This window comes from Peribacillus sp. NPDC097264 (genome assembly GCF_050277925.1).
Lineage (GTDB): Bacteria > Bacillota > Bacilli > Bacillales > DSM-1321 > Peribacillus.
On sequence record NZ_JBNNSR010000005.1, the window covers coordinates 288,357 to 346,027 of the forward strand.

57 protein-coding genes and 1 riboswitch (1 of these 58 only partly in view) are annotated in these 57,671 nt (G+C 39.5%); of the genes, 12 read left to right on the forward strand and 45 right to left on the reverse strand.

The features are described 5' to 3' along the window. Positions 1 to 243: 243 nt before the first annotated feature. From ACQKL0_RS10170 to ACQKL0_RS10245, 16 genes are all read right to left on the reverse strand, one after another. Positions 244 to 1,680, reverse strand: a complete 1,437-nt coding sequence (locus ACQKL0_RS10170) for an alanine/glycine:cation symporter family protein (RefSeq protein WP_427687340.1) — start codon at positions 1,678 to 1,680, stop codon at positions 244 to 246. A 294-nt stretch (positions 1,681 to 1,974) separates the two neighbouring features. Continuing rightward, complete coding sequence (locus ACQKL0_RS10175; protein ID WP_427687342.1) at positions 1,975 to 3,267, reverse strand: Na+/H+ antiporter NhaC family protein; 1,293 nt, start codon at positions 3,265 to 3,267, stop codon at positions 1,975 to 1,977. A 199-nt stretch (positions 3,268 to 3,466) separates the two neighbouring features. Continuing rightward, positions 3,467 to 3,571, reverse strand: a riboswitch (SAM riboswitch). Positions 3,572 to 3,727: 156 nt separating this feature from the next. Then, positions 3,728 to 4,921 (reverse strand): ABC transporter substrate-binding protein, encoded by a 1,194-nt coding sequence (locus ACQKL0_RS10180; RefSeq protein ID WP_427687344.1) that lies wholly within the window; start codon positions 4,919 to 4,921, stop codon positions 3,728 to 3,730. A gap of 27 nt (positions 4,922 to 4,948) precedes the next feature. Next, positions 4,949 to 5,656, reverse strand: coding sequence for an ABC transporter ATP-binding protein (locus tag ACQKL0_RS10185; protein ID WP_427687346.1), 708 nt, complete (start codon positions 5,654 to 5,656; stop codon positions 4,949 to 4,951). Continuing rightward, a complete protein-coding gene (locus tag ACQKL0_RS10190; RefSeq protein WP_402989492.1) occupies positions 5,649 to 6,413 on the reverse strand; it encodes an ABC transporter ATP-binding protein in 765 nt (254 codons plus the stop codon). Before ACQKL0_RS10190 ends, ACQKL0_RS10185 begins: the two co-directional genes overlap by 8 nt. A gap of 2 nt (positions 6,414 to 6,415) precedes the next feature. Next, positions 6,416 to 7,411, reverse strand: coding sequence for a branched-chain amino acid ABC transporter permease (locus tag ACQKL0_RS10195; RefSeq protein ID WP_427687348.1), 996 nt, complete (start codon positions 7,409 to 7,411; stop codon positions 6,416 to 6,418). A 1-nt stretch (position 7,412) separates the two neighbouring features. Continuing rightward, positions 7,413 to 8,276 carry a branched-chain amino acid ABC transporter permease gene (locus ACQKL0_RS10200; RefSeq protein WP_402959118.1) on the reverse strand — a complete coding sequence of 288 codons (864 nt, stop codon included), beginning with the start codon at positions 8,274 to 8,276 and terminating at the stop codon, positions 7,413 to 7,415. 594 nt (positions 8,277 to 8,870) lie between these two features. Further along, positions 8,871 to 10,565, reverse strand: a complete 1,695-nt coding sequence (locus ACQKL0_RS10205; protein ID WP_402872693.1) for a sigma-54 interaction domain-containing protein — start codon at positions 10,563 to 10,565, stop codon at positions 8,871 to 8,873. 122 nt (positions 10,566 to 10,687) lie between these two features. Then, the gene (locus tag ACQKL0_RS10210) at positions 10,688 to 11,089 is read right to left on the reverse strand and encodes a MaoC/PaaZ C-terminal domain-containing protein (RefSeq protein ID WP_402872690.1); all 402 of its coding nucleotides are present in this window, start codon (positions 11,087 to 11,089) and stop codon (positions 10,688 to 10,690) included. Continuing rightward, the gene (locus tag ACQKL0_RS10215; RefSeq protein ID WP_427687350.1) at positions 11,086 to 11,538 is read right to left on the reverse strand and encodes a MaoC family dehydratase N-terminal domain-containing protein; all 453 of its coding nucleotides are present in this window, start codon (positions 11,536 to 11,538) and stop codon (positions 11,086 to 11,088) included. Before ACQKL0_RS10215 ends, ACQKL0_RS10210 begins: the two co-directional genes overlap by 4 nt. A 19-nt stretch (positions 11,539 to 11,557) precedes the next feature. Beyond that, on the reverse strand, positions 11,558 to 12,322 hold the full coding sequence (locus tag ACQKL0_RS10220; protein ID WP_402872686.1) for an SDR family oxidoreductase: 765 nt from the start codon (positions 12,320 to 12,322) through the stop codon (positions 11,558 to 11,560). Positions 12,323 to 12,341: 19 nt separating this feature from the next. After that, on the reverse strand, positions 12,342 to 13,517 hold the full coding sequence (locus ACQKL0_RS10225) for an acyl-CoA dehydrogenase family protein (RefSeq protein WP_427687352.1): 1,176 nt from the start codon (positions 13,515 to 13,517) through the stop codon (positions 12,342 to 12,344). Between the two features lie 26 nt (positions 13,518 to 13,543). After that, positions 13,544 to 14,695, reverse strand: coding sequence for an acyl-CoA dehydrogenase family protein (locus ACQKL0_RS10230; RefSeq protein ID WP_427687354.1), 1,152 nt, complete (start codon positions 14,693 to 14,695; stop codon positions 13,544 to 13,546). 594 nt (positions 14,696 to 15,289) lie between these two features. Further along, a complete protein-coding gene (gene parC / locus ACQKL0_RS10235; RefSeq protein WP_427687356.1) occupies positions 15,290 to 17,734 on the reverse strand; it encodes a DNA topoisomerase IV subunit A in 2,445 nt (814 codons plus the stop codon). Beyond that, a complete protein-coding gene (gene parE / locus ACQKL0_RS10240) occupies positions 17,724 to 19,709 on the reverse strand; it encodes a DNA topoisomerase IV subunit B (RefSeq protein ID WP_402872675.1) in 1,986 nt (661 codons plus the stop codon). Before parE ends, parC begins: the two co-directional genes overlap by 11 nt. Before the next feature lie 403 nt (positions 19,710 to 20,112). Then, the gene (locus ACQKL0_RS10245; RefSeq protein ID WP_402873203.1) at positions 20,113 to 20,496 is read right to left on the reverse strand and encodes a CoA-binding protein; all 384 of its coding nucleotides are present in this window, start codon (positions 20,494 to 20,496) and stop codon (positions 20,113 to 20,115) included. A 467-nt stretch (positions 20,497 to 20,963) separates the two neighbouring features. Between ACQKL0_RS10245 and plsY the strand changes: the two genes are divergently transcribed. Further along, a complete protein-coding gene (plsY, locus tag ACQKL0_RS10250; protein WP_427687358.1) occupies positions 20,964 to 21,551 on the forward strand; it encodes a glycerol-3-phosphate 1-O-acyltransferase PlsY in 588 nt (195 codons plus the stop codon). Positions 21,552 to 21,635: 84 nt separating this feature from the next. Then, positions 21,636 to 21,779, forward strand: a complete 144-nt coding sequence (locus ACQKL0_RS10255; RefSeq protein WP_402872669.1) for a YycC family protein — start codon at positions 21,636 to 21,638, stop codon at positions 21,777 to 21,779. Positions 21,780 to 22,035: 256 nt separating this feature from the next. Here ACQKL0_RS10255 and ACQKL0_RS10260 read toward each other — a convergent pair whose 3' ends face one another. Further along, complete coding sequence (locus ACQKL0_RS10260) at positions 22,036 to 22,521, reverse strand: NUDIX hydrolase (RefSeq protein WP_427687360.1); 486 nt, start codon at positions 22,519 to 22,521, stop codon at positions 22,036 to 22,038. 92 nt (positions 22,522 to 22,613) lie between these two features. Here ACQKL0_RS10260 and ACQKL0_RS10265 point away from each other — a divergent pair, with 92 nt between their 5' ends. Continuing rightward, positions 22,614 to 22,910, forward strand: a complete 297-nt coding sequence (locus tag ACQKL0_RS10265; RefSeq protein ID WP_402872660.1) for a HesB/YadR/YfhF family protein — start codon at positions 22,614 to 22,616, stop codon at positions 22,908 to 22,910. A gap of 48 nt (positions 22,911 to 22,958) precedes the next feature. Here the strand turns inward: ACQKL0_RS10265 and ACQKL0_RS10270 are convergent, their stop codons facing one another. The 6 genes from ACQKL0_RS10270 to acnA all read right to left on the reverse strand — a co-directional run bounded on the left by ACQKL0_RS10270 (position 22,959) and on the right by acnA (position 28,011). Next, positions 22,959 to 23,252, reverse strand: coding sequence for a hypothetical protein (locus ACQKL0_RS10270; RefSeq protein WP_402989803.1), 294 nt, complete (start codon positions 23,250 to 23,252; stop codon positions 22,959 to 22,961). Positions 23,253 to 23,277: 25 nt separating this feature from the next. Next, entirely contained in the window at positions 23,278 to 23,694 is a 417-nt protein-coding gene (locus tag ACQKL0_RS10275) for an acyl-CoA thioesterase (protein ID WP_402872658.1), read from the reverse strand. Positions 23,695 to 23,854: 160 nt separating this feature from the next. Beyond that, positions 23,855 to 23,998, reverse strand: a complete 144-nt coding sequence (locus tag ACQKL0_RS10280; protein WP_402872655.1) for an acid-soluble spore protein N — start codon at positions 23,996 to 23,998, stop codon at positions 23,855 to 23,857. A gap of 163 nt (positions 23,999 to 24,161) precedes the next feature. After that, positions 24,162 to 24,290 carry an FbpB family small basic protein gene (locus ACQKL0_RS10285; RefSeq protein WP_402872652.1) on the reverse strand — a complete coding sequence of 43 codons (129 nt, stop codon included), beginning with the start codon at positions 24,288 to 24,290 and terminating at the stop codon, positions 24,162 to 24,164. A 265-nt stretch (positions 24,291 to 24,555) separates the two neighbouring features. After that, positions 24,556 to 25,089, reverse strand: coding sequence for a TlpA disulfide reductase family protein (locus tag ACQKL0_RS10290; RefSeq protein WP_407408721.1), 534 nt, complete (start codon positions 25,087 to 25,089; stop codon positions 24,556 to 24,558). Positions 25,090 to 25,299: 210 nt separating this feature from the next. Continuing rightward, positions 25,300 to 28,011: an aconitate hydratase AcnA gene (acnA, locus tag ACQKL0_RS10295; protein ID WP_402959126.1), complete on the reverse strand. Its 2,712-nt coding sequence runs from the start codon at positions 28,009 to 28,011 to the stop codon at positions 25,300 to 25,302. 384 nt (positions 28,012 to 28,395) lie between these two features. Here acnA and sspO point away from each other — a divergent pair, with 384 nt between their 5' ends. After that, positions 28,396 to 28,548, forward strand: coding sequence for a small acid-soluble spore protein O (sspO, locus tag ACQKL0_RS10300; protein WP_402872644.1), 153 nt, complete (start codon positions 28,396 to 28,398; stop codon positions 28,546 to 28,548). 105 nt (positions 28,549 to 28,653) lie between these two features. On the opposite strand, the gene ACQKL0_RS10305 is transcribed toward sspO, so the two are convergent. Next, positions 28,654 to 28,917, reverse strand: coding sequence for a hypothetical protein (locus ACQKL0_RS10305; RefSeq protein WP_402872642.1), 264 nt, complete (start codon positions 28,915 to 28,917; stop codon positions 28,654 to 28,656). Between the two features lie 113 nt (positions 28,918 to 29,030). Here ACQKL0_RS10305 and ACQKL0_RS10310 point away from each other — a divergent pair, with 113 nt between their 5' ends. Next, positions 29,031 to 29,168, forward strand: a complete 138-nt coding sequence (locus ACQKL0_RS10310; RefSeq protein ID WP_403080153.1) for a small acid-soluble spore protein P — start codon at positions 29,031 to 29,033, stop codon at positions 29,166 to 29,168. Between the two features lie 58 nt (positions 29,169 to 29,226). Here ACQKL0_RS10310 and ACQKL0_RS10315 read toward each other — a convergent pair whose 3' ends face one another. From ACQKL0_RS10315 to ACQKL0_RS10325, 3 genes are all read right to left on the reverse strand, one after another. Next, positions 29,227 to 29,967: a hypothetical protein gene (locus tag ACQKL0_RS10315; protein ID WP_407408722.1), complete on the reverse strand. Its 741-nt coding sequence runs from the start codon at positions 29,965 to 29,967 to the stop codon at positions 29,227 to 29,229. 215 nt (positions 29,968 to 30,182) lie between these two features. Continuing rightward, the gene (locus ACQKL0_RS10320) at positions 30,183 to 31,241 is read right to left on the reverse strand and encodes an acyl-CoA dehydrogenase family protein (RefSeq protein WP_427687362.1); all 1,059 of its coding nucleotides are present in this window, start codon (positions 31,239 to 31,241) and stop codon (positions 30,183 to 30,185) included. Between the two features lie 282 nt (positions 31,242 to 31,523). Beyond that, a complete protein-coding gene (locus tag ACQKL0_RS10325) occupies positions 31,524 to 32,060 on the reverse strand; it encodes a DUF4242 domain-containing protein (RefSeq protein WP_402872634.1) in 537 nt (178 codons plus the stop codon). Between the two features lie 134 nt (positions 32,061 to 32,194). Here ACQKL0_RS10325 and ACQKL0_RS10330 point away from each other — a divergent pair, with 134 nt between their 5' ends. Then, on the forward strand, positions 32,195 to 32,635 hold the full coding sequence (locus ACQKL0_RS10330; RefSeq protein WP_402872632.1) for a winged helix-turn-helix transcriptional regulator: 441 nt from the start codon (positions 32,195 to 32,197) through the stop codon (positions 32,633 to 32,635). Between the two features lie 227 nt (positions 32,636 to 32,862). On the opposite strand, the gene ACQKL0_RS10335 is transcribed toward ACQKL0_RS10330, so the two are convergent. Continuing rightward, positions 32,863 to 33,672, reverse strand: a complete 810-nt coding sequence (locus ACQKL0_RS10335) for a helix-turn-helix domain-containing protein (RefSeq protein WP_402872630.1) — start codon at positions 33,670 to 33,672, stop codon at positions 32,863 to 32,865. Positions 33,673 to 33,840: 168 nt separating this feature from the next. Between ACQKL0_RS10335 and ACQKL0_RS10340 the strand changes: the two genes are divergently transcribed. Next, positions 33,841 to 35,808 (forward strand): primary-amine oxidase, encoded by a 1,968-nt coding sequence (locus tag ACQKL0_RS10340; RefSeq protein ID WP_427687363.1) that lies wholly within the window; start codon positions 33,841 to 33,843, stop codon positions 35,806 to 35,808. Positions 35,809 to 35,975: 167 nt separating this feature from the next. Continuing rightward, positions 35,976 to 36,398 (forward strand): hypothetical protein, encoded by a 423-nt coding sequence (locus tag ACQKL0_RS10345; RefSeq protein WP_402959136.1) that lies wholly within the window; start codon positions 35,976 to 35,978, stop codon positions 36,396 to 36,398. An 81-nt stretch (positions 36,399 to 36,479) separates the two neighbouring features. Here the strand turns inward: ACQKL0_RS10345 and ACQKL0_RS10350 are convergent, their stop codons facing one another. From ACQKL0_RS10350 to ACQKL0_RS10375, 6 genes are all read right to left on the reverse strand, one after another. Next, positions 36,480 to 37,244: an ABC transporter permease gene (locus ACQKL0_RS10350; RefSeq protein ID WP_402989806.1), complete on the reverse strand. Its 765-nt coding sequence runs from the start codon at positions 37,242 to 37,244 to the stop codon at positions 36,480 to 36,482. 8 nt (positions 37,245 to 37,252) lie between these two features. After that, the gene (locus ACQKL0_RS10355) at positions 37,253 to 38,176 is read right to left on the reverse strand and encodes an ABC transporter substrate-binding protein (protein ID WP_427687397.1); all 924 of its coding nucleotides are present in this window, start codon (positions 38,174 to 38,176) and stop codon (positions 37,253 to 37,255) included. Between the two features lie 47 nt (positions 38,177 to 38,223). After that, entirely contained in the window at positions 38,224 to 39,006 is a 783-nt protein-coding gene (locus ACQKL0_RS10360) for an ABC transporter ATP-binding protein (protein ID WP_402959138.1), read from the reverse strand. A gap of 234 nt (positions 39,007 to 39,240) precedes the next feature. Next, the gene (locus ACQKL0_RS10365; protein WP_403080155.1) at positions 39,241 to 40,962 is read right to left on the reverse strand and encodes an ABC transporter ATP-binding protein; all 1,722 of its coding nucleotides are present in this window, start codon (positions 40,960 to 40,962) and stop codon (positions 39,241 to 39,243) included. A 9-nt stretch (positions 40,963 to 40,971) separates the two neighbouring features. Next, positions 40,972 to 41,763, reverse strand: coding sequence for an ABC transporter ATP-binding protein (locus tag ACQKL0_RS10370; RefSeq protein ID WP_427687366.1), 792 nt, complete (start codon positions 41,761 to 41,763; stop codon positions 40,972 to 40,974). Between the two features lie 113 nt (positions 41,764 to 41,876). After that, complete coding sequence (locus ACQKL0_RS10375) at positions 41,877 to 42,869, reverse strand: ABC transporter substrate-binding protein (RefSeq protein WP_427687368.1); 993 nt, start codon at positions 42,867 to 42,869, stop codon at positions 41,877 to 41,879. Positions 42,870 to 42,987: 118 nt separating this feature from the next. Between ACQKL0_RS10375 and ACQKL0_RS10380 the strand changes: the two genes are divergently transcribed. Together ACQKL0_RS10380 and ACQKL0_RS10385 are read left to right on the forward strand one after the other, a co-directional pair. Then, positions 42,988 to 44,028, forward strand: coding sequence for a FecCD family ABC transporter permease (locus tag ACQKL0_RS10380; protein ID WP_402872618.1), 1,041 nt, complete (start codon positions 42,988 to 42,990; stop codon positions 44,026 to 44,028). Next, positions 44,028 to 45,041, forward strand: a complete 1,014-nt coding sequence (locus tag ACQKL0_RS10385; protein WP_402872616.1) for a FecCD family ABC transporter permease — start codon at positions 44,028 to 44,030, stop codon at positions 45,039 to 45,041. Before ACQKL0_RS10380 ends, ACQKL0_RS10385 begins: the two co-directional genes overlap by 1 nt. 164 nt (positions 45,042 to 45,205) lie before the next feature. Here ACQKL0_RS10385 and ACQKL0_RS10390 read toward each other — a convergent pair whose 3' ends face one another. The 11 genes from ACQKL0_RS10390 to fbpA form a co-directional block, all read right to left on the reverse strand. Beyond that, positions 45,206 to 45,955, reverse strand: coding sequence for an SDR family NAD(P)-dependent oxidoreductase (locus tag ACQKL0_RS10390; protein ID WP_402989518.1), 750 nt, complete (start codon positions 45,953 to 45,955; stop codon positions 45,206 to 45,208). A 4-nt stretch (positions 45,956 to 45,959) separates the two neighbouring features. Further along, positions 45,960 to 47,138 (reverse strand): acyl-CoA dehydrogenase family protein, encoded by a 1,179-nt coding sequence (locus ACQKL0_RS10395; RefSeq protein WP_427687370.1) that lies wholly within the window; start codon positions 47,136 to 47,138, stop codon positions 45,960 to 45,962. A 108-nt stretch (positions 47,139 to 47,246) separates the two neighbouring features. Further along, on the reverse strand, positions 47,247 to 47,993 hold the full coding sequence (locus tag ACQKL0_RS10400) for an SDR family NAD(P)-dependent oxidoreductase (protein WP_407408726.1): 747 nt from the start codon (positions 47,991 to 47,993) through the stop codon (positions 47,247 to 47,249). A gap of 51 nt (positions 47,994 to 48,044) precedes the next feature. Beyond that, a complete protein-coding gene (locus tag ACQKL0_RS10405; RefSeq protein WP_427687372.1) occupies positions 48,045 to 49,682 on the reverse strand; it encodes an AMP-binding protein in 1,638 nt (545 codons plus the stop codon). An 18-nt stretch (positions 49,683 to 49,700) separates the two neighbouring features. Then, positions 49,701 to 50,501, reverse strand: coding sequence for a 1,4-dihydroxy-2-naphthoyl-CoA synthase (gene menB / locus ACQKL0_RS10410; RefSeq protein ID WP_402989529.1), 801 nt, complete (start codon positions 50,499 to 50,501; stop codon positions 49,701 to 49,703). Beyond that, entirely contained in the window at positions 50,492 to 50,920 is a 429-nt protein-coding gene (locus ACQKL0_RS10415) for a hypothetical protein (protein WP_427687374.1), read from the reverse strand. Before ACQKL0_RS10415 ends, menB begins: the two co-directional genes overlap by 10 nt. A gap of 16 nt (positions 50,921 to 50,936) precedes the next feature. Further along, positions 50,937 to 52,091 (reverse strand): acyl-CoA dehydrogenase family protein, encoded by a 1,155-nt coding sequence (locus tag ACQKL0_RS10420; protein WP_402989534.1) that lies wholly within the window; start codon positions 52,089 to 52,091, stop codon positions 50,937 to 50,939. A gap of 388 nt (positions 52,092 to 52,479) precedes the next feature. After that, a complete protein-coding gene (locus ACQKL0_RS10425) occupies positions 52,480 to 53,817 on the reverse strand; it encodes a sigma-54 interaction domain-containing protein (RefSeq protein ID WP_427687376.1) in 1,338 nt (445 codons plus the stop codon). Continuing rightward, positions 53,817 to 54,248, reverse strand: coding sequence for a hypothetical protein (locus tag ACQKL0_RS10430; protein WP_402989540.1), 432 nt, complete (start codon positions 54,246 to 54,248; stop codon positions 53,817 to 53,819). Before ACQKL0_RS10430 ends, ACQKL0_RS10425 begins: the two co-directional genes overlap by 1 nt. Positions 54,249 to 54,435: 187 nt before the next feature. Continuing rightward, a complete protein-coding gene (locus ACQKL0_RS10435; protein ID WP_403080161.1) occupies positions 54,436 to 54,636 on the reverse strand; it encodes a Fur-regulated basic protein FbpA in 201 nt (66 codons plus the stop codon). A 61-nt stretch (positions 54,637 to 54,697) separates the two neighbouring features. Further along, entirely contained in the window at positions 54,698 to 54,859 is a 162-nt protein-coding gene (gene fbpA / locus ACQKL0_RS10440; protein ID WP_402872581.1) for a Fur-regulated basic protein FbpA, read from the reverse strand. 320 nt (positions 54,860 to 55,179) lie between these two features. Between fbpA and ACQKL0_RS10445 the strand changes: the two genes are divergently transcribed. Together ACQKL0_RS10445 and ACQKL0_RS10450 are read left to right on the forward strand one after the other, a co-directional pair. After that, a complete protein-coding gene (locus ACQKL0_RS10445) occupies positions 55,180 to 56,556 on the forward strand; it encodes a glycosyltransferase (RefSeq protein WP_427687398.1) in 1,377 nt (458 codons plus the stop codon). 81 nt (positions 56,557 to 56,637) lie between these two features. Further along, positions 56,638 to 57,671, forward strand: partial view of a tetratricopeptide repeat-containing glycosyltransferase family 2 protein gene (locus ACQKL0_RS10450; RefSeq protein WP_427687378.1) — the 5' portion only. Its footprint extends 37 nt past the window's final position; 1,034 of the gene's 1,071 nt are visible here — the first part of the coding sequence; its start codon is at positions 56,638 to 56,640; its stop codon lies beyond the right edge, outside the window.

Sequence of the window (57,671 nt, forward strand, 5' to 3'; positions counted from 1 at the left end):
CTACATCATTAAAGATACCCTTAAATACCGACATTTTCCAACAATATTATATATTACCAACTATTAAATAGGAATATTGATTTATGAATTGTTTCATTTTATTAAGGTATTTATTCACAGTATAATAGAATATTTAGAAAGAACATAACCCGGATTAAGATCTGGGGTTATATTGGGCTATCAAAAGGTATAAAAAAAGACCTCGAAAAAATATCGAAGCCTTTTTATTCATCAATCTAGATTCTATTTCAATACCTTTTTACTGGATTCTTCCACGTGATCGGTTGGTTCACCCCAGCATTCAACATTCTTCAATCCCTTAATGTTACTTACATGGAAAACGGGATTCTTACCATCTTTCTTTTGCTTTTGATAATCAGCAAGGGCAGCGAAAGCTATTTTTCCTAGCAAGGCTATGGCTATCAGGTTTATGATGGCCATTGATCCCATTAGCAAATCTGCTAGATTCCATACAAACTCGAGCGAGGCCATCGATCCGAATATGACCATTCCAACGACTGCTGCACGATAAATATTTATCCAAACTTTTTTTTCATTAATAAAACTGATATTGGATTCTCCATAATAGTAGTTTCCAACAATTGAACTAAATGCAAATAAAAGTACAATAATAGCTAAAAATATACCAGCCCAAGACCCCAAATTCTCACTAAGGGCATTTTGCGTTAGAACAATTCCATCTGTTTCCTTCGACGAATACAGGCCGGAAAACAAGATGATAAAGGCCGTAGAACTACATATGATAAGCGTATCTACAAAAACGCCAAGTGACTGGATAAGACCTTGTTTTACCGGATGGGTGACATCTGCCGTAGCGCCAGCATTTGGAGCACTCCCCATTCCAGCTTCATTAGAGAACAATCCCCGCTTGATTCCGTTCATCATGGCTGCACCCAGTGCACCACTAGCAATTTCCCTCAATCCATCAAATGCACTATCAAAGATTAAAGCCAGAACACTAGGTAACTCGGTTATATTCATAATGATGACAACTAATGCTATTATTACATAAGCACCTGCCATGAAAGGCACAATGACTTCGGACACTTTAGCTACTACCTTAATCCCACCAAAAATGATTACAGCCGTAATGATTGCTAAAATAAGTGCAGTGACCCATTTCTCAACTCCAAAAGATGCTTGGAACGCACTTGTAATCGTATTGGCCTGAACTGAATTGAAAGCAAGTCCAAACGTCAATGAAATCAAAACTGCAAACGTGATACCCATCCAGCGTGCATTTAATGCTTTTTCCATATAATAAGCTGGACCACCACGGAATGCTTCTCCGTCTTTGACCTTGTAAATTTGAGCAAGTGTGCTTTCAATGAAAGCAGAAGCAGATCCAATCAATGCGATTAACCACATCCAGAAAACTGCTCCCGGACCACCCGTTGTGATGGCTATAGCCACACCTGCCAGATTCCCCGTTCCTACCCGGGAAGCCGTGCTGATACAAAAGGCCTGAAACGATGATACACCTTTCTTATCTGCCGTAGCACCTTCCCCTAGTAACCTAATCATTTCTTTCACCATTCTAAATTGTACGAATTTAGTCCGAAAAGAAAAATAAATGCCCATTCCAATTAATAATATAATCAGTATAGATGACCATAATAAATCATTTGTTTCAGTAATAAACTTTTCTACTATCTCCATTTTTAAACAAACCCACCTCTAATTATTTCAATACAATACCTTTAGAGTTCCCGCTTTTGCAAAATAGTAAACACTTAAGAATAAAGATGACTCCGTATATTGTATTTAATTATACTATTTTAATATTATTGAAGAAGGATATTAGTTTTTTGGAACATAAAAGAATTAAAGATTTCATCCACACTTTTCATTCGAAGTCACTTACCCTAAAAAAGCCCTGGCGACAATGCTCCAGGGCCAACATTCATGATTTTACATTCATGATTTATTGATACTCTTCCACCCATACTATTTTTATTTCTTCTTCGAGAACCCGGGAAAACCTATTAAAATGGCTATGATTCCTGAAATCCCGATTAAGACTGGATAGAAAGAATAGGGTAGGATACTGATAGGAGAGATGTGTGCAACACCGGCAGCTAAAAGTAGTTGTGCCCCGTATGGCAATAATCCTTGAATACTACAAGCGAAAACATCTAGTAAGCTGGCAGATTTCCTGGGATCAATTTCATACTTTTCGGCAATATTTTTTGCAAGTGGACCAGCAATGATGATGGATATGGTATTGTTTGCCGTTGAAAGATTCGTTAAAGCAACCAATCCCGCGATGCTGAACTCAGCACTTTTTTTTGATTTGCTTTTTTTCGTCACGAGGTTCAGTAGGTAATCTATTCCGCCGTTATGTTTGATAACCGAAACCATGCCTGCAATCAAGATCGCTAAGAAGGAGATTTCATACATCCCAGCCATTCCATCTCCTACTTTTTGAATAACCTCCATTGCATGATAACTGCCATCCGCTAAACCGATTATTCCAGCAAAGACAATGCCGATAGAGAGAACCAAGAATACGTTGATCCCCGCCAATGCTGCCACTAGAACACAAAGGTAAGGTAGAATTTTGACCCAACTGTAGGCTTCTCCAGAAATTGTAGCTTGTTCACCCATCGTCAGAAAACCAAGGATAACACATGTAATTACCGCAGCAGGTAAAACAATAAAAAAGTTCACTTTGAATTTGTCTTTCATTTTCGTTCCCTGTGTACGTACAGCTGCTATAGTCGTATCCGAAATGAAAGAAAGATTATCACCGAACATTGAGCCACCAATGACCGCAGCCATGGAAAGGGCAACTGAAATCTCCGTCTGTTCACTAATTCCTACTCCAATTGGTGCTAATGCCACTATCGTTCCCATACTTGTCCCCATAGATAATGAGATAAAGCAGGCGATAATAAATAACCCCACCATTAATAGATTTTGCGGAACGATCGAAAGTGCTAGATTCACCGTAGATGCTACGGCTCCCATCCCATTTGCCACTTCCGAAAAAGCCCCAGCCAATAGGAATATGACAACCATCAACATAATATTTGAATCCCCGGCACCTTTACAAAAGATTTCTACTTTGTGATTGAATGATTCCTTTCGATTCATTGCCAGTGCCACAGCAGATGCAATGGCAATGGCAACAATCACTGGAAATGTGTAAAAATCTTTTGTAATCACACCTGAACCTATAAATAATATCAAAAAAACGATAAACGGCGTTAAAGCCCATGGATTCCCTTTATTGTCTAAACTCATGATGTACACCTCTTTATTATTTTTGCATGGTATTGGATACTCTTTTTGGACTCTCTAAATTTTCCGGCATCCCTTCATTTTAATATAAGCATGATTATAAAATAGTAACAAACCATCAAGAACAGATTCCTATCCTATGAGTACAAAAAGACCTCTTCCATTTTATTACAAGAAGAGGTCTTTTAATCTATAAACACTCCTCTTATCTTTCAGGTCAATCGCCTGCTGGATTTGGCACAGCACTCTAAATAAGTCTGCTGCCGAGACATCTTCGGGCCAGTCCCTCAGTCTCTCTTGATAAGAAGTAAGAAATATTCATTTTTTTAAAGCAAATATAAGAGTACAGCATTTTAAGAGTTTTCGCAAGGTAAAGTATTAAAGATTTTTATAAACTTGTTGAATGCATTATTTTTTAGCTTTCGGGGCCTAAAGGTAGCTAGTGTGAAAGCACATGACACTTTTACTCTTCTACACTGATGGGTACCACTTTGCCATCTTCTACCGCTCCGACGACGACTTTTGCTGCGAATCCACCATTTTCGTCAATCGAAGGTATATTGTAAATTTTCTGTTCAGGTGCCGTGTTTGTCAGCCCATCCTGCATATGTTCACGGATGGCTTTCACATCCTCGACTGTTCCTGCCGCTTTCATTGCCTCCACAAAGGCATACATAGCAATGTAATTCAACCCCACTTCAGAACTGGCATCTTCCTTATAAATTTTTTTATATTTATCAATGAATGCCGGTGCTGCTTCTTCATTGGAGTCGATAAGCGGAAGCACACCAATCGAACCTTCCAATGTTTCGTATGAACCGGCAATTGGCTTCATTTGATCCAGTTTCGCCTGGTCCATGATAATGAAACCGCCTTTAAAACCTAGTTCTCTTGCTTGTTTTGCAACCTTGGCCGTAGGCTCCGACGCCCCACCGATGAAAAGGACATCAGGCTTTTCTTTTAAAGCATTTGTAACAGTCGTGAAGAAATCCGTTTCTTTAGAAAAATCAATTGAGGCATTATACACGACTTTACCACCCTGCTTTTCCCAATGTGGTAGTAGGTTTTCCGCCCAGTCTTTCCCGTACTGGGAAGATGGTGGCAATGCCGCGATTTTTTTGCCGAAGTTTTCCATTGCATACGTAGAAAACGGTTCAATATACCCTTCATAATTTGGCGGGATCCTTACTGTTAATGAATTTCCGCTTTCCGTGATAGCTGGTTCACTCGAATAGGCACCGATGATGAATTTCTCTTTTTCGTTAAAAACCTGTAGGGCCTGTATCCCCCCGCTATGAGGAGTGAAAATAATCGGAGTTTTGTATTCCTGGATTAAACGTTTAGCATTTGAACCCGTTTCATTCGGTAAGTACTTATCATCCAACGAAACCAGATTGAGCGTATATTTTTCCCCTTCCACTTCGAACCCACCGGCATCGTTGATTTCATTTACAGCCATCTCCATACCATTTAACGTTCGTTTTCCATATAAGGCTGCTGCTCCACTCAAAGGGCCGCTAAAACCGATATTGATAACATTCTTCCCTTTACTGGCCTTTCCTCCCCCACTTGATGCAGGGCTGTCTCCCTTGTTACACCCCACTAGTGCCGTTAGGACGAGTAATATCATTACAAAGAATACACTCAACTTTTTCATAAAAATCCCCCATTCATTTTTAAACTCTTATGCTCCGATATAGGCTTTCCGTACTTCATCGTTAGACAATAATTCTTTTGCGGTCCCTTCAACGACAATTTCCCCATTTTCAAAAACATATCCTTTATCTGCAATGCTAAGAGCCACATTCGCATTCTGTTCGGCTAGTAGAACGGTTATTCCTTCCCGGTTTATTTCTTCGATGACTTGGAACATCTGTTCAACAATCAAAGGAGCGAGGCCCACAGAAGGTTCATCTAGCATCAAAAGCTTCGGTTTAGACATCAAAGCCCTGCCAATGGCCAGCATCTGTTGTTGTCCACCACTCAAGCTGCCGGCCTCATCATGGAGTTTTTCTTTTAAAATAGGAAATAAATGATAGACATTTTCCAACGAGGACTTGATTTCCATCTTTTTTTTTCGATGTACGTAAGCTCCCATCTTCAAGTTTTCCTGGACAGTCATCTGAGGAAACAGTTTCCGCCCTTCTGCACATTGCACGATTCCAGCTTGGACATTCTTATCCGGAGCCCTACCTCCGATAGCCAGTTCCTCAAAATGAATTTCACCCTGAGCCAGCTTGCTTATTCCGCTGATAGAACGGAATGTCGTGCTTTTGCCTGCCCCGTTCGCCCCCAATAGAACGACAATTTCTCCCTTTTCCACTTCAATATTCACTTGCTTAATCGCAGTGAAGCTCCCATAACATACAGTAACATCAGTTAACTTAAGCACTAGCACTACCTCCTAAATAGGCTTTAATAACCGCCTCATTCCCCCTGATTTCTTTTGGAGTGCCCTCAGCAATTTTTTCCCCGTAATTCAGGACCATGATATGGTCAGCTAAGTTCATGATCATATGCATCTTGTGCTCGATCAAGCAAATCGTGAAGCCTGACTGATTTAACTCCTTGATCAGTTCTGTAAGCCCTTCTGTTTCATCAGGGTTTATGCCGGCAGCCGGTTCATCAAGAAAGATGATTTCCGGATCCGTCGCAAGGGCAAGGGCAATCGCCGTCCTCTTCTTTTCCTCTTGAGAAATACTCGAGACCATCTTATTTGCCGCATCCATTAAGCCGACAATTCTCAAAACTTCCATCGCTTTATCACGACAGGTCTTTTCCTCCCGTTTTAACCTCTTCGTCCTTAGGATAGCATCTACCAAATTTGATTTAGTGCGAAGCCTATGTCCGACAATCACGTTATCCAAGATGGTGGATTGTTCAAAAAGACTAGTCGTTTGGAATGTTCTTGCTATGCCAAGTCCCGCTATTTCATTGGCAGGAAGCTTCGTGATGTCTTTCCCTTTGAAGAGGACTGCTCCAGAACTTGGACGATGGAAGCCACTGATCAAGTTGAAAAACGTAGACTTCCCGGCTCCATTAGGCCCGATAATCGCATTGATCTTTCCTTTTTCAATGGTGAAATCCACATTTTTTACAGCTGCCAATCCCCCGAAACTCTTTGTTAAATTCTTCGTTTCGATAAACATCTTCATCCCTCCTCCGCATTAACCGGAACGTCCTTTCTCATAATCAGTTGTTTCTTATCTCTTCGTTTAATTTTCCAATCAAAGAATGCACCCGAAATACCGCGTGGATAGAAAATTATGATCAACGTAAGTAAAGGTCCAAAGATCAACATTCGATACTCTTGGAGAAATTGTAGATTCTGGGATAGTATGACGAGAAGCAAAGTTCCAACCAAAGGTCCCGATAGAGTTCCTATTCCGCCGACCAGTAGATACATTAACAAGTCGAACATTATGGCCGTAGACCCGATATCCGGTCCGATAAACCGCACGAATGAAGCATATAAGGCACCTGCCAAGCCTGCAAAAAATGTAGAAAGAACAAATGCGGTCAACTTATTCTTCATCGTGGATATGCCTATCGTTTGGGCAAGTTCCTCACTATTCCTGATGGCCATATAGGTTCTCCCTGTCAACGAATGAACAATACGATACATGACCAAAATGACGCCCAGTAGGAAAATGAGCACCAAATAATATTGTGAAGCGGCCGTCTCGAAAGTGATGGGTCCGATATTTCCAGGGGCCGGAATCCCAATCAAGCCTCTAACTCCTTCTGTAAGACCTTCCCATTTATCGATGACCAGGTAGATGATATATCCGACGCATAAAGTATAAATTGCGAAAAAGTGTTCTTTTGTTCTCAATGCTATTAAGCCGACCAAAAAGCCAAGCGCCCCTGAAATTAGGCAAGACAAGACCAGTGCCAACCAAAAGTTCATTCCCACTTTTACCGTCAATAACCCCAATGAGTACGCCCCAATGGCGAAGTATCCAGCATGGGCAAGCGAAAGATAGCCCGTATAGCCCGCTAACAGATTAATTCCATATACCGCGATTGCCCAGATGAAAGACACCGTTAACATATGAACGTAATAGTCATTCTGCGCGATGATGGGAAATAAAAAGGCCAGGATGATCAAAATTAAGATGACATTTCGTTTTGATAAGATATTCAAACTACCTCTCCCCCTTTGCGAAAAGACCCGTCGGTTTGACCGTTAAGATGACTACTAGAAGGAAGAAGGCTATGATATCCTTATAATCATTGGATATATAGGTTGCGCCAAGGCTTTCACTGAATCCAAGAATATATCCACCAACGATTGCACCTGGAACGCTTCCCATCCCTCCTAGGATGATAATCACGAAAGCCTTTAATATCACTAAATGACCCATGCCTGGAAAAACTAGATTGATGGGAGATGCAAGGGAAGAAGCAATGGCGGCTAGCCCCCCAGAAATCATGAAGGTCAGCATGGCAACTTTATTGATGTTAATCCCGACTAGCGAAGCCCCTTCACGACTTTGGGACATCGCGATGATCGTGGAACCTGTATACGTCTTCTTTAAGAACAGATAGAGAACCGACATGACCACGATTGCCGCCACAATAATCAACAAACGTTGCATCGTGAACGTCAAGCCCATGATATTGACTACTTGTCCATAAGGAGATTGCATGGTTTGAAAATCAGCTCCCCAGACAAATTGTGCAAAGGCTTCAAGAAAAAGTAATATTCCAATGGCTGCAATTTTATCATGCAACGGTGGAGCATCCCTTAACAAACGGAATACGAATCGTTCCAATAAAACCCCAAGAAGGCCCACGACAATGACGGACACGAACATAGCAATCCAGTAATTCAGCCCAGATAACGTCATCATCGACAACGTGACATACCCTCCTATCATATAGAGAGCACCATGGGCAAAGTTAGGGATATGAAGAATCCCATAAACTAATGTCAACCCAAGGGCAACTAGGCTATATACGCTTCCGATCGTTAAACCATTAAACAATTGCTGAACTAAAATCTCCATTTCCTGCCTCCCTTATCCCAATGAATTGTTCGTAGGTAATCCTTTACTTTAATACAACACCCCTAACCATAAGGAACTCTTCTCCATAACCCTATCGAATTGTTAAATGCCAACTTTTTATTAGCGCTTTCATTACTTCATCGCTTAATCTAGTGAAAGGCTACCCGCTTCTTCTGTAACCTCGTTTCTTCCCATTTTCCCATAATTTTTATCTACCTTTTTAGTTGTCTGCGTCCCATTTTATGATTTCATGAATACTATCTTCATATCTGTCACCTGAATACCGCTGTGCAATCGTCGGAAACGTTCCACAGTCACCTCACATTCCCCATAGATCATTTGTAAAGCATTTCCTTAATAACAATGCAAGTACTATGCCATCATGAAAAAGCCATACTAGTCACTTTACGAAATAAGTATGATTCACTTTTGATTCAAATAATTGAATCCACATGGCATGACCATCATTCACTTTTGACTGAATGAACCACTTTTGAATTAGAATGGATTGTCTTTGCAAAAATAGATTTTATCCAGATGACTACTAGGGAAGAAATGAAAAGGGGTATTCCCCTTACGGAAATCCCCCTTTGCTTACCTATTCTTTTCACTGACTCTCAAGCCATATTTTTTTAGTTTCCTGACAATCGTAGCCTGGCTTGAATCAAGAGCTTCAGCAATTTCATATGTGGTCTGATAAGTTTGCGCCGCTTTTGTCAATATTTCTTTTTCAGCTCCCTCCACCGCTTCCTTTAGAGACTGAGAATCACGAGAGTTGGTTTGGCTCATGTTTTCTTGCTGATATTCTACAGGCAAGTCGCTTACCGAGATGACGGAACCATTCGTTAACACGACGAGTCTTTCCACTATATTAATCAGTTCTCGGACATTTCCCGGCCAATCATAATGAAAAAAATAATCTTTTAACGCTGAATCTAACTTTTTGGTCAATTTATATTGATTGTTGGCCTTGGTTAAAAATAAATCAGACAATGCGAGGATATCTTCTCTTCTTTCCCTAAGAGGTGGAATCACAATGGGGATGACATTCAGGCGATAATATAAATCTTCGCGAAATTCTCCCGCTTTGACCATATCCAATAGATTTCGATTTGTGGCCGCGATAATACGAACATCGATTTTCTTCGGTTTCGTTCCTCCGATTCTTTGTATTTCCCTTTCCTGAAGAACACGAAGTAATTTTACCTGAAGCTGAAGTGGGAGTTCACCGACTTCATCCAAAAATAATATTCCGTTATCAGCTATTTCGAACATCCCCGGTTTCCCCTTGTGATTAGCCCCGGTAAACGCTCCCCCCTCATAGCCAAACAGTTCAGACTCCAATAAATCGGCAGGAATCGCCCCACAGTTTATCTTAACGAAATCCCCTTTTTTTGAACGGATGCTCCCGTTAAAGATATTGCGGGCCAATACGTCCTTTCCCACACCCGTTTCCCCTAATATAAGGACTGTCGCGTCAATGTCTGAAATCCTTTCAGCAATTTCGTAAATCTTCCTCATCTTTTCACTAACAAAAACGACTCCATCTTGATTTGTAATCTTTCTTAGCTTTTCGATTTCCTGCTTATACTGATTGTTCAATTCATTCACTTTCGTCAATTCATGCATCAGTTCATTCAAATCGGATAAATCACGTATATTCGTAACGATCTGTTCAATCTCCCCTTCACCATTAAACACCGGGCTTCCCGTGATCAGCGTCTCTTTTCCGGCGAAGTTATCCTGTACGACTGATACAGTCCTCCTCTGCTTTACCACTTTATGTGTAACCGAGGCATTCAGTATTCCACGCTTAATCAACTGATTTACTGATTTGCCGATATAATACTCTTTAGGAATTCCCGTAATTCTCTCAATAGCCGGGTTTGTATATATTGTCACTCCATCAGGATCGGTGATATAAATGCCATCATAGGAATTCTCAATGATGGCATCCAATGCGCGGTTCATTTTTTTGGTTTCCCCGAATTCTTCCATTACATCATCGACATATGAAGTTTGACCCCCTACATATAAATGCTCGCCTTTTTCCAATTGCATCACTGAGATAAATACATATCGATTGGTGCCATGGTATGCTGTTGCCAGCCTATTATTATCAAAAAATATCCATCTATCAAATAAATCTGAAAGGGTATTTCTATTCTGCATCTGTTCCTTAAAATATTGGCTCCATTCTTTAATCTTGCCTTCATCATCAAGGATAATGGCAGGAAATGGCCATTCTTTGATCCATTTAATCTGGGAATCCTGTTTCAGTTGATTCAATACATTCACCACCGCAAAAGAATTCTTTCTAATTCAATTCTCGATATCTTTCGAATCCCCTTTAATAATGTCGAAATTCCAATAAAAAATAGTGATGAAATAACTTCATCACTACCTATCATTCAATATACTTTGAATATGACCTCCCCACTGATTGTTTCCTTGCCTACTTGATTGACGGCAACTACAACAAAATGGTACGTATCTTCCTTTTTCTCTTTTAAATAGGCTTGAAGCGTGATGACATCATCTAGAAAAACCATACTCTTGAATCGTATTTTATACTCTTCAATAAATCCGATGTCATAAGAATCACTGAATAACTTTGCAAGGTTTCCCATCGTCCACATTCCATGGGCAATGATTCCAGGTAGACCGGCCTTTTTAGCTTCTTCATCAATGGTATGAATGGGATTGAAGTCACCGGAAGCACCAGCGTATTTAATGAGATCTAGGCGTGAAACAGGATCCAACTTTATCGATTGTACAGAATCTCCAGGATTCAATTCTTTTAACAGACTCATCGGCTCCCCACCGACTTTCTTACCGTATCATTGATGATGACCAATTGATCGGCAGAAAATACTATCTCACCATTTGCATCGGTTCCATAATTTTTTAATGCTAGAAACCCCAAATCCCCCTGTTTTCCACTCTTCTCATAATAATCCTTCACTTCTGTATAACACGTGATTTCTTCCCCTACCAGAAGGGGCCGCTTATAATGATAAATCTGCTCGCCGTGAATTAACCCTTTAGCAGGGAGGTTCAACCCTTCAATCACTCCATAATCAAAGACCCGTGGGAATGTAGGAGGGGCAATATTCGTGCCGTACCTTGATTGTTTTCCTATCTCTTCATCAATGAAAATAGGATGCAAGTCACCGATTGCTTCCGCGAATTTTTTCACGGCCCCACGTTCGACTGAATTTTTGACCGGTTTGGAACGTTTTTCGATACAATCTTTAAACATATCTTCCCCACCTAATCAGTTAATTTTTTGGACCACCTGCAACGTAAAGAACTTGACCATTAACAAAGGAAGAAGCTTCATCAGCAAAAAAAGCAACAGCATTTGCGATATCACTTGGCTTCCCGCTTCTAGCAACTGGAATCTTCTTCACACTTCCCTCAACGAACTGCTCAAAACTGACCCCCACACGACGTGCAGTTTCTTTCGTCATCTCCGTTTCAATGAATCCAGGGGCTACCGAATTAGCTGTGATTCCATATTTACCGAGCTCAATCGCTAACGTTTTCGTTAACCCTTGCAGCCCCGCCTTTGCAGCTGCATAATTCGATTGTCCTCGATTGCCGAGAGCCGAAGTGGACGAAATATTGATGATTCTTCCATATTTTCTTTCAACCATGTATTTCTGAGCAGCACGGACTGAATTGAACGTACCCTTCAAATGTACATCCATGACTGTCTGCCAATCCGAATCGGTCATTTTGAATATTAGGTTATCGCGAATGACCCCCGCGTTATTGACAAGGATATCAAGCGAACCGAATGTTTCCGCTATTTCCTTGACAGCAGTTTCCACCTCTTCTGCCTCGACTACATTTGCCACTTTTGTATAAATGGTATAGCCTTGGTCACGTAGTTCATTTCCCGCTACATTCAGGACTTCTTCATTAATATCGATGATTCCTACCTTTGCTCCTTCACTTGCTAGTAGTTCAACGATTGCCCTTCCAATCCCCCTGCTTCCACCAGTTACTAATGCTGTTTTTCCTAAAAATCTTCCTGTCATGATTGTTCCTCCTCATCTATTATAAAAATTGTCCTAGTTTAACATGTCCTTTAATTAAGTTCCTTGAAATGATCATACGCTGAATTTCATCTGTACCATCGTATATTCTCCAGAGCCTTGCTTCACGGTACCAACGCTCAATAGGCAGTTCTTTTGTATAACCCATGCCACCATGGATTTGCAAAACACGATCGACGACTCGATTCCCCATATTCGAGCCATAAAGTTTAGCCATCGAGGCTAGATGACGATTGTCTTCTCCATTATCAAGTGTGAAAGCTGCATTTAAGACTAACCACCTTGCCGCTTCAATTTCAACAGCAGAGTCTGCAATCTGCCATTGAATGGCCTGACGTTCCGCAATAGGCTTCCCGAAAGTTACCCGCTCCTTTGCATAGTCGATGGCCATTTGGAGTAATCGTTCAGCTGAACCCACTGCCCTTGCCCCAACAATCCATCTTGCAAAACCTATCCACTCGAGACCCAATTTGTAGCCACCATGTATTTCCCCTAATATATTCTCCTCAGGTACCCGTACATTGTCGAACACTAAACCGGCAGGTCCCCATTCGCCCATCGTATTGATATATTCTGATTTCCATCCCATGTCCCGATCCACGATGAAACAGGTGACGCCTTCCGTCCCCGTTGCCTGGTGACGTTCTTTGTCCGTAACCGCAATGACCATGACAAAATCTGCATCATTTCCACCGGTGATGAACGTTTTTTCGCCATTCAGCACCCACTCGTCTCCATCCTTAATGGCCGTCATTTTTATGTTGCGTGTATCGGATCCAGCCCCTGGTTCCGTCATCGCAAAACAAGACTTCTTCTCCCCATTGATCGTTGGAATCAGATATTTCTTCTTCTGTTCTTCATTTCCATAATACAGAATATTATCAGCTGATCCACCGAAACTGAAAGGAACGAATGTCTTCGAAACTTCCATCAGCACGATGGCCATCATCATTTGCCCTAAATCAGCCCCACCATATTCTTCAGGTGTATTAATTCCCCAAAACCCCGCCTTTTTTGCTTTTTCCTGTAATTCCTGTAATGTCTCTGCAGGTAAACTGGGCTTTCCGGCTATTTCATTCCGGAGCACTTCATTTTCCAGTGGAATCAGTTCATTTTCGACAAACTTACGAATCGTTTTTTGCACCATTCTTTGTTCATCCGATAAACGTAAATCCATTACAACCCCTCCAGCTTCCATTAAAATTATTTTGAATGCGCTTTCTTCAATTGCCCTGTAATGATGTTTTTCTGGATTTCCGACGTACCTTCATAAATTCTAGTAATTCTTGCATCCCGAAAGAAACGTTCGATAGGAAAATCCTTAATATATCCGAGTCCTCCATGAATCTGGACCGCTTTATCCGCCACCCGATTATATACTTCCGAACCGAAAAGCTTCAGCATGGCCGCTTCCTTAATGATTTTCTCTCCCTGATCGACCATCCAGGCCACTCTATAGGTAAAAGAACGAAGTGCCTCTATTTCCATTGCCATCTCAGCTATCATATGGGATACAGCCTGGTGTTCAATAATCGGTACATCAAATTGTTCCCGTTCCATTGCATAATGAATGGATAAATCCAATAAGTACTGACATGAACCTAAATTGCGTGCTGCGAGTCCTGCTCGACCGTTTGCCAGGATTTTAAGGGCATTGACATATCCTTGGCCAACTTCCCCCAGTACATTATCCAAAGGAACCTCGCAATTTTCAAAAATCAGTTCTGCAGAATGGGAACCTCGTAGCCCCATTTTCCTTTCCATACTACCTACTTGGAATCCTGGGAATCCCTTTTCTACGATGAATGAAGTGATTCCTTTTGCTCCTTTTTCCTTATCCGTAACAGCCATGACGGTGAAAATATCTGCCACATCCGCATTCGTGATATAGTGCTTTGTTCCATTCAGGATATATCTATCACCTGATTTTACCGCGGTCATTTTTAAATTTGTGGCATGTGATCCTGCAGCTGGTTCCGTTAAAGCAAATGCTCCGATTCGATTTCCACTTGCCATGTCAGAAAGATACTTTTGCTTTTGTTCTTCATTCCCCATCTCCACAATACCGACTGTTCCGATACCGGTATGGGCTCCTATCAACGTCGTATAACCATTATGCGTTTTTCCTATTTCCTCATATAAGGCACATTTTTCGACCATACCGATACCTAGTCCACCATACCTCTCAGGGATACTAAGACCGAATAAGCCCATTTCTTTAGATAATTGAATGAGAGAATCAGGGATACGGTCTTCCTCTTCAATCTGCATGGCAAATGGTTCGATTTCATCTTGAATAAATTGCTGGATATTTTCTTTCAAAAGTAGAGTCTCTGCATCAAAGCGAAAGTCCATGCTGTTAGCCCCCCCTTTTTTTAAATTGGTTTCTGCCGATTGAACCTTTTTCACATGAGTTGTTTCTTACTTAAAGCACTATGTATAGGCTTTTGTTGAAATGAACCGCAGTTTAGTTTAATAGAAATACGAGTCGAAGATTAAAAAATATGATGAGCATGTAGGAAGGTCATTTCAATTTTTTTCAAGATTAGAATTCTTGTTATAAGATCTATCCATTTTTTCTCCCTTTCCTAATTCACAAAAATCAAGAAGATACAATAATCATATGCAAGTAATGTGCCAAATTAAAAACACTACCAGGCTAGCAATCTGTTTTCATTAAAATTCAAATTTGAATTAATCATCCAATTAATGAGATTTTCTCATGGACACTACAACGATTTAATTTTGACTTAATCATTCACTTTTGAATTAAGAACATATTAAGTAGTTAGGGAGTAAAAAAGGAATCGGGGTAAATGTAAATGGTGTTATTTGACTACACGGACATTAAGGGGACGAATGAGCCTAGATTTGAACACATATCAACCATAGAAATACAGAAAAGGGATGCTGACCAAGTCAGCATCCCTACTATAAAATGAATGGATGTTACGAATCTTTTACAGATTCATCTTCTAATGAAATTTTCCATAATTCTTTTGCTTTTCCGCTTTCCGCTTCGTCAAAAATAAAGGAACCATTTGTGTAGCGATCATGATTTTTCAATGATGATGCATGAACGGTTTCAATTTTGCCTTTTTCAGAAAGAATGAACAAACTATCGGTTTTATTGACTGTATCAAATCCAATGACACGATGAGGATTTGATTTAAGTTCCCTTAATACGACAACCCCACGTTTAGCACGGCTTGTTTTTTCGAACTCCGTCAATTTCATTTTCTTGATGGCCCCGCGTTGTGTGACGATCAAAATGGATTCCTTACTATCCTTGGCTAATATCTTACCGCCAATGACATAATCATCTTCTTTTAAATTGATTCCCTTCACACCAGCAGCACGGATGCCTACAACACTCACTTCTTCTTCATCAAACCATAAGCCATAACCATTGTGGGTGACTATGAATAGATCAGCCTTGCCATCGGTGTGGTGAACATCAACCAATTCATCATCACCCTTTAAATTGATGCCTACTAGGGTTTTGGAATGACGCTGTGCTTTATAGGAAGCTAGTTCGGTCTTCTTCACCATGCCATTTTTCGTTATGAACACTAAATACTCCGGCTGATTGAAATCTTTTATTGGAATGGCCTTAATGATTTGCTCATCCCGATCTATTGGGATGATATTCGCGATATGTTGGCCCGTTTCTTTCCAACGAATATCTGGAAGCTGATGGACTGGACAATATAGGAAATTACCTTTGGAAGTGAACAACAGCAGTACGTCTGTCGTATTCATTTCCAGTTTCTGAAGCATGCGGTCTGAATCCTTCATGCCAAAATCAAGCCCACCGGATGCCGAATAAGATCGTAGCGATGTACGCTTGACATAGCCCTCTTTCGTTACAGTGACCATAACGTCCTCACTTGCTATCAAGACTTCAAGATTGATCTTGATTTCTTCAATCTCATTCTCGATTTTCGAACGTCGGCCGTCATCAAACCCTTTTTTAATAAATCGTAATTCTTTTTTAATGACTTGAAGTAGAACCTTCTCACTACCAAGTATTTTAGTCAATTCCTCAATCTTACTGTTTAACTCTGCTGCTTCAGCTTTTAGAGCTGTAATGTCCGTGTTGGTCAAACGGTAGAGCTGTAAAGATACAATGGCTTCGGACTGAGCTTCGGTAAAGGTAAACTTGGCAATCAGGTTATCTTTAGCATCTCTTTTATCCTTAGAACCTCGGATGACAGCGATGACTTCATCTAAAATGGATAGAGCCTTTATTAAGCCGTCTACAATATGTGCCCTATCGTGTGCTTTTTGAAGTTCAAAACGAGATCGGTTAATTATAACCTCTTTACGATGGTCAATATATGCATCAAGCATTTTAGGCAGGCTCATCAATGTCGGCCGTTTTTTATAAATCGCCACCATATTAAAATTATAAGAAACCTGGAGATCGGAATTTTTATATAAATAATGCAAGACACCATTTGCATCTGCTTCTTTTCTCAATTCAATTACGATTCGAAGTCCCGTACGGTCGGTTTCATCACGAACCTCCGCAATTCCTTCAACTTTACGATCAAGCCGGAACTCATCTATTTTCTTTACAAGATTCGCTTTATTGACTTCATAAGGGATTTCCGTAACGACAATTTGTTGCTTTCCTCCACGTATCGTTTCCACATCAGCCAAGCCACGGACGATGATTTTACCTTTGCCGGTTTCATAGGCTTTACGAATGCCTTCGATTCCCTGAATGATACCGCCTGTTGGGAAATCGGGACCTTTGATAACTGTCATCAAATCCGCGACTGTCGCTTTCGGGTTATCGATCCTCATAATGGCTGCATCAATGACTTCGCCTAATTGATGTGGAGGAATCTCCGTTGCATAACCAGCAGATATACCTGTCGAACCGTTTACGAGCAGGTTCGGGAACATTGCCGGTAATACGATAGGTTCTTCGGATGTATCGTCAAAATTGGAGACAAAATCAACAGTCCGCTTGTCTATATCACGTAACATCTCGGAGGCAATGGCTGAAAGCCTTGCTTCCGTATAACGCATTGCAGCCGGTGGGTCACCATCGATACTACCGTTGTTTCCATGCATCTGAACCATGACCTTCCGCAACTTCCAATCCTGACTCATCCGTACCATGGCCTCATAAACTGAGGAATCACCGTGTGGGTGATAGTTACCAATAACATTACCGACCGTTTTGGCAGATTTTCTAAACCCTTTTTCCTGGGTATTCCCTTCTACAAACATGGCATATAAAATCCGGCGCTGAACCGGTTTTAATCCATCTCTTGCATCTGGTAATGCACGATCCTGAATAATATATTTACTATAACGCCCGAAGCGATCTCCAATAACCTCTTCTAGCGGCAAATCACGAAATGACTCTTCAAATACCATCGTTATTGACCTCCTCTTCAATCGACATATTTTCATTATCTAAAATATTCGATTCCTCTTCGAGACCAAAAGCAACATTGGCTTCAATCCATTTACGGCGCGGCTCTACTTTGTCACCCATTAACGTTGTTACACGTCTTTCAGCACGTGCCCCGTCATCGATTTTGACGCGAATCAATGTTCTTGTTTCCGGATTCATGGTCGTATCCCATAGCTGATCGGCATTCATCTCACCAAGACCCTTATAGCGCTGGATCATATAGCCTCTGCCTATTTTATCAATTGCACCCTGAAGTTCATCATCGCTCCAGGCATATTCTATAATCTCTTTCTTTCCCGTGCCTTTACTCACTTTATATAATGGCGGCAAGGCGATAAATACCTTTCCTGCCTCTATTAATGGCTTCATATAACGATAAAAGAATGTAAGCAGTAATACTTGAATATGTGCTCCATCCGTATCGGCATCAGTCATGATGATGACTTTATCATAGTTGGTATCAGGGGTATTGAATTCCGCCCCCACTCCTGCACCTATGGCATGAATAATCGTGTTTATTTCTTCATTTTTGAAAATATCGGCAAGCTTAGCCTTTTCGGTATTGATGACTTTACCCCTTAGCGGTAGCACCGCTTGAAAACGTCGATCCCGACCTTGCTTGGCAGATCCTCCTGCAGAGTCCCCTTCAACAAGATATAATTCATTTCGCTCGGGATTTTTCGATTGGGCTGGCGTCAATTTCCCCGAAAGATTACCATCGGATTTTTTCCGTTTCTTTCCGCTTCTAGCATCTTCCCGAGCTTTTCGGGCCGCTTCACGAGCTTGGAAAGCTTTGATGGACTTTTTCACTAATAGTGTGGTAGTCGTCGGATCTTCTTCAAAAAAGTATGCTAAATGCTCTGAAACGATTGAATCGACAGCAGACCGCGCTTCACTGGTACCCAGCTTGCTTTTAGTCTGACCTTCAAATTGCAGGAGCTCTTCCGGAATGCGGACAGAAATAATTGAAGATAATCCTTCTCGTATATCCGATCCTTCAAGATTTTTATCTTTTTCCTTTAATAACCCCATCTTTCTGGCGTAATCATTAAATGAACGTGTCATCGCTGTCTTAGCCCCAATTTCATGGGTCCCGCCATCTTTCGTACGGACATTATTGACAAAGCTTAGGATGTTTTCTGAATATCCATCATTAAATTGAAAAGCCAGGTCGACCTCAATTCCATTCTGTTCCCCTTCTAAACTGACAACATTATGGAGCGTCTCTTTTTCCTCATTTAAATATTCTACAAAAGCTTCTATCCCAGTTTCATAATGGAATATTTCATGCTCATTTTTCCGTTCATCTATCAACTCTATTTTCATGCCCTTTAAAAGAAAAGCAGACTCACGAAGTCTTTCAGAGAGCGTATCATAATTAAATGTGGTAACCGAAAATATTTTAGGATCCGGCTTAAAATGAATTCTTGTCCCGGATTGATTGGTTTTGCCGATTTTCTCCAAGGTGGTTTCCGGTTTACCCCCGTTGAAGAAACGTTGTTCATAAATGAACCCGTCTCTTTTAATCGTGACGACAAGCCATTCAGACAATGCATTCACAACTGATGCACCAACCCCGTGCAGACCGCCACTTGTTTTATATCCACCTTGTCCGAACTTACCTCCGGCATGAAGAATCGTCAAAATGACTTCAGGTGTAGGTTTCCCCGTTTTATGCATACCTGTAGGCATCCCCCGACCCTTATCCGTTACACTTACACTATTATCTTTATGTATTTTCACACTAATGTGGTCTCCATAACCGGCCAAAACCTCATCTACGGAGTTATCCACAATCTCATACACTAAATGATGAAGTCCACGTGCATCCGTACTGCCGATATACATACCGGGACGTTTTCTGACCGCTTCGAGTCCTTCCAGTACCTGAATTGCATCATCATTGTACTCGATTGTCTTTACTTTCTTTGCCACAGAAATTCCCCTTTCCTTACTAAACACAATTTCCGGGCCAAATCATACTGCAATGAAATGACTCTTAACCTTAAACCAAATAATTTATATGTTCGTTATCTTACATAAAGTATAATGGTTTCGAACAAAAAGAACAAGTGTTCTATTTTTTTCGTCCCTTTATTAAACGTTAATATTCTTGATCGGAATTTATCATGTTCGTTTTATTGTAAAATCTATCTGATCCACCGTTCTAATTGTAGCCGTAAATTTTCATTTGGCAAATAGCGTTTTACTATTTCTCTTAAATTTTATATGTAGTTTAATTGCGATAACTATGTTTCGTTTTCAATTCAAGCTATGTTTTTCAAAAAAATTAATTCCCCACTTATAAAAAAAAGAGCGGAAAAATCCGCTCTTTACTTTATTTTGTAAGAGCGTGTTCAACTTTTATACATCGATTCATAATAACAGTATAGCCTTTTTCTTTTAGAAAATTATATGCCTCTTCGTTTTCAACCCCTAGTTGTGCCCAAAAGATATCCGCATCAATTTCTGCGAATTCTTTTGCAATCTCCGGTAGGTATTCAGAGCGGCGAAAAACATTGACGATATCGACATGTCCAACAATATCTTTTAGTGATGCAACCGCCTTAACCCCCATCACTTCGGATACGGCAGGATTGACCGGAATGATTTCATATCCATTATCCTGCATAGCTTTTGAAACCATATATGAAGTTCGATCAGGATTATTCGATAGTCCTACCACAGCAATCCGTTTCGATTTTTTTAACATCTTGCCCATTTCTTCCCTACTAGGATTTTCAATCACTTTTATCAGTCCCCTTTAATATAAAATACAATACTAACGAATAGTTTTGCCTCATTAAGAATATTTTACAAAGAAAAGCAGTTTAATACCATTATTAAGAAAACCATTATACAAAAATTCATTCTTACCGAACAGATATTTCGTCGATTAATTTCATTTCAGACATAAAGGAATGGTTATCCCGATACTTGGATGGAAGCACACGTTACATTTCTTATATTAACGGTAAACCCTTCTTATAAACCATTCAAATATAGAATTCGAAGATATATCAAAAAAATTCATAAGGATTTTTCCAGACAGCCATGCCATTTTATCATGAAAATGTTACAATAAGATAAACTTATCAGGTATTTGAGGCTGATTTGGTCCTTCTATCACTTTCAGCCTGTTCATGCACGATAAAATATGAATATTCTTCTTTAAGAAAGGGTTATCGAATGCTTACAATCATCATTATTCTGGCTGCCTACTTAATCGGATCGATTCCATCAGGTTTGTTAATCGGAAAAACCTTTTACAACATTGATATTCGGGAGCATGGCAGTAAAAACTTAGGTGGCACGAACACCTTCAGAACGCTTGGTGTCAAGGCTGGGCTGACCGTAACGATCATGGACATACTTAAAGGTACATTAGCCACGCTCCTCCCATTCTTCCTAGGTGCGGATATGCCTGAATTGCTAGCTGGAATTTGTGCAGTAATCGGTCATATGTTCCCCATCTTTGCGAATTTCCGGGGTGGAAAAGCAGTTGCAACATCAGCTGGTGTCATACTGGCTTATGAACCTTTATTTTTCCTTTTTGCCGTTCTCATATTTTTTATATCCTTATACATAACCAAATATGTATCACTATCATCAATGATTGCTTGCCTACTGGCCCTCATATACAGCCTTGTATTCCATTTCGGCGACTGGGCTCTTATCATCGTGATCGGTATACTGACCGTTTTCATTTTTTACCGTCATCGTGCCAATATTAAACGAATTATCGATAAGACGGAACCGAAAGTGAAATGGCTATAATTCAGCAAGAGAAAAAGCCCATTAGATGGGCTTTTCATCACTTTTTTACCATTAAATATTGAATAGAAGATTAGGAGAGAAACCGTGAAACCTTTACAAATCTCATCAGATACCGCAATAAAGCTTTCTGAGACACTTAACCTACCTTTAGAGCAAATTATGCATATGCCTACACCCATCTTGTTAAAGAAACTAGCCGAGGCCGAAGAAAAAGAAAACAAAAAATAGCATGATCCGCAGGTACGATTTAGGCATGTTTTCTTTTTGCATGGAAAGCATGCCATCTTTATCAATATCCATTACATAATTCGATTCCGAAAAATACATCCCTATAAAAACACCGTTTTTTCATCTCTCACTTCTCCGCACCCTTAACTCCCATGTGTGATGTTAGGAATTCTTCATTCCCCCTACTTTTATATTCATCTACATATGTACAGGAAAATTCATTTTAGTGCATGATTCATAAATAAAAAATGCTCTTTTATTTAGTAAGTAGTAGCGGATAATTATCAGGTAAGGATTTTTTTTCAAAGGAAAGTAGTCGTTCATTTTCATATGTCAAAGCAAATTCGTATAAAGACTGCTCAAATAAAATTTCATTTAAATAATATTTAATATTCGACACAGCTTCATCAGTCTCCATGACCCACTCGTAGGGCTTCCAGGCAAGTTCACCTTCATCACAAGCTATGAGTTCTCCACCTGTGTCTTCGGCCCGATAAACGTACATTCCACTCGTCTCGTTCCATGTTACGATACCACGGAAACACAGTTTATTCACTTTCAGCCCTGTTTCTTCGATTATTTCTCGAGCCATCGAGTCATTGATGGTCTCTCCTTCCTCGATTTTTCCACCAACGCCATTCCATTTATGTTTATTAGGTTCATTATTACGCAAAAGCATAAGAATTTCGACCCTGCCTGATCTTACTCGGGTAATAAAACAAATCGTATAGGGTATATTCATTCTTGATTTTCCTCCACAACATACTTTATTCGCATCTTTACTGCATTTATCTTATAATGAACATGTTCAATTAAAGGGAGGAGGTTCACTTTTTGAAACTACAAATTTCCGACCGGGCTGCCAAATGGTATATCGATGAGTTAGAATTGCCTGAAGGGGCTTATCTGCGCTTTCATGCACGATACGGAGGGGTAAGTACTGTCCAAAGCGGATTTTCATTGGGCATCATTCAGGAAGAACCTGAAGCCATAGCAGCTTCAGATACAATGAGATCAATCACCTTTTATGTAGAAGAAAAAGATACATGGTTTTTCGATGGACATGATTTATTGATCACTTTCAATGAGAAATCTGCTGAGCCTGAATTCGTATACAAAAAAGGAGCTTGACCATGCAGCAGGGAACCCTGCTGCTGTCAGTTTCCCTTGTTTCGCCTTTTACTTGACTAATCTTTCTTTGATATCCTCAGCTTTAAGAATGTCTCTTTGCCGATCCCCCAACAGGTCAAAGTGGGAATAACCATCCTTCCTGTGATGAATCCATTCTTTTCTCAAACCATATTTATCTCCCCACTCCGCTAAACGATCCATGTCCTTACAGCCGACTTTGGTCACTGTCTTGCAACCAGGAAAACGATCATCAAGCCAATAGTGAGTCAAAAACGCAATTTTTCCTTGGTCGATTTGACGTTTCCAGTTAATAACGTCGACCCGCTTAATCCCGAACGCCATACTGTTCACCTCGGTTATGTAAATATCACTTTTTATTTTTTTCATAGGCTTCATGCCACGCTGGAAATAGCCTTCTGATGGACACAGGTTTAAAGTTTTCCTTTTTTACGCAAACATGCACAGATTGGCCGGTTGCCGCCACTTTATTATCCTGGTTCATGATTTCATATCCATAAACGACACGGAGCCCATCATATTCTTCAATCCATGTCTTGATCAGTACTTTTTCACCGTAACGTACAGGTATTTTGTAAGTAGCCTGTATATCCATCACGGGGGAAAGGATGTTCTCCGCTTCCATATCTGCATAACGGAAACCTAAATCATTAATTAATTTCGTCCTGCCAAGTTCCATCCATACAAAGTAATTAGCATGATACACGACTCCCATTTGGTCCGTTTCAGCATACCGAACCTCTATTTCATTTTCTGCTATCCACATTTTGTTTCCCCACTTCCTTTTCAATCGTACTGTCATCATCTTATCATAATTGCAGAATACCTTTAAAGAATAGCGTCTCCGTTCTCGGTTATTGAAATAGAAAAGGTAGAGAAAGAATAACTCCCTTCTCCACCTAGCCTTTAAAGACATGAATTCTTACTTACTCACCTTTAGTTTGAATGACTTGGGCATGCTTTCCTGAAGTATCTTGCATTTGTTTTCCTTTATTTCCTCCACCTGTTCTCGGTTGTGTACCCAGATGGCTCGGTCTAAAGTGTTGTGAATCTTTTTTTGGGTTACTCATTATAAATCGCCTCCTATTTTTAGGATGGTTTTAAAAATGAAATTCATGAGTTCCAGTTTTTGAGTGGTTTTCCGAGAATTCAAATGTTTTTACCACTGCATGTAAAAAAGAGCCAACAATGAAATATTCATCGCTAGCCCTTCTTTTTCATACCCCTATGCTATTATTCAGCCTTTTGCATATGTTTTTGTTCAAGTCGTTCTTCAAGTCTCTCCATCAGCTTTGTATCCATTAACAATTCCTTTTTATTTTCATTAATCAGTTCTTCAAAAGATCGTTTTCTTTTCTTCATATTTTCACCTTCTTACTATATAGTGTATATTCCATCATTTCCAAATTAACGTAAAATTATGACTATACAGACAGTCTGATATAAAGTCTGAATAATCAGTCATTTTAGTTCGCACCAAACTCATTTCACGCGTCTTCTATACTTTAACCCAAATTGGCGGTGAGTAATCTATTTTTTGCAATGTTTTTTGATTTTTCTAAAAACTTGTGACAAATTAGACACATTTTTTAAATCCTACTAAAAAAACGGAATCTTATTGATCCCGTCATTTCATACTATTGATGTTTTGTTCCATTTCATTAAATTGCATCGCTTTAACCATTTTATTTCGAATAATGCCCTCACTATCAATAAAGTATGTTGTAGGTATGGCCATAACCTTATATTGATCGTTTACCGGTTGTTTAGCGCTTTGACTGTCCAATGGAATGGTAAATGTTATCCCATTATCATCAATAAATGCCTGCACATCATTTTCTGGATCAATGTTAACAGCCAATATAACGACATCTTCCCCAGCCTGCTTTGAGTATTTCTCCATATCTGGCATTTCTTTTTTACAAGGAGGACACCAAGTTGCCCAGAAATTCAACATCACTTTTTTTCCTTTATAGTCAGATAAATTCACCTGTTTCCCATCCAAAGTTTCTAAGGTGAAATCAGGTGCTTTGGCACCAATTTTCAGCCCCCCCATCGAATTTCCTTCTTCATTTTTATCAGGTTTATCATCCATTGCTTGAACGATTGCCACCGCTATCAGCGATAGTAAGACAACCGAGGCAATAATTTTCTTTAACATGACCCCGTCCCCCTAATTCCGTTACAATAAAAATATTCATTCGCCAAAAGAAATAGTACATATTCCATATCTGTCAGCCTCTTACATCATCTTAACAATAAAATCATGCTCAGAAAAGGTAAAATCGAAGTCCCTTGTTATATTTCATAACTTTGACACAAAAAAAAACGACAAACCTGACAGGCAGGTTTGTCGTCTTCTAAAAGTTAATTAACCTTTAAGTTTGTTACGTAATACCATTTGAAGGATACCACCGTGACGGTAGTAGTCGATTTCGATTTCAGAATCGAAACGAACCAATACATCAAATTCTTTTACGTTGCCAGCTTCATCAGTAGCTGTAACAGTTACCATATCGCGAGGTTTAACTGTTTCGTCGATCTTAACAGCAATCGCTTCTTTACCAGTTAAGCCAAGAGTCTCAGCGTTTTCTCCTTCTTTGAATTGAAGAGGAAGAACACCCATCAATGCAAGGTTAGAACGGTGAATACGCTCGAAGCTTTCAGCGATAACTGTTTTAATGCCTAGAAGGTTCGTACCTTTTGCAGCCCAGTCACGAGAACTTCCCATACCGTAATCTTTACCAGCAATGACAGCAAGACCTGTTCCATCAGCTTTGTATTTCATACATGCATCATAGATAGCCATTACATCGCCTGTAGGCCAGTAAGTAGTGTAACCACCTTCTGTACCTGGAGCAACTTGGTTACGGATACGGATGTTGGCGAATGTTCCACGCATCATCGCTTCGTGGTTACCACGACGAGAACCATAAGAGTTAAAGTCACGTGGTTTCACTCCGTTTTCACGTAAGTAGATACCAGCTGGAGTATCTTTACCGATTGCACCTGCAGGAGAGATATGGTCAGTTGTAACTGAATCACCGAATTTACCAACTACGCGCAATCCAGTAAGTGGGTTAACTGAACCTGGTTCAGGTGATAATCCTTCAAAGAATGGAGGATTTTGAATATATGTTGATTTAGAATCGAAAGCATAGATAGCTTCATTGCTTGTTTCGATATCATTCCAACGTTTGTTATCGTTGAATACAGTTTCGTATTCTTTACGGAATAATTCCGGTGTAACTGTTGATTTAACAGCTGCATTAACTTCTTCTTGTGATGGCCAGATATCAGCAAGGTAAACATCGTTACCGTCTTTGTCTTTACCAAGAGAATCATTGTTAAGATCGAAGTCCACAGTACCAGCAAGTGCATAGGCAACAACCAATGTTGGAGAAGCAAGGTAGTTTGCTTTCACTAATGGGTGAATACGACCTTCGAAGTTACGGTTACCAGAAAGTACAGATGTTACAAGAAGATCTGCTTCAGCAACTGCTGCTTCGATTTCGTCTGCTAATGGACCTGAGTTACCGATACATGTTGTACATCCGTAACCAACGATGTTGAATCCTAATTGATCCAAGTATGGTTGAAGACCTGCATCACGAAGGTAACCAGTAACAACTTTAGAACCTGGTGCTAATGATGTTTTAACATAATCAGGAACAGTCAAGCCTTTTTCAACCGCTTTTTTAGCAATAAGACCTGCTCCAAGCATTACGTATGGGTTAGAAGTATTTGTACAGCTTGTGATTGCAGCAATAGCGATCGCACCTGTTTTCATAGTAGTTTCTTTGCCATCAGCAAATTTAACTGTTACTTCTTTATCCAATTCAGCATCAGTCATGCCAAAACCTTGGTTACCCATAGGTGCATTGATTGCTTCAAGGAAAGATTTTTTCATTTGAGAAAGTGGAATTAAATCTTGTGGACGTTTAGGTCCTGCAAGGTTTGGCTCAATAGCTGAAAGGTCGATTTCCACAACATCATTGTATGCTGGGTCTTCGTTTTCAGGAGTATAGAACAATCCATTTTCTTTGCAGTATGTTTCAACCACTTTAATTTGTTTTTCATCACGGCCTGTTAAGCGCATGTAATCGATTGCTTCAGCATCAACCGGGAAGAACCCAACTGTAGCACCGTATTCTGGTGCCATGTTAGCGATTGTTGCACGGTCAGCAAGTGGAAGGTATCCAACTCCTGGGCCGTAGAACTCAACGAATTTACCAACTACGCCGTGTGCACGAAGAACTTGAGTAACTTTCAATGCAAGGTCAGTAGCAGTTGTTCCGTTAGGAAGTTGACCAGTAAGTTTTACTCCAACTACTTTTGGAACTGGGAAGTATGAAGGTTGTCCAAGCATACCTGCTTCAGCTTCAATACCACCGACACCCCATCCAAGAACACCGATACCGTTAATCATTGTAGTATGTGAATCTGTACCGAATACAGAGTCAGGGAATACTTCAAAGTCTCCGTTTGGTGTTTCAACAGCATGGACTACGTTCGCAAGGAACTCAAGGTTTACTTGGTGAACGATACCAGTTGCTGGTGGAACAGCACGGTAGTTGTTGAATGATTTTTGAGCCCAGCTTAGGAACTGGTAACGCTCTGCATTACGTTCAAATTCAAGATCCATATTGGCATCAAGAGAATCAGAAGTTCCTGCTTTATCAACTTGTACTGAGTGGTCAATTACAAGGTCAACCGGAATTTCCGGGTTAATTTTATCAGGATCTCCACCAAGTGCAGCGAATGCATTACGTAGAGAAGCTAAATCTACGACTACTGGTACACCAGTGAAATCTTGTAGGATAACGCGTGAAGGCTTGAATGGAACATCTATATCTTGTTGCTCGCTTGTTCCCCATTTAGCAAGGTTTGCAACATGTTCTTTTGTAATAACTCTTCCGTCTACTTGGCGAAGTACCGCTTCAAGTAGGACTTTAATGGAATATGGTAGGCGTGATACTTTGCCGTCCCCTGCTTTTTCAATAGCATCTAAGCTGTAGTAGTTGTAGCGTTGTCCTTCAACTTCAAAAGACTTACGCGCTTGATATACGTCATTCTTTGTCATGAATATTACCCCCTATTAAACTGTCAGAACAATTCTGCACATAAAAGTAAAACCTGGTCATTAAAACCATGTTTACAATGGATATAAGTAAAAAAGTTAGTTTGATGAAATTTATCTCTCTTCTCCCACCCTAACTCTTCCTTCTACCTAATAGTAATATAGAATTCAGCATAAGTAAATAACAAGAAAGTTATTGTTTTTGATAAGTTTAGCTTATGTGAAATCCCTTACTTCTTATTAAGATGCCCATAGCACGCCCATTAAAGGCTTCATTATTCTTAGCTTTTCGCAAAAACAAGCTGATAAATTATTCCAACAAAACATATTTGAAGTTAATACATAATCATCGTTCCTTATGACACTCTATGAAATGGAGGTGATCTAATGGCAAAGCAAAAAGCAAATCATGTAATACCGGGAATGAACGCAGCAAAAGCACAAGGCAATGGCGTGGGCTACAATGATGAATTAGGTAATGAACCACCCTTAACCGAGGTACAAAGGCAAAACAATAAAAAGCGCAAGAAGAATCAATAAATAAGAAGGAATCCATAAAAGAGGCTTTTTGAAGGTGCTAATCTTCAAAAAGCCCATTTTATTAGGTAAACGCACATCTAAATCTGGGCCTATAGGATTCCTTTTTCAATAGTCATCTGAATTGACTTCGTTCACGATTTCCTGTATATCCTGTTCATACTGCTTCAATTGTTCACGCTGGTGTTCAGATGCGTTGACTAAAGCAGATTGAATTTGCTGATAAGCTTCATTCACTTCCTGTTTCACATGTTTCAGTTCCGTTCCATAATTCGGTGCCGTCTTTTCAATCGAAGAATAGGCATCATTTACTTGTTTGTAGCTTTGCTGGGCTTCTTGAAAAGATCTCCGCTTATCTTGTTTGTCCTGCATCAAATTCAGCTCCTCAATAAGTTTTCATCTTTAGGATGTACGATGCTTTTATAAATATGCTTGTGAATAACTTTCAACGAACTGATTATCTTAATAAGTAGGAGGGGATTCATATGAGTAAAAATGATGGAAAAGGCATGCAAAAGAATCAAGAAAAAAAATCAGGTCAGCCTGAACCTCTAAGTGGTTCTCACAAAGTAAAGAATAGACAGCACTCTCGACAAAAACATAACAGTAGTCACGATATGTAAACACCCCGTTTTAAGAAAAAACGGTGCAGCCACTAGCTGGACTGCACCGTTTTTTTGTTTACTTCACCTTTATTTTATATGCTCCGCTCCCATATTGAATCAGAACATGATAACTCCCCTTTGGTAAAGACAAGCTGAATGAACTAGTACTAGGTTTTTTAACATGATAGTCGGTGTGTACCGTTTTATAGACCTTCCCCTTCGCATTCACTATCAAGATATCTCTTTGTTCTTTGGGTGTATTGTTATAAGTGATTGACACTTTCCTTTTATTCTTCACGGTGAACTTCAAATAATCTTTATCCGTAAATTCTTGTAGGGCACCATAATAGTTTTTACCTGTTTTTATCGTGTTTGCTGTTTTTACTGTATTGTTACTTTCCCTTTCATAATACTCGCTCGCTTTGAACTTAGCTTGCACCTTGTAAGGCTTATCTTTATTTCCGGAGATGACAATATAGTATGTACCCTTCTTTAATCCGATTTCGTTGGTTTCGGTACCATTGGTTGTTTTTGTGTAATAGTCATCAAGTCGGTTGCCCTCGCTGTCCAAGACTTCAACATACCAACTTCTACTTTTATACGTTTTAACAAAAACTTTCAAATTTCCATTTTTCTTGAGTTTGACTTTGAAAACCTGTTCATAATTAGTAACAGATAGCTGTCCCGTATAGTTTTTGTCAAGACTTATCGTCTTCGCTTTTTTCAAATCCGTCGCTGCTAAAGCAGGTTGCAAACTCGTTAGCGATAGCACAAGGACGGCTAACGCACAAAATATACTTTTCCAATACTTTTTCAATGAAACATCCCCCTTTTCGGGAATAAATTAGATAATATTCCCAAAATTAAAATAACCCATTTTCCCATTTACCACACTAATCTTCTTGTACTATTTTAGTTCTGATCCTTTATCTTTTTAAAAAAATGCCGGGCCTTTATACCCATTTAAGATGTAATAGAGTTGTTTTCTTCACTAAAAAATCCCCATGAGTAGAAAATCTCATGAGGGTTAGGTTATACAGTAAGGACTTTTTCCAAATGTTTCACTGTCGGTGTCAAGTTTGCAAAGAAATATGCTTCCCTAAGTTTCCTTGATGGTGCGCTGTCTTTAAGATAACCGGCACTCCCATTATGAAGCATATTAGTTTGGACAGCCTTAAGGGTTAGGTAGGCGGTTTTAAGGCGAATATCTGCAACCTCTTTCCAGTCAAGTGATTCACTATTGAATAAGGTTAAAATCTCTTCCTGTATGTGCTGCTCTTCTGCTTGCAGTTCATTTGATTGGGTTCTCAAGAATTGATTACAGCCATTCTGCTTTTGACATACCTTCTCAATCGCCATGATAGATGATTGGGTGACGCCAAGACCGAGAGGAATTTGATAGGCAATAAATGCCGGACGAATTTTTTCCACGAACAAATCGGCATTTTCAGACAACACCCATTCTTTAGGTATAAATACATCATTAAAGGAACATGCATATGTAGAACTCCCGTTAATCCCCAGGTAATCCACCTTTTCTTTCAGCTTTAGGCCATCTAATTTACAAGGAACCACGGCCATTATTCGTTTGTTTTCGCTAACACCTGCAATTAATCCAAACCAATGGTTCTCTCCAAGATTGGAAACGGACGCCAATACACCATTAACAATATAGCCACCTTCAGTCGGTCTCGCGCTCAAATTCAGTTTTTCTAGCCCCGCGTAATACTTCATTGGATTGGATAAACCTGTTGCCCCTAGGACTTCACCGTTTTCAAAAGCTGACAATAACCTAGTTTTCATTTCTACATTATCGGTATTTCGGATATAGGTTAAGGCAGCCAAATGACACCAGAGACAAAACGCTGTTGTCATGCATACTTTAGCTGTTTCTTTAACTACATACATTTCATCTAATAAAATTTCTTTTTCCGTTTTATTAGTGGAAGAAAACAGACCGGCCTCACCGAGCTTTTTCAAAAATCCTTCAGCATAAAAAGCCTCAGCATCTATTTTCTTTACGAATGGTCTTAACTCCTTTTCAATTAATTGTTCGATCATAGGTTTTTTATCCACTACGCATGATTCCATGACCACAACTCCCCTATTTTCATTCCGCCTTTGTATAAAACCTTAAAAGTAATGACTTTAATGATGGTTCTTTTATGTATAGGATCGGACGACTATATTAACCTGTATTTTTTAAATGCTTTGAAAAAAACACTTATTCATATTAGTTTAGTCGGTTTAAGGTTATTTTATTATACTGTATATAAAATTGCAACCATCTAATCAAAATTTTCAGATTATAATTTTAAGTAAAAAAGGACACCCAAACTTAAAGTTTAGGCGTCCCTCGTTTCTCAAATAAAATTATTTAGTTTCTGTATGAATTTCGGTAATGGAAGTAATGGGTGTTTGTACTGCTTCACGAGCACGCTTAATTGCAGCTTCATCAGGTGCATCATAGAAGCAAAGACATTTAGTCATATCTTCACACACATACGTTCTTGAGAATGCCACTTCAGGCACCTCTTGATAATGTACGGAATTCTTTTTCTTTCTTGCCAAGTATTGATCCATCGTAAGATTTTCCGGGATATTCCATTCGACTAAATAATTGACGACTTCATTGTTTTTCTTCACATCTTCTAATTCCTTACCAACTAGGCGAACTTCTTTCACAAGTTCCACAGGAATACTTGAACCTTTTAATGTCTCAGTTGCAGCATTTTGGTCTTCCCCTTCAATAATGAAGAATGAACGGGAGAAATCTTTCGATAGTTGAAGCTCCACTAATGAAGCGTTGCTCTCCTTTAAATCCGCTTGAAGTTTTGACACCTTTTGATCCAGTTCTTCTTTACTTGACACGATATCTTTCAATGATGATTCAATTAAAAATAGTCCCATGATAAAACCCTCGCTTTGTATTTTTTAAGTGGAAATCTTTATAAGGTTATTTTATTATACTTAGTTAAAAAAAGCAACTTTGTTGTTTTTTAACTAACTATGGTAAAATCAAATCAAACATTGGAGGGATACTTATGAAAACTAGGTACGATTTGCCTTGTAATATCGCACAGTCACTTAATATCATCGGTGATCGATGGACCTTATTGGTAGTACATGAAATACTAAACGGGCATACCATGTTTAACGAAATAAAAAAAGCGCTAAATGGAATTTCTTCCAATCTTTTATCAGAACGGTTGAAGTACTTAGAAAAGGAAGGTCTCGTTACAGCAGAACTTTATACGGACCACCCTCCTCGTTACCGTTATACATTGACTAAAAGTGGCGAAGAGTTAGAAGATGTCTTCAATTCACTTATCATTTGGGGAAGCCACCATCTGCAAAAATGCTATAAACAACTAATCGACCCTGTAACAGGCGACGAAGTGAGCATAGGCTATTATTCTAAAAAAACGGGAGAACTAGTTCAGGACATAAAAGTTGTTCCAGTAGAGAAAGAATTTCAAAGGTAAGCACCTATCCATCACCATAAAAAAGAGAACGTCCTAACACTTGAAAAGTATCAGGACGTTCTCTTTTTATCTTCCCCAAATAGCCAATCTCTCGTTGGCTTAATCCAACCTTTATTTTCCCGCTATACATTCAATTTATCTTTCTTCTACAACACTTAAGTGCTGTATAACACGCTAGACTTCATTTACAAAAAAAAAGAATAATAGAACACTTTGAAAGAACCACTTTAAGAAATAACTTCTTTTAGTAGCTTTCTATATTCGAAAGGCGTCATTTGGGTGAATTTTTTAAATTTCTTATAGAAATGAGAAGTATCATAGGAACCGCTTTCGACAATATGCGTTTCTAGATTAAATGTGCCACTATAGATTTCTTGAAGCGTGTATTGGAAATTCAACAGTTCCAAAAAAAGTTTTGGTGGTATCCCGACCTCATTTTGAAAAAGCGTACGCAAATAACGCTCAGAGTACCCTGTATGCGCTTCAAAATCCTTGACGTGTATATTACCTTTCGAACGTATGCTAATGTCCATGCAACATTTCACAATAGCACTATTAGGTGAATGGGAAGTACAGTTACTTAGAAGAAATGATTCGAGTGTGTGTAGTTTTTCCTTTAATGTAGAAATTTCTAGGAGTTGATTATAAAGTACGGAAAAGGAAGGGGCAACCTCAAATAAGGCTAACTGAATATACTGGTTGATTTCTTTCATAGATAATACAAAAGAAAACAATGTCTGGAGTGGAAGTGAACGAATGCCAAAGTATGTCGTGTTTGTTTTAAAGCTATAGGCCTGCCTTATTTTGGGACTTGGAATCAAGAAACAATCGCCCTGATCCCCCTCCATATTAAAGATAATATCGACACACCCATCAGGTATTCCGGGTAATAAAACGGTTGGTTCTACATTTGATGACACTTTAAATTGGTATACATATGCAACAGAACTTTTTAAAAATAATGTAGGTTCGAGCAAGTTGATATGTTGTAATCTTTGATTCCACTCAGGTTGAATAGGCTTAAATACTGTATCCATAGGTTATACCCCTCTAGAAATATATTTTTAAGGAAATTTTATATTCATGTCAAAAATACTGACTATTTTCTTTAGGATTTTCAATCTACTATTGGATACTATTAGTTCCGTTTTTTACATTGTAAACTAAATATTCTGACTATAGAATAAATTTATATACGAAAGGAGATGTTACATGTGGATATTTTAAAAGAAAAAACTTTAAAGGTAAATCACCCGTTAGCACCACTTACCGTTGAAGAGATTCAAAAAGCTGTGAGCATAGTGAAAATCGAGAAGAATTTAAGCGAAAAGGTGCGCTTCCCAACAGTAACATTACATGAGCCTTTAAAAGAAGTAGTATTAAATTACACTGATGGAGATGACTTCGAACGAGAAGTTTTTATAGTATTACTAGATAACGAATTAAAGACAACATTTGAAGTCGTTGTCTCATTAAATACATCGTCCATTGTTCGATTTGAAGAAATCCCAGGTGTACAGCCGGGAATAATGCTTGATGAGTTCTTAGAATGCGAGAATTTGGTTAAGGCAGACCCTGACTTTAAAGTAGCTTTATCTAAACGGGGAATTGATAACCCAGATTTAATCATGGTAGACCCATGGTCGGCAGGATACTTTAATATTCCTGAAAATGAGGGTAAACGGATCGCTCGTGCTATCTGTTGGCAGAAAAAATTCGCGGATGATAATGGGTACGCTTATCCATTAACAGGAATTGTCGCGTACGTTGATTTGAATAAAATGGAAGTTGATCGTATCGAAGACTACGGTGTACGTGAGATACCTACTGTTGATGCTAACTATTATCCTAAAACAAGTGATTCAATAGAGTTTAGAACGGACCTGAAGCCACTAGAGATCATTCAGCCAGAAGGTGCAAGTTTTACGGTAGAAGGAAATTTAATCAAATGGCAAAAATGGAGTTTCCGATACGGGTTTACCCCTCGCGAAGGACTTGTGCTTTATACTGTGAATTACAATGATAAAGGAAAGGACCGGCCCATCCTATATCGCGGAGCATTGTCTGAAATGGTCGTTCCTTATGGAGATGCATCCTTTGCACATAACACACAAAATGCTTTTGATGCCGGAGAATATGGAATGGGTCAATTAGCTAATTCGCTTGAGCTAGGTTGTGATTGTTTAGGACACATTCATTATTTCGACGCGGTATTAACGGATGGGGCTGGCAGTCCTCGTACGATTAAAAATGCAATTTGCCTACACGAAGAAGATTATGGAATCGGATGGAAACATACAGACTGGCGTACTGACCATGTAGAGGTACGTCGCTCACGGCGCTTAGTCATTTCATTCTTCTGTACAGTAGGAAATTATGATTATGGTTTCTATTGGAGCTTCTATCAAGATGGTACGATTGAGGTTGAAGTTAAGCTAACAGGTATATTAAATACCGGTACATTTAACGAAACCGGGCAATCAAAATACGGTACGGAAATTGCCCCTGGCTTAAACGCTGTACATCATCAACATTTCTTTAACTTCCGGTTGGATACAATGCTCGATGGTGTGAAAAATTCAGTGGTGGAAACCGAAACACTTGCTGAACCAGAAGGTCCGAACAATCCATATTCAAATGCATTTTATCCAGTATCACGTACATTCCAACATGAAAAAGAAGCTGTACGTATTTTAGATATGCCAACCCAGCGTACATGGAAAATCATCAATAAAAACTCAAAGAATGTCGTTAATCAGCCGGTTGGTTATAAAATTATGGCTGGTGAGAACTGCCTTCCATTTGCGCATGAAAGCGCAAGCGTCATCAAGCGCGCAGGATTTATCAAAAATCATTTACATGTAACACAATTTAACCGTAATGAATTGTATGCAACAGGAAATTACCCCAATCAACATAAAGGTGGAGACGGGCTTCCCAAATATATTCAAGCAAATCGATCGATCGATAATGAGGATATCGTTGTATGGTATACAATGGGACATCATCATATTACACGTCCGGAAGACTGGCCGGTTATGCCTACTGCCTATATAAATTTCCAATTGAAACCTGTTGGCTTCTTTGATCGTAACCCCGCGCTTGATGTACCGCGTGCCGCAAAACAAAATTCATGTTCCGTCAAGAATACTTCTTCAACCTGTTCACATTAAGAAACCATTTTTCACTTCTTACACAAACTGAATGGAGGAAGTTTATGATAGGACTAGTCAGTCTTAGTATTGTTGTAATTTTAACGGTGTTAACTGGCTTCACCTTTCGACAACATTATAAACAAAATCATATGGCTAGTTGTTTAGCTATGTTTGTGACAATGACCATGAGTACAATTATCGGAATTTTAGTAGCTATATGGATTCCAGACATGGTGCTATCCACCATAATCGCTATGATAGGAAGCTTGGTTTTAGTTATAGCATTAACCTATAAGTTGCCTGTAAAAATATTCATCGAAAGCCTAGGGGCACTATTTATGGGAGCGATGATGGGAGCAATGCTTAGCTTTATGACAACAAATTATCTAGAACTAAGTATTGTATTTTTTACAACAATCTATATTGCGAGCGTAATCATGGCAATCGGGCTATGGAATAAAGAAGAATACCCCATTTTCAGGAAAGCCATTCCTTCCACAATTATTGTGACCGTGTCGTTGGCTGTATTAATACTAGGCGTATCCACAGTAGCTACAACTTTAGGTACGTATGACGAAAAGGAAAAGATTGAGCAGCACCATCACTAAGAATATTATAGACGAAAAAACTGAAAGAAAGGCTTAGCACTAGGCTAGCGTTTCTTTCAGTTTTTGAACTATAATCACTGTTTAATTTGAAAAGCTTCCCCAGTGCTTGCCTACCCAGCGCTCAAACAAACCAATCAATCGATCCAATAGAAAGCCGCAAACACCGATGAAGACAATTCCAGCCAATACATAATCAAGATTTAATGTATTCCTTGCATCCACGATTAAATAACCAAGACCTGATTGGGCACCTACCATTTCACCTGCAACCAAGAAAATCCAGGCCGTACCAAGCGCAAGGTGAAGACCACTCACGACGGAAGGAAAAGCCGCTGGAAAAATAATCTTCATCATTAATTGCAGCTTCTTGATTTCTAGGTTTTCCGCGATTTTCAAATAAGAACGATCAATTTTCTTGACCCCCGCTACAGTCGTTAATAGTACAGGATAAAACGCTGCTATGAAAATGATCGCAATTGCTGGCATGTTTCCGATGCCAAACCATAGGACGATAAATGGGGACCAGGCTACCGGTGAAACCGGCCTCAGCACTTGTACGATGGGATCCACTATATTCCAGAGACGAGGAGATCTACCTAGGAACATTCCTAAAAGAACCGCTGGAATGACCGCCAATAAATAACCTGCAATAAACCTCCCGAGGCTCACTTTTAGGTGGACAAATAACGTTCCATTAACTATGAGAGCAACGATCGCTTTACCAACACTTAAAGGTGTAGGTAAGAGGGCTTCTTCATACCCCCCTATCCAAATGATCAATTGCCATAGTAGAACTAATACAACCATTCCGATAAAAAAATTCATTAGTTTTTTTAATAGTTCCATCATCATAATCACATCGCTTTATCAATATATGTATTGTCCACGAATTCTTCAAAAGATGGCGGGTTTTCAAATAAATCCATCTCGATCACTGAATTGCGGAGCTTATTGTATTCATCTTTTTCAATGCGTAATCCATCAAATGATATCCATTCAAGTGATAAGTCGAGTACTTCTTTCTCTACCTTCATATATTGATCAAATGAATTAAATAAATCTTTATCTTTATGTTCTGCCTGTTCACTGGTTTTTACGTATTGTGTCACCAGTGATTGGGTGGCGGTTTGGTTGGATTGAATAAAGTCATTCCTCAAAACAAATACACAACAATACGAATTAGGCCATATTTCATCCGATTGGTGTAGCACTTTCCCTTTATCAAGTTGAACGGCCATCGCTCCAAACGGCTCGGCTACTGCATAACCCGAAATTCGATTTTCGGACAGTGCTGCCGGCATCTCAGCAGGAGGCATCTCGACAACGTCCACATCCTCATAGTTCAATCCTTCTTTTTTAAGCATTTTATTCAACAAAATATTCTGAGTCGAGTATTTATGAGGAATCGCAAATGTTTTACCTATTAAATCTTTTGCACTTTCAATCTCCTTCGATGAAATGATAACATTCCCATCTTTATGACCGAGTGCAACAGCTTTTAAATCAATACCTTTCACTTTCGCCTTCATAGCTAGCTCCACTAAAACAGAGGCACCTTCCACCCGACCCGTATTTAAGGCATCCATTAAATCGGGCCAGGAGCTGAACTTAACAAGCTCGATATTGTACTCTGCAAACTCCCCACCATACAGGTGGTTATCCATATAGAGAACACCAGCATGAGTAATGGGAAGATAGCCAATTTTAATAGTTGGTTTGCCTTCTGGTTGCTGTGTAGGCTGTGCACATGAAGTCGTAAACAGCAAAATGAAAGCCATTAGTATCGAAGCACCCCACCTTTTCTTGCTCAAAACCCCACTCCCTCTCAGATGTTATACTCCGGAACGAATTGATTACCACTCAACTTGAATTCTTCTAGAATCTTCTTTCGATAATAATGAAAATCCCCATGTGCCCGATCACGTGGTTTTACAAGCTTAATAGGAATATCTTTAAATATTCTCCCTGGGTGTGACTCCATGATCAATATTCTGTCCGACAAATAGACAGCTTCATCTATATCATGAGTAACAAGTAAAATCGTCGTCTTCTTCTTTTCTTGTATTCGAAGAAGTTCGTCTTGTAAATGATACCGGTTGAATGTGTCCAGTGCCGCGAAAGGCTCATCCATTAAAATGACATCAGGTGCAATGGCAAGTGCACGTGCAATCGCAACACGCTGTTGCATCCCGCCAGATAATTGATGTGGAAACTGATGCAGATGTGCTTCAAGCCCTACTAACTTCAATGCTTCCATCACCCGTTCGTTTTTTTCCTCATTAGATAGCTTTTCTCCGGTAAGACCAAGCTCGACATTTTTCAGAACCGAACGCCACGGAAGGAGATTGATTTGTTGAAACAGCATGACACACTTTTTAGTTGGGCGATTTATAGATTTACCATCTAGAATCACGCTTCCTTCATCCGGCTTTTCAAAGCCTCCAACCATATTGAGAAGTGTACTTTTTCCACATCCGCTTTTTCCGAGTAACGTGACGATTTCCCCTTTTTCCACATGGAAAGAGACTTGATCAAGAACATGAATTGTTTGTTTATCAGTTAAAAACGATTTATTTACATTGGTTACTTCAATGATTTGCTGTTGCAAGAGCTATCCTCCTAAAATATATAAATATTCCAATTAGTTTAGTTGGTTTTAAGTTATTTTATTATACTGCATTCAAAATTACAACCTTAATTTCTGTTTATTTTCAATAATCCGCATATTTAATAGGAATCAAAGTGATTCCCATTTAAATGTTCTACTACAAAATGCTTTTTCTTTGCAATCAAAAAAAAGGATTCACCAATATCCTGGTGAACCCTTTTTTAGAGCGCTATATTATACGGTTTGAGCAAGAATCAATTTCTTATATGCTCCTTCGTGATGAATTAATTTTTCATGAGTTCCTTGTTCTTTTATTTGGCCGTTTTGGACGACGATTATCCGATCAGCATGCTTAATCGTCGCTAGCCTATGTGCAATGATAATGGTCGTTCGATTTATAGAAAGACGCTCCAATGCCTCTTGAACGGCCTTCTCTGTTTCGGTATCCAATGCCGAGGTGGCTTCATCAAGTATTAAAATGGGAGGATTTTTCAGGAAGATACGGGCTATTGAAACCCTTTGCTTTTGCCCACCTGACAATTTCACACCGCGCTCCCCGATTAGCGTATCCAACCCCTCAGGCAAATTATCAATCACACTCATTAATTGAGCATCCTCGATTGCCTTGTTCAATTGTTTGTCTGTAGCATTCGTGTTCCCATACATGATGTTCTCACGAATCGTTCCTTCAAAAAGGAATACATCTTGCTGTACGATTCCGATATGCTTTCGTAAAGAACTTAATGTGAAATCCCTGATATCCATGCCATCAATTTTTATGCTACCTGATTGAATATCATAGAAGCGAGGCAATAAACTGCTTATCGTGGTCTTTCCACCACCAGATGGTCCTACCATGGCAATCGTCTCCCCAGCTGGCACACTGAAGGTAATATCGTTTAGGATGTTTCTATTTGAGTCATACCCAAAAGAAACATTTTCAAATGTCACATCACCTTTAACCCCCTCGATGGTTACTGCCCCATCCCTGTCTTGGATATCCGGCAGCATATCAACCAATTCGAGGTACCTCTTGAACCCTGCATACCCCTTTGGTAACGTTTCAATAATGGCGCTTATTTGTTGAATCGGCGCTACGAAAATATTGGATAACATAATAAAGGCTACAAATTCACCGTACGTCATTTTCCCGTGAATCACATACCACGCACCACAGCCCAATACTGTTAGGGCGACCAATTTCATCAGAAGGAAATTTATCGAGGTACTCCATGACATGATTTTATAGGCTAACAATTTTGTATGACGGAATTCTGAGTTTGAGCGGTTAAATAACTCTATTTCGTGAGATTCCTTGGTGAAAGACTGAACAACACGAATGCCACTAATATTATTTTCAATACGGGCATTGTAATTTGCAATGTCACCAAACATGGAATGGAAAGCCTTAGTCATCTTACGGCTGAAGTATACCGACAAAACGATTAAAAAAGGAACAACGGCAAATACGATGACCGCTAGCTGCCAATTGATTTGAAACATGACGAAGAATGCTCCAAAAATGGTCATGAATGCAATGAATAAATCTTCAGGACCATGATGGGCAACTTCTCCTATATCCATTAAATCACTCGTCATCCTAGAAACTAAATGACCCGTTTTATTATTATCAAAGAATGTGAAAGATTGTTTTTGAAGTTTTGAAAATAAATTTTTCCGAAGGTCCGTTTCGATATTAATTCCAAGTTTATGTCCGTAATATGTTACGACATAGTGCAACCCTGTACTCAACAAGTAGATACCAAGGAGCCCTACACAAGATAGGATGATGATCCTCCAGTTATTGCTCGGTAGTAATTCATCAATAACCTGGTTTACAGCCAAAGGGAATATCAATTCCAAAAGGGCGATGAAAACGGCACTTGAAAAGTCAATGATGAATAGTCCTTTATAGGGTTTATAATAAGCAAAAAAACGCTTGATGACGAAAAACATGCTATCACCTCATTTATTCCGAATTAAATCATACGTCATGCATAATGGTTTTCCTGTACGAGGATCCTCTACGATCTCCGCATCAATATTGAAAACTTCTTTAAGTATTTCTTTTTTCATCACTTCTTCACTCAGACCTTCTTTTACAAGGACACCATCTTTTAATGCAATCATGTTGTGTGAAAATCGCGAGGCATGGTTTAGATCGTGCAGTACCATTATAATCGTCCGATTTTGCTTTTCATTCAAATCTTTCAACAGCTCGAGTACCTCAAGTTGATGTGCCATATCCAAATATGTTGTCGGCTCATCCAAAAAGATGATTTCCGTTTCCTGAGCTAATGCCATCGCAATCCAGACACGTTGCCTCTGTCCACCGGAAAGAGAATCGACGGAGCGAAATTTGAATTCTGCCGTATTCGTGGCCTCCAGGGCCCAATCTATTATTTCATAATCTCTTAAAGATAATTTACCAAACCCTTTTTGGTATGGAAAACGCCCGTAAGAAATGAGCTCCTGGACAGTTAAACCAACAGGAGCATCTTGGGTTTGCGGCAGAATGGCCATTTTCCTTGCCAATTCTTTAGTATTTTCCTTTGCTATCGACTGACCATCTAGCAACACACTTCCTCTCATATGAGGAATGATTCTAGTGATAGCCTTAAGCAATGTAGATTTTCCGCATCCATTCGGCCCAATTATAGTAGTGATTTCGTTACTCTTGAATTGAAGATTCATATTATCGACGATGATGTGATCTTGGTAGCCTACATACAAATCTTTTGTTAATAAGTGGCCCATATCATGACCTTCTTTCAGTAGATATTCACTCACAAAAACAGGAAGAGCAATTACACACTTCCGCAAAAAATAAAGGCTATCCTCGCAAAAGTGATAGCCTTTATTACACTATACTATTTTACTAAACTTTTTAAAATATTATCAATGATTTGCCCGTTAGCAATGGCACCTGTATACAACCAGCTTTCATTAGGAGAGAACTCATGAACATTCCCAGCCTTGACAGCAGGTACGCTTTTCCATAACGTATCGCTTAAAGCTTTTGAACCAGCGGAATCATCACTATTGATCAAAAATAGGTGTTCAGCATCCAACTCTACTAGTTTCTCTAAAGAAATTTCACTCCAGTTCCCAGTTGCGTTAGCGGAGATTTCCTTCACAACATCCGGTTCTTTTAACCCTAAGTCACCGTACATGACAGCTCCACTTGAAAGGTTATCGCTGACAATGAAGAATTTCCCGCCAACTAACCAAACTGCAGCTACAGAAGGATTCCCCACTTTTTCCTCAAGGGTTCCCTTTGCTTCTTTTGCTTTTTTATCATAATCCGTCAAAACCTTTTTGGCTTCGTTCTCTTTGCCGAATACTTCCCCGACGCGTTTCAATTCATCTCGCCAGTCATTATTAACTTCGTTTCCGATTACATATGTAGGTGCAATTTTATTATATTGCTCATATTTACCGCCTTCAACCATGGTGGCAGAATCCATAATGATTAAATCCGGTTCCACTTTTTGTACGGATTCAAATGGAAGATCATATGGAATGGTTGGAACGTCCTCTAGTTCACTTTGTAGATATCCTTGAACTTCTGCTCCATCACTTACACTCCATTGAGCGGCTGGCTTGATACCAAGAGCCACCAAATTATCTTCAAGATATGAAGCGATGATACGTTTCGGATTAGCTGGAATGACCACTTCATTTCCCATGGCATCCGTCAGTGTTTTTGATTTAACTGCTTCTTTACTTGATGTTTCATCTGTTTGACTTGTCGAAACATCGTCTTTAGTTGCATCATCGTCACCACATGCAGCTAAAGATATTGCTAATAGGCCGGCGCCTAGTAATTGAATGATTTTTTTCTTACTCATGACATTATACATTTGAATCCCCCTAGAGATATGATAGACTATTATTTGTTTGGTAATGATAATTGTTATCAACTAATTTAATTATAGAAAGGTAATATTGTCAATCATTTTTTAGAGAGTAGTTGTTAATATGGATTCAAAACTAAAGGAACACACCACATTGCTTCATACGAATAAGAATCTCTTTGTGAGTATGGTTATCTTACTAGTAGGTTTGGGCGGTATGGTCATTTCCATTATCTTGTCCGTTAATTTTGGAGCTGCAGATTTAAATTATCGCGATGTGTTTAATGCCTTATTTGAATTTGATCAGAATAATTCATCTCATGTCATCATTAGAGAATTAAGATTTCCCCGGGCCATTGCTGCAGTATGCGTAGGAGCTGCCTTAGCCGTATCTGGAGCCATTATGCAGGGTATGACAAGAAATCCATTGGCCGATCCTTCCATTATGGGAGTAACCGCAGGATCTTCCTTTTTAATAGCGATTGCCCTCGCTTTTCTGCCTGGCATGACCTATATAGGTTTAATGATGTTTTCTTTTGCTGGTGCAGGATTGGGTGCTGCCATTGTCTTCGGAATCACATCGCTTTCCAGGGGTGGAAGTACTCCAGTCAAGTTGGCGTTGGCCGGTTCAGCCATTGCTTCCTTACTAAGTTCCCTTTCCACAGCGATTGGTATCAAATTTAACGTCTCAAAAGATATTAGCTTTTGGTTTGTAGGGAGCATCTCGAGCGTCCAACCACAGCACATTTCATTTGCTCTACCCTTTATTCTGGGAGGGCTTTTGTTGGCTTTATTCCTTTCACGTTCCATATCCATCCTTAGCCTGGGTGAGGAAGTGGCACGGGGGCTTGGGCAAAACATTCCCCTGATAAAGTTCATTGGTACGATTGTGGTGTTATTATTAACAGGTGCAGCAGTATCGATTGCCGGAATGATCGGCTTTATTGGATTGGTCATCCCGCATATTGTGCGATTTTTAGTAGGAAATGATTATCGTTTGATCATTCCTTGCTCTGCTGTTTTGGGCGGAACCTTATTGCTAATTTCGGATATCTTAGGACGCTTGGTTAACCCGCCGTTTGAAACACCTGTTGGAGCCATAACGGCCATCATAGGTGTCCCTTTCTTCCTATATTTAGCTCGTAAAGAAGGGAGCGGAATGTAATGTACAAAAAGGGGAATCACTTTAAGTCTTTGCTTATTACAAGCATCCTTTTAATCGTACTTGTTTTTTTCATCAGCATTAATGCAGGCTACATAAAAATTCCTTTAGGGGATGTTATCAAAACTCTATTGGGCGATGGCACCCCTCAGAACGAGTTAACCATTTTTGAATTTCGTTTGCCGCGTATAGTCATGGCAATACTTGTCGGAATGGGAATTGCCATTTCAGGGGCCATTTTACAAGGACTTTCCCAAAATCCCTTAGCAGACCCCGGGATTATCGGAATCAATTCAGGCGCAGGGTTTGCCGTTGTATTGTATATGTTCTTCTTTCGGGGAACTACTTTCTTAACGGGCTGGGCATCCATATTCATCATGCCTTTCACCGCTTTACTTGGTGCATTTCTTGCCGCTTTCTTAATCTATGTACTATCGTGGAAAAATGGAAGAGTGACACCTGTAAGGTTATTGTTGGTCGGTATCGGTATAAATGCAGCATTTGGGGCAGGCTTGGTCATTTTTCAGATGAAAATGGAGCCAAATGATTTCATGAAGACCATCGTTTGGCTGGCAGGGACCATTTGGGGGACGAACTGGACTTTTGTTTGGGCTTTATTACCATGGTTGCTCATCCTGATTCCGATAACCTTCTATAAATCAAGAATACTTGATGTTATGGGATTAGGTGACCAAATTGCCATAGGGGTTGGTCTCCCTATCGAAAAAGAACGCAGACTATTATTGCTTATTTCAGTGGCCTTAGCAGGCGCGTGTGTATCCGTTGGTGGCGGTATTACTTTCTTAGGCTTGATTGCTCCACACATAGCCCGAAAATTAGTGGGACCAAGGCATACGAGATTACTGCCAATGACGGCAGCATTGGGCGGTCTTCTTCTGTTATCCGCTGATACGATAGGCAGAGTCATCCTGGCCCCTATGGAACTTCCAGTAGGTATCGTTGTCTCCATTTTGGGAGCACCTTATTTTATTTATTTACTAGTTAAAAGCATGTAACAATAACAGGATCATAACTCCATTAAATAGAAAAACGAACTTCTATGCCAGCAAGTTCGTCAGGCTGTCGAGAAAATCTCGACAGCTTTTCTTTTCCCTAGTAAAATGATGAAGCCTGCTTTTTATGAACACCTTTAAAGGATACAGAGTTACCCGCATATTTTCTAACCGATCATACTATGTCCTCCGTTTACAGGAATAACCTGACCGGTTATCCAATCAGACCAATTGGACAACAAAAAGAGGGTAATTCCAATCACGTCATCCACCTTTCCTAATCGTCCCATCGGGTATTGCTTGATTAGCTTTTCTAACATGACGGTATCAAATGATTGACCTTGATCGATTAATCCTAGTGAAATGGTATTACACTGAACATTGCTCTTGCCTACTTCTTGGGATAGGGATTTTAGAAAAGAGATAGTCCCACTTCTCGCTGCACCTGATATGATTAGGTTCTTATCACCAGTCCGGGCGGAGTCTCCCACGATATTAATGAATTTGCCCTGATTGTTATCCATCATATCCGGCATAAATGTATGTGCCAAATGAAGGACTCCGTAAAAACAGACCTCCATTTCCTTTTTCCATTCACCCGGTTCATATTTAAAAAATGATTTAAATTGTGTCCATCCTGCATTATTAATGACACCATCAATGATTCCCAGTTCACGTTTAGTGACCACTTTCATTTCTTGGACTTCCTCTAACCTGGAAAGGTCAGCCTGTACAAGTACAAGTTTCACTCCACATTTTTTAATGTTTTCTGCTGTTTCTGCTGCCTCTTTCTGTGATTCATGGTAGTGTAGAGCAATATTGGCACCAGCTCTTGCCGCTGCTAAAGCAATTTCCTTACCTATCCCTTTGGCTGCACCCGTTATTAAAACATTTTTCCCCTTAAGGTTAAGATCCATAGCTCTATACCCCTATCCTTCGACTTCCTGATTTTCTTTGGTATTGCTTATCCAGCTGTGCCGCTATGATATTCTTTTGAATTTCGGAAGTCCCTTCATAAATCCTGGTAATGCGTGCATCCCGATAAAAACGTTCGATTGGATATTCAGATATATAGCCAATCCCTCCATGTATTTGGAGAGCTTTGTCTGCCACCCGATTATACGTTTCCGACCCTAATAATTTAACCATGGCCGCTTCTTTAATAACGTTCCTTTTTTGATCTACCATCCACGCTACACGATAGGTCATTGAACGAAGAGCTTCCGTATCCAATGCCATCTCGGCCAAGTAATGTTGAATGACTTGCTGCTCAAAGATTGGCTTGTCGAATTGAATTCGCATATGAGCAAATTCAATCGACATCTCAAGTAACTTATCACACGAACCTAAGTTTCTTGCTGCCATTCCCGCACGTCCATTTGCTAAAATTTTCAATGCATTAACATACCCTTGCCCTACATCACCCAAAACATTTTCAACAGGCACCTCACAATCTTCGAAAAAAATCTCTGAAGAATGCGATCCATGAAGACCCATTTTCTTCTCGATTTTTCCTATGTGGAATCCAGGAAAATCTTTTTCGACAATAAAGGAAGTGATGCCCTTTGCCCCTTTTGATGGGTCCGTAACTGCCATGACTGTAAAAATGTCCGCAATAGGCGCATTGGTAATATAATGCTTGCTCCCATTCAAGATATACTTATCACCACTTTTAATCGCGGTTGTTTTAAGATTGGTAGCATGCGATCCTGCGCTGGGTTCCGTTAAAGCAAAAGCCCCGATTCTTTCACCCGATGCCATATCGGGTAGATATTTTCGTTTCTGTGCATCGTTTCCCATCTCTACTATTCCGACGCCACCGATCCCAGTATGTCCGCCAATGACAGTGGTATAGCCGTTATGCGTTCTCCCCAACTCTTCCAGAATGGAACATTTTCCCACCATATCAATTCCCAGCCCACCATATGACTCAGGAATACTAAGACCAAATAGACCAATTTCTTTGGATTTCCGTAAAATGCTTTCTGGAATTTCATCACTTTCTTCAATTAACATAGCATGTGGCTCTACCTCATTATCAATAAACTCTCGGATACCCTGTTTTAACAAGGTGACCTCGTCTGAAAATTCAAAATCCAAAAAATCCACTCCCTTCATAAGTCATTCCCTATCTAGTTTCCTTCCATTCTATGAAACATGCATTCTTTACAGGTCATTCAACTTTACAAGGAAAACCCTTACTCATTATTAAGCCATCGTTAATCCTCCATTGACAGATAGGGTTTGCCCTGTGACGTATCCCGCTTCATCCGAAACAAAATATGCAACAGCACCCGCAATATCCTCCGGTTGAGCCAAACGACGGAATGGTATCGCCTTTACCAAGGCCCCTGTGATCCCTTCATTGTACGAACCAATCTCTTGAAATAATGGAGTGTCCGCTGGTCCTGGGGCAATGCAATTGATGTTAAGCTTATAACGGGCCATTTCTCTTGCAATTGTCTTCGTGAAAGCAATGACACCACCCTTTGCTGCGGAATAGACCGCTTCCCCGCTAGAGCCGACCCTTGCAGCATCTGAAGCAATATTGACTACTTTCCCATAATTATTTTCTATCATAAGCGGTAAAATTTCCTTACACGTATGAATTTGGCCGAGTAAATTAATATCGATGAGTCTTTTCCACGTGCTTGGATCACTTTTTAAGAACGGTTCTACCTTGTCCCACCCTGCGTTATTGACCAATACATCAATCTTTTTATAATGGCCCACCGAATCTTCCACAGCTTTTTTTACACTATCCAAATTCGTTACATCACAATAAACGGATTTAGCTTCATTCCCCTCCTGCTCAATTAAAGTAACCGTTTCATCCGCATTCTGACTATTGATATCTGCCACAATCACTCTCATATTTCTTGAAGCCAGTTTTTTTGCGATTTCTCTGCCAATGCCACTTCCTGCCCCCGTGATAAAAGCGACTCGTTTAGTCATATCAATCCCTCCATTTTTTCATTTTCTTTTAATCGATCATCTACCCTGGCCTTAAATGTTGTCTCCAATCTTTTCATTTATCATTTCCCTCAGACGAAACTTCTGAATTTTCCCGCTTGGGGTACGTGGGAATTCCGTCAAAATTTCTAGCTGTTCTGGCCAATATTGTTTAGCTAAGCCTTTCTTCGAGAGAAATTCCTTCATTGAATCCATTGTAATGGGAACCTTCCCTGGTTTCATGCTGATACAAGCGCATGCTTTTTCCTGAAGGCGTGTATCAGGTACAGCAATAACCTGTACGGTTGAAACATCGGGATGTTCGTATAATACGTTTTCTACATATGCAACCGGAATATTTTCTCCGCCTCGAATGATGATGTCTTTATTTCTACCGGAAATTCGGATATATCCATCCTCGTCCATTACCGCCCGGTCCCCGGTAATAAACCAACCATTCTTATGTTCCGCTATAGTGTCTTCCATTCGTTTGAGATACCCGACAAACATCGCAGGGCCTCTTGCGAGTAAATCACCTTCTACATTAGGAGGACAACTTTCTCCTTTAAAATCGATTATCTTGAGCTCCATATTAGGAAAAGGGGCTCCATCCGTACTCGTTAACTTTTCTTCCGAATCATCAAGTCTTGTCAATGTCACTAAGCCATTTTCCGTTTGTCCCCACCCCGACAGTATTTTGAATGGGACTTTTTCTTTAGCTTCTCTCACAAGCTGTCTAGGAATTGGGGCACCTAAAGCTACAAAGGCTCGAAGTGATTGAATATGATCCCTTTCTATCCCTTCCAATTGAACGGTATCTTGCAGGAAGGGTGTTGCACCCGCAGTAAACGTTATCTTCTCCTTCTCGATCCACTCAATAAACTCATTCGGGTTCCAAATGTCTTGATAGACACCAGTACCTCCAAAATGGGTAGGTAACCGCACACCATACCCAAATCCCGTTTGATGGGCAAAGGTGGATGCCATGAAGAGCACGTCATCCGTTGTTAAACGCAGATGGTCAATCCAATAATTCGTTGATACACAAAGCGTATTATGTGTATGCATGACCCCTTTTGGACTCCCGGTCGTTCCCGAGGTGAAGATAATTTCTGTAATATCGTTCGGATCATGCTTGATGGCATCTAAAATGGAAACATCCATCCGCTCCTCCCATGGTTTCTCAAGCAGGGAAGAGAACGCTTTCATTCCATTCGGTACTTCTTCGCCGACCACAAAAACATGTTCTAATGAAGGCCACCGATGAGCTAGCCTCTCAATCATGTCAGGATAATAGTAGTCGCGGAAACGATCCGGAACCACAATCATCTTAGATTCCGCCATCTCCACCATGAATCCAATTTCCCTATCACGATAAATGGGAATCAAGGGATTGCTTATCGCCCCTATCCGAGTGACGGCATAATGGAGAATAATGAATTCATTCCAATTTGGTAGTTGAAAAGAGATGACGTCTCCCTTTCCCATTCCTATATGAATGAGACCTAAAGCGACCCGATCGACTAGCTTTCCCAACTCCTTATACGTATAACGGCTTTTTTTATCAATGATTGCCGTCTTCTCCGGATTTTTCTCTATTACATCATGTAAATAATCCAGAATCGTTCGATTTGGCCAAATAGATTGGTATTTTTCCACATATTCCTGACTCAAAATCGTATCAAATTTCAATAGAGTTCATCCCCTTTATCATCTTCTGAATTGTTTAAAATCCACTGGCCTTTTTTCTAGAAAAGCATTTTTTCCTTCTTCTGATTCTGGTGTGTTATAAAACATCGCTAAACTACCCATCGATAACTGGGATATCCCTTGGATGTTTGCACTATCGGCATTAAAGGAATACTTAAGCATTTTCAATGCAGTCGGACTCTTCTCAAGAATCTTCATCGCCCATTCTTTTGCCGCATGTTGCAACTGATCTGCAGGGACGATTTTATTCACAAGTCCCATCTCTTTTGACTCCTGTGCGGAATATTGTTCACACAAATACCAGATTTCCCTCGCTTTCTTTTCACCGACTATCCGGGCAAGATACGCAGAACCAAATCCTGCATCATAACTCCCTACTTTTGGGCCACTTTGCCCGAATTTTGCCGTTTCTGATGCAATTGTCAAATCACAGATGACGTGTAGGACATGGCCTCCTCCAATGGCATATCCATTCACTGCCGCGATGACAGGCTTTGGGATGTTTCGAATGGTTTGGTGCAGGGTTTCAATTTCTAATCCCATCCCACCTCCTAAGCCACCGGAATGATCATACCCTCCTTCTTCTCCTTTTTCTTTTTGATCACCACCGACACAAAACGCCTTTTCACCGGTCCCTGTCAAAATTACTGCACCAATTCTGTTATCATCCCATGCGTCACGGAAAGCCCAGATTAGTTCCTGGATCGTTCTTGCACGAAAAGCATTGTAGACTTTAGGACGGTTAATCGTAACTTTTGCTATGCCCTCCATTTTTTCATATAAAACATCAGTTAATTCCATCGTTTAATTCCTCCCTCACTTAATAGCTGTATCATGATTTTCCCTTGAATGACGTCAATACGCTGTTCATTCATACATCTCACTTTCATCGTTATCCAATGTCGCTGTATATCGACATCAATGATCTCTATTTCGGCAGTAATCGTGCTATCTATTTGTACCGGTTGAATGAACACCAGTTCTTTTTGAATGATGACACATGGTCCTTCAGGTAATTCCTTACTGATTGCCTCCGTAATGAGCCCCTCACTTAAAATTCCTGGGACCATCGAGGACCTTCCATCCCTTTTAGAAATATCAAGACCATACACATCATTGTAATCATGTGTCAGTGAGCTCCACCGTGTCACATCATCTTCTGTAAAGGTTTTTTGCACTCTGGCGATTTGACCGATAAAATAGCGATTTAAATGATCCATTCCTTCGTCCACTATCCTAATAAGACCGGAATTCTTTTCCGATAATGTCTTTTGCAATGACCATCATATTGGCTTGTGCAGTTCCATCACCAATCTCTAATCCAATCACATCCCGCATACGTTGTTCTAAGGGCATTTCCTTCGTATAAGCATAGTGCCCATTCAACAATAGGCACTCATGAATGGCTTCCACACTATATTTGGGGCCTAACCACTTTACGGAAGCCGATTCTTTACTATGTTTCAATCCTTGGTCACGAAGCCAAAGTCCACGATAAGCCTGCCATCTCACCAATTCCAATTGGGTAAAATGAGTCACGATGGGGAATGAAACCCCTTGATATGTCGCCAATGGTTTACCAAAAGATTGTCTTACTTTAACGTGTTCAATCGTCTCATCGAGACTTTGCGAAGCAGCCCCTACACATTGCAGCCCGATTAATAAACGACTTAGGTCAAACCCATTCATCACTTGGGAAAAACCTTTATTTTGAAGTCCAATCATATACTCCTCTGGAACTTCAACATCATTCAAATAAATGGAGCCCCTGCCAATTGGTATATTCCCCATGTCTTTGTACCCTTTGCATTCCACTCCAGGAAGATCGGATGGAACAATGAATGCACTTATTCCTCGATTCCCCAAATCAGGTTCTGTCTTGGCGAATAAAACGAAAGCATCTGCACAAGTCGCTACACTTATTCCCGACTTTTCACCATTAAGGACATATACATTTCCATTATGTACCGCAGTTGTTTTGATTCCCCCGGCATCTGTACCCGCTGAAGGCTCCGTAATGGCAATGCCAACAATCTTCTCCCCACTTGCAATCTTGGGTAACCATTCGTTTTTCAATTCTTCTCTAGCATGATTGGTTATAATTTCACCAATCAATGCATTCAGCATGACTGCATAGGTTAGATTGAAATCCCCACGCCCTATCTCTTCAGCAGCAATCCCGGTGGTGACGCAGTCAGCTCCGCTACCCCCATACTTAATGGGGATACGCAAACCATTTACCCCTAATTCACCAAGCTTCTTCCACAAATGCCTTGGCGTGACTTCTTCTCGGTCCCACTTAGTATAGTGTGGCAGCAATTCTTCTTTTGCGAATTCCTTCAACATTTTTCGAAAATACTCTTGTTCTTCCGTAAATGTAAAATCCATCATCTTATTCCTCCCTTTTTTTCAGAATTGTAAGTCTGGTGAAAAACATCAATTGTTCAAAACGAATCTACATATCCCTCTTAAACGGAAGAGAGAATTCCCCCTTGTTGCTATTCTATATTGCAAGATGCGTGCCAAGATGGATTTGTGCTTTAGAGGCTTTTAAAGGAAAAGTATTTTATCAGTTTCACTACTTTTCGCAAACTTGCAAAACAGAAATGCGAAACACAAAGGGGCTGTCCCAAAAGGTGTAATTACACCGAAATTGTATAAATAATAAAAGGCAGAAACGTTGATTTAACAACATTTCTGCCTCTTTGTTTTTGCGAAATTCACTGGAATAAGGACTTATTAGACAGCCCCTTTGTATAAAAACCATTTAATAACCATGCTATTTCAGGTTATACTTCGATATTTTTCTGTATAAGCTCGCAATATGAATCTTAAGTTTTTGAGCGGCTAAAGAACGATCTCCGCCACACTCCTTTAATGTACGCCGGATAGCCAATGCTTCAGCATTTCTTACCACTTCATCCAAACTCCCAAAGTAAGCGTTTTCTTTTGAGCCGTCATATGAGTCTCGCACATTCATGTGAGGAGCCAGAAGTGAAGAATCCATTTTCAATGTCGCCCCCTCAGCAAAATTCATCCCGCGTTCGATAAATGCTTGATACTCACGGACATTCCCAGGCCAATTATAGGAAGTCAACCATTCTTGAAGCGTGGGATCTATCTCCCTTACATCACATCCTAAAATCTTATTGAAATGATTGATAAAATAATAGCCTAATGGAAGAATATCTTCCTTTCGCTCTCTCAATGATGGAAGTTTCAATTCAAACACATACAAACGATAATATAAATCCTGACGAAACTTTCCTTCTTGTATGAGCGTTTTTAAATCCCTATTCGTTGCCGCAATAATGCGAACATCGATATTTTTACTCCCTGTTCCACCCAGTCTTTCTACTTCGCGTTCCTGCAAAACACGTAAAAGCTTTCCTTGGGCCTGGTAAGGAAGCTCTGATATTTCATCCAAGAAAAGCGTACCGTTCTGAGCTAATTCTATTTTCCCTGGCTTCCCCTCCTTTTTTGCTCCACTAAAGGCACCAGGTTCGTACCCAAAGACCTCAGATTCAAATAATTCGTCCGGAATGGCAGCACAATTTATGGGTATGAAAGGGTGGGCCTTTCTTGTACTCAAACCGTGTATGGCTTGAGCAAACAGTTCTTTTCCTGTTCCCGTTTCCCCAGTTATGAGTACAGTTGAATTGCTTATTGCAATTCTAGCCGCAAGTTCCTTAATCCGTTCGATTGCAGGACTATTTCCTATAATCCCTTCGAAATCATACTGATTTGTTTCAACACTGGATATTTTCCTATTTTTGTATTTTTCCAATGTATTTGCATAAAATGACAAATCGGTATATTCTAACTCTTCTTGCCGTATGATGACGTGATAAACGTTATTTTGATCTTTTCTAGTAATCTTAATAAAACACGCATGGCCAAAAATGACACCAGAGAAGACTTTCCTCGGATCACGACTTTCTAAAGGACTTTTCGGAGAGGTTTGAATGATATTCATGATTGATTTACCTATTACATCATCCTTCATAACACTAAAATGTTCTAAAAAATCTGGACTAACACCATGTACTTTCCCTTTTAGGTTCACTTCTATTGAGCCCCAACTTTTTAATTCATTTATCACTTTTTCCATATACATCACAAAACAACTTGATCGTTTTTTAAGAGTAGAATTACAACTTGTCCTTTAATCACTTCGATTCCCGTTTGATTATAGCAAGTGACCTTTTGTGTAACCCAATTTCTATCGATATTAATATCAATTACTTCAAGTTCCGCCGTAATTAAATCACCAACGTGCACTGGATGATAAAAGATTAATTCCTTTTGTAATAAAACACAGGCACTACCCGGAAGTTTTTCACTAATCACTTGGGTGATTAACCCTTCTGTTAGGAGACCAGGAATGACTGGCTGGTCGTAATTGCTTTTCCACTCCTCTTTATTCAATTGATAAATCGGGCTATAGTCATTTGTTAATTCACTACATATCCTTACGTCTGAAATACTAAATGTACGTTGCAACCTTGCAATCTGCCCGATGAACATTTCAGAGATCGATAAGTTCATGCTTCCCCTTCTTCCTATTTGAACTTTCAAAATATTCAATTATATAACAATAACTATACATGGTTTTCAAAACAAAGGAAAGCCGAAATAGAATGCAAATTACAACGTTCCGAACAAATAATAAAGCAGCATCCTTAATGGATGCTACCTATCCAGGCACAGTAAGAAAGCGTTTACAAAAATGACTTTATTTCTTTTTCGACCAGCGAAGAGAACCTACATCATTATGTGGATGGTATTCTAACAAAAGTTTGCTATGCATATTTTCTAATTCAGTTAAAGATAACTTCAACAGTTGCTCCATGCTTTCATCTTGATAAGCGATACTCAGTTTATTAATTAACTTTTTTCGTCTTTCTTCCATACCCTTCCTTATCGTATCCCCCACACAACCCTCTCCTTTTTTATCACATATTTAAAATACCTACATGTATTTCCACGTCCATAATCTATTTATTTTCTTGGATTTGAATTTTAAGATACTCTTCTTCTAATTCACATAACCTTAATTCATAAAGATGTATATTATTTTTTTTATAAATGCCTTTACTTATTAATTGATCAATTAGAAACTTTTTCTTTTCTAAAGTCTTTTCAAGCAATATCCCCAATATTTCTTTCCTCCTTTAATTCGTCCTTTGTTCCCATATGAATTTAATCATTCAAAGGCATAAAAATGTAAAAGGCTTTCCATCCACTTGAATGGGAAGCCTCCAGTAATCTGGTCAGCAGTCTTAGTAATTGTAAGTAAATACTAAGCTCATTAAACCCATTTGTCAAGTGCGAATTATAGGTCGATGCATGAATCTTACCTTAAGAAATTTCTATCTTTTCCACCTATATCGCTTAACGAACACCTGGAAGGATTCACTAAATCTTTAACGCCCACATATATTTAATTGAATATTAACTATGAAAGGTGGAGGTAATACTGAAAACCAGTATTGTTATTCTCACATATAACGAATTACCTTTAACCAAACAGTGCCTTGCCAGCATTAAAGAACATACTGATGACAAAGATATAGAAATTATCGTCGTTGATAATGGCTCTTCAGATGGGACAGTCGACCATTTAAAAAGTATTCCCTCTTTAAAGACCATCTTCAATGAAAAGAACGCTGGGTTTGCAAAAGGCTGTAACCAAGGACTTGATATTGCAACGGGCGATACGGTTTTATTTTTAAATAATGATACAATCGTGACAAAAAATTGGCTACAATCAATGCTCACCTTGCTTTATAGTGACGAAAAAATAGGCATGGTCGGACCCGTGAGTAATTATGTAAGTGGCCCACAGCAAATTGCAGTGGATTATAGCGACATTGACGGTATCGATGATTTTTCAGCGGATTTCTGTCAAAAAAATATTGGCAAGTCTAAGCAAGTCATGCGTTTAGTAGGATTTTGCTTACTAGTGAAAAAAGAAGTGCTTGATAAAATCGGTGGTTTTGACGAACGGTTTGAATATGGGTCCTTTGAAGATGACGATTTATGTCTTCGTACATTGATAGAAGGTTATCAATTGAGAATAGCCTATGATTCATTTGTACATCATCATGGCCATGCCACCTTTACAGCCAATCAAGATATCAACATCCAACATTTGTATCATTTAAATCGGCAGAGATTTCTTGATAAGTGGAAAGTTGATCTAACTTATTACGTTCATCCAAGACCTGAAATTGTTAATCTCGTACCACTGGAATCAAAAAAGATTCTGGATATTGGATGCGGGGCTGGAGCTACTGGTATGGAGTTACTCAATCGACAATCCTGTAAATTATATGGTGTGGAATTGAATGAATTTGTAGGTTCCATCGCCAAGAATCATTTTGAACGTGTCGATACGCTAAATATTGAATCAACGGACCTTCCATATCCAACCGCTACCTTTGATACGATTATTTTGGCAGATATATTAGAACACTTAGAAAACCCATGGAAAGTCATTGAAAAGTTATCTATCTACCTAAAGCCGAATGGTTCACTCATTTGCAGCATCCCTAATATTTCACATGCAGACGCTCTCCTTCCTTTATTGCAGGGAAACTGGAACTATACGGATGCTGGGATTTTAGATCGGACCCATTTGCGCTTTTTCACCCCTAATACTGTACTCGGTTTGTTTCCTTCTCCATTATTTGACGTTCAGTCCCAAACGTATAATTACTTTACCCCCGATACAAAAGCACAACTTTTCTTTAATGAAGTTAGTTTTCTAGCTGAAAAATTCGGATATCACATGGAGCATTTATCCAACTACTCTACTATTTATCAAATGCTCATACATGCTAAAAAAAGATGATAAATGGTGGGTTTACCGTAATTAAATCCATAATCAGTAATTGAATTTGATTTATCCATGGAAGGATGGGGAGATGAGGTTTTGACTACGATTAGTTTATGTATGATTGTAAAAAATGAAGAAGCTGTAATTGGACGATGTTTAGAGTCTGTGAGTAAAATAGTGGATGAAATCAATATTGTAGACACCGGTTCTGACGATCGTACAAAAGAGATTGCTGCCAAATATACAGAACGGATTTTCGATTTTACATGGATAGAGGATTTTGCCGCTGCAAGAAATTATGCATTTCAACAAGCTACAACTGACTACATTTTATGGCTGGATGCAGATGATGTTTTTTTAGAGAAAGACCAAGAGGCCTTTCTAGAACTAAAAAACACAATGGACTCCCAAATTGATGCCGTTTCAATGAACTATAATCTGGCTTTTGATGAAGAAAATAATGTGACCTCCAGCTTAAGAAGATACCGTTTAGTTAAACGCGAAAGAGGATTTAAATGGATTGGAAATGTCCACGAGTATTTAGAGGTCTATGGCCATTTATTTCAAAGTGATGTATCCGTCTCACATATGCCTCTTAATCATGATGCCGAACGTAACTTACGTATCTATGAAAACTTAGATTCATCCGGTAAAGAGTTCTCCCCCCGGGATCTTTTCTATTATGCAAATGAACTGCTGGATCATGGAAAAGTCGAAAAAGCAATTGAGTACTACCTTCGTTTTTTAAACACGAAAAAGGGCTGGGTTGAGGATAATATTAGAGCATGCAACAAATTAGCGGATTGCTACAATAAACTTGGTTTGAAAGAACAGGAATTGACCTGGGTTTTGCACACTCTTGCCTACGGTACTCCAAAACCGGAAACTTGCTGTAGGTTAGCCTATTATTTCTTGCAAAAAAATGAAATACCATCAGCTATTTATTGGTATGAAAGTGCCTTAGCCAATAAAGAAGCAGATGGCCTCTCTTTTCAAAATCACTCTTGTTCAACTTGGTTACCTCACCTACAACTAGCTGTTTGTTATGATAAAGCAGGTCAACATGAGTTGGGGTATCAACACAACGAAAAGGCATTAAAATACCGTCCCCAAGACCCTCAAATGCTATT

What these genes read in the sequence shown, in the direction of transcription:
- parC (WP_427687356.1), bottom strand. Translation starts at nt 17,734, where the DNA reads ATGGTATTTGAAGAGTCATTTCGTGATTTGCCGCTAGAAGAGGTTATT.
- ACQKL0_RS10385 (WP_402872616.1), top strand. Translation starts at nt 44,028, where the DNA reads ATGTACAAAAAGGGGAATCACTTTAAGTCTTTGCTTATTACAAGCATC.
- ACQKL0_RS10420 (WP_402989534.1), bottom strand. Translation starts at nt 52,091, where the DNA reads ATGATGGATTTTACATTTACGGAAGAACAAGAGTATTTTCGAAAAATG.
- ACQKL0_RS10350 (WP_402989806.1), bottom strand. Translation starts at nt 37,244, where the DNA reads ATGGAACTATTAAAAAAACTAATGAATTTTTTTATCGGAATGGTTGTA.
- ACQKL0_RS10345 (WP_402959136.1), top strand. Translation starts at nt 35,976, where the DNA reads ATGAGTACAATTATCGGAATTTTAGTAGCTATATGGATTCCAGACATG.
- ACQKL0_RS10330 (WP_402872632.1), top strand. Translation starts at nt 32,195, where the DNA reads ATGAAAACTAGGTACGATTTGCCTTGTAATATCGCACAGTCACTTAAT.
- ACQKL0_RS10425 (WP_427687376.1), bottom strand. Translation starts at nt 53,817, where the DNA reads ATGTATATGGAAAAAGTGATAAATGAATTAAAAAGTTGGGGCTCAATA.
- ACQKL0_RS10215 (WP_427687350.1), bottom strand. Translation starts at nt 11,538, where the DNA reads ATGTTTAAAGATTGTATCGAAAAACGTTCCAAACCGGTCAAAAATTCA.
- ACQKL0_RS10400 (WP_407408726.1), bottom strand. Translation starts at nt 47,993, where the DNA reads ATGACTAAACGAGTCGCTTTTATCACGGGGGCAGGAAGTGGCATTGGC.
- ACQKL0_RS10285 (WP_402872652.1), bottom strand. Translation starts at nt 24,290, where the DNA reads ATGAAGAAAAGAAAACGATCTTTTGAAGAACTGATTAATGAAAATAAA.
- ACQKL0_RS10175 (WP_427687342.1), bottom strand. Translation starts at nt 3,267, where the DNA reads ATGAGTTTAGACAATAAAGGGAATCCATGGGCTTTAACGCCGTTTATC.
- ACQKL0_RS10225 (WP_427687352.1), bottom strand. Translation starts at nt 13,517, where the DNA reads ATGGATTTACGTTTATCGGATGAACAAAGAATGGTGCAAAAAACGATT.
- ACQKL0_RS10375 (WP_427687368.1), bottom strand. Translation starts at nt 42,869, where the DNA reads ATGTATAATGTCATGAGTAAGAAAAAAATCATTCAATTACTAGGCGCC.
- ACQKL0_RS10230 (WP_427687354.1), bottom strand. Translation starts at nt 14,695, where the DNA reads ATGGACTTTCGCTTTGATGCAGAGACTCTACTTTTGAAAGAAAATATC.
- ACQKL0_RS10310 (WP_403080153.1), top strand. Translation starts at nt 29,031, where the DNA reads ATGAGTAAAAATGATGGAAAAGGCATGCAAAAGAATCAAGAAAAAAAA.
- ACQKL0_RS10190 (WP_402989492.1), bottom strand. Translation starts at nt 6,413, where the DNA reads ATGTTTATCGAAACGAAGAATTTAACAAAGAGTTTCGGGGGATTGGCA.
- ACQKL0_RS10170 (WP_427687340.1), bottom strand. Translation starts at nt 1,680, where the DNA reads ATGGAGATAGTAGAAAAGTTTATTACTGAAACAAATGATTTATTATGG.
- ACQKL0_RS10365 (WP_403080155.1), bottom strand. Translation starts at nt 40,962, where the DNA reads ATGTTTTTCGTCATCAAGCGTTTTTTTGCTTATTATAAACCCTATAAA.
- ACQKL0_RS10355 (WP_427687397.1), bottom strand. Translation starts at nt 38,176, where the DNA reads ATGGCTTTCATTTTGCTGTTTACGACTTCATGTGCACAGCCTACACAG.
- ACQKL0_RS10335 (WP_402872630.1), bottom strand. Translation starts at nt 33,672, where the DNA reads ATGGATACAGTATTTAAGCCTATTCAACCTGAGTGGAATCAAAGATTA.
- ACQKL0_RS10210 (WP_402872690.1), bottom strand. Translation starts at nt 11,089, where the DNA reads ATGAGTCTGTTAAAAGAATTGAATCCTGGAGATTCTGTACAATCGATA.
- plsY (WP_427687358.1), top strand. Translation starts at nt 20,964, where the DNA reads ATGCTTACAATCATCATTATTCTGGCTGCCTACTTAATCGGATCGATT.
- ACQKL0_RS10290 (WP_407408721.1), bottom strand. Translation starts at nt 25,089, where the DNA reads ATGTTAAAGAAAATTATTGCCTCGGTTGTCTTACTATCGCTGATAGCG.
- ACQKL0_RS10260 (WP_427687360.1), bottom strand. Translation starts at nt 22,521, where the DNA reads ATGAATATACCCTATACGATTTGTTTTATTACCCGAGTAAGATCAGGC.
- ACQKL0_RS10180 (WP_427687344.1), bottom strand. Translation starts at nt 4,921, where the DNA reads ATGAAAAAGTTGAGTGTATTCTTTGTAATGATATTACTCGTCCTAACG.
- ACQKL0_RS10220 (WP_402872686.1), bottom strand. Translation starts at nt 12,322, where the DNA reads ATGACAGGAAGATTTTTAGGAAAAACAGCATTAGTAACTGGTGGAAGC.
- sspO (WP_402872644.1), top strand. Translation starts at nt 28,396, where the DNA reads ATGGCAAAGCAAAAAGCAAATCATGTAATACCGGGAATGAACGCAGCA.
- ACQKL0_RS10340 (WP_427687363.1), top strand. Translation starts at nt 33,841, where the DNA reads ATGTTACATGTGGATATTTTAAAAGAAAAAACTTTAAAGGTAAATCAC.
- menB (WP_402989529.1), bottom strand. Translation starts at nt 50,501, where the DNA reads ATGGAATTAACTGATGTTTTATATGAAAAAATGGAGGGCATAGCAAAA.
- ACQKL0_RS10275 (WP_402872658.1), bottom strand. Translation starts at nt 23,694, where the DNA reads ATGTGGATAGCAGAAAATGAAATAGAGGTTCGGTATGCTGAAACGGAC.
- acnA (WP_402959126.1), bottom strand. Translation starts at nt 28,011, where the DNA reads ATGACAAAGAATGACGTATATCAAGCGCGTAAGTCTTTTGAAGTTGAA.
- ACQKL0_RS10370 (WP_427687366.1), bottom strand. Translation starts at nt 41,763, where the DNA reads ATGGGCCACTTATTAACAAAAGATTTGTATGTAGGCTACCAAGATCAC.
- ACQKL0_RS10305 (WP_402872642.1), bottom strand. Translation starts at nt 28,917, where the DNA reads ATGCAGGACAAACAAGATAAGCGGAGATCTTTTCAAGAAGCCCAGCAA.
- ACQKL0_RS10380 (WP_402872618.1), top strand. Translation starts at nt 42,988, where the DNA reads ATGGATTCAAAACTAAAGGAACACACCACATTGCTTCATACGAATAAG.
- ACQKL0_RS10320 (WP_427687362.1), bottom strand. Translation starts at nt 31,241, where the DNA reads ATGGAATCATGCGTAGTGGATAAAAAACCTATGATCGAACAATTAATT.
- ACQKL0_RS10280 (WP_402872655.1), bottom strand. Translation starts at nt 23,998, where the DNA reads ATGAGTAACCCAAAAAAAGATTCACAACACTTTAGACCGAGCCATCTG.
- ACQKL0_RS10200 (WP_402959118.1), bottom strand. Translation starts at nt 8,276, where the DNA reads ATGGAGATTTTAGTTCAGCAATTGTTTAATGGTTTAACGATCGGAAGC.
- ACQKL0_RS10270 (WP_402989803.1), bottom strand. Translation starts at nt 23,252, where the DNA reads ATGGCGTTCGGGATTAAGCGGGTCGACGTTATTAACTGGAAACGTCAA.
- ACQKL0_RS10415 (WP_427687374.1), bottom strand. Translation starts at nt 50,920, where the DNA reads ATGGATCATTTAAATCGCTATTTTATCGGTCAAATCGCCAGAGTGCAA.
- ACQKL0_RS10325 (WP_402872634.1), bottom strand. Translation starts at nt 32,060, where the DNA reads ATGGGACTATTTTTAATTGAATCATCATTGAAAGATATCGTGTCAAGT.
- ACQKL0_RS10390 (WP_402989518.1), bottom strand. Translation starts at nt 45,955, where the DNA reads ATGGATCTTAACCTTAAGGGGAAAAATGTTTTAATAACGGGTGCAGCC.
- ACQKL0_RS10430 (WP_402989540.1), bottom strand. Translation starts at nt 54,248, where the DNA reads ATGAACTTATCGATCTCTGAAATGTTCATCGGGCAGATTGCAAGGTTG.
- ACQKL0_RS10245 (WP_402873203.1), bottom strand. Translation starts at nt 20,496, where the DNA reads ATGGGCAAGATGTTAAAAAAATCGAAACGGATTGCTGTGGTAGGACTA.